52 protein-coding genes and 1 pseudogene (1 of these 53 running past the window's edge) are annotated in these 57,671 nt (G+C 67.7%); 27 read left to right on the forward strand and 26 right to left on the reverse strand.

What is annotated here, in order from left to right; translation table 11 throughout:
- Positions 1–1,115: 1,115 nt before the first annotated feature.
- Positions 1,116–6,215 (forward strand): DUF6531 domain-containing protein, encoded by a 5,100-nt coding sequence (locus ACF08B_RS37870; RefSeq protein WP_392321577.1) that lies wholly within the window; start codon positions 1,116–1,118, stop codon positions 6,213–6,215.
- Positions 6,216–6,303: 88 nt separating this feature from the next.
- Positions 6,304–6,654, forward strand: a complete 351-nt coding sequence (locus tag ACF08B_RS37875) for a DUF6193 family natural product biosynthesis protein (RefSeq protein WP_392321578.1) — start codon at positions 6,304–6,306, stop codon at positions 6,652–6,654.
- Between the two features lie 420 nt (positions 6,655–7,074).
- On the opposite strand, the gene ACF08B_RS37880 is transcribed toward ACF08B_RS37875, so the two are convergent.
- Positions 7,075–7,566, reverse strand: coding sequence for a hypothetical protein (locus tag ACF08B_RS37880; RefSeq protein WP_392321579.1), 492 nt, complete (start codon positions 7,564–7,566; stop codon positions 7,075–7,077).
- 1,192 nt (positions 7,567–8,758) lie between these two features.
- Between ACF08B_RS37880 and ACF08B_RS37885 the strand changes: the two genes are divergently transcribed.
- The 3 genes from ACF08B_RS37885 (at position 8,759) to ACF08B_RS37895 (ending at position 11,302) form a co-directional block, all read left to right on the forward strand.
- Positions 8,759–9,295 carry a hypothetical protein gene (locus ACF08B_RS37885; RefSeq protein WP_392321580.1) on the forward strand — a complete coding sequence of 179 codons (537 nt, stop codon included), beginning with the start codon at positions 8,759–8,761 and terminating at the stop codon, positions 9,293–9,295.
- Between the two features lie 113 nt (positions 9,296–9,408).
- A complete protein-coding gene (locus ACF08B_RS37890; protein WP_392321581.1) occupies positions 9,409–11,016 on the forward strand; it encodes a hypothetical protein in 1,608 nt (535 codons plus the stop codon).
- Positions 11,017–11,053: 37 nt separating this feature from the next.
- Positions 11,054–11,302: a hypothetical protein gene (locus ACF08B_RS37895; protein WP_392321582.1), complete on the forward strand. Its 249-nt coding sequence runs from the start codon at positions 11,054–11,056 to the stop codon at positions 11,300–11,302.
- 159 nt (positions 11,303–11,461) lie between these two features.
- Here the strand turns inward: ACF08B_RS37895 and ACF08B_RS37900 are convergent, their stop codons facing one another.
- The 4 genes from ACF08B_RS37900 to ACF08B_RS37915 all read right to left on the reverse strand — a co-directional run bounded on the left by ACF08B_RS37900 (position 11,462) and on the right by ACF08B_RS37915 (position 13,877).
- Positions 11,462–12,439, reverse strand: a complete 978-nt coding sequence (locus ACF08B_RS37900; RefSeq protein WP_392321583.1) for a hypothetical protein — start codon at positions 12,437–12,439, stop codon at positions 11,462–11,464.
- Positions 12,440–12,839: 400 nt separating this feature from the next.
- Positions 12,840–13,214, reverse strand: coding sequence for a PIN domain-containing protein (locus ACF08B_RS37905; RefSeq protein WP_392321584.1), 375 nt, complete (start codon positions 13,212–13,214; stop codon positions 12,840–12,842).
- Positions 13,211–13,465: a hypothetical protein gene (locus tag ACF08B_RS37910; RefSeq protein ID WP_392321585.1), complete on the reverse strand. Its 255-nt coding sequence runs from the start codon at positions 13,463–13,465 to the stop codon at positions 13,211–13,213. Before ACF08B_RS37910 ends, ACF08B_RS37905 begins: the two co-directional genes overlap by 4 nt.
- Positions 13,466–13,595: 130 nt before the next feature.
- The gene (locus tag ACF08B_RS37915; protein WP_392321586.1) at positions 13,596–13,877 is read right to left on the reverse strand and encodes a hypothetical protein; all 282 of its coding nucleotides are present in this window, start codon (positions 13,875–13,877) and stop codon (positions 13,596–13,598) included.
- Between the two features lie 166 nt (positions 13,878–14,043).
- On the opposite strand from ACF08B_RS37915, the gene ACF08B_RS37920 reads away from it, so the two are divergent.
- Complete coding sequence (locus ACF08B_RS37920) at positions 14,044–14,619, forward strand: hypothetical protein (protein ID WP_392321587.1); 576 nt, start codon at positions 14,044–14,046, stop codon at positions 14,617–14,619.
- A 226-nt stretch (positions 14,620–14,845) separates the two neighbouring features.
- On the opposite strand, the gene ACF08B_RS37925 is transcribed toward ACF08B_RS37920, so the two are convergent.
- From ACF08B_RS37925 to ACF08B_RS37935, 3 genes are all read right to left on the reverse strand, one after another.
- Positions 14,846–16,471 carry a hypothetical protein gene (locus ACF08B_RS37925; RefSeq protein WP_392321588.1) on the reverse strand — a complete coding sequence of 542 codons (1,626 nt, stop codon included), beginning with the start codon at positions 16,469–16,471 and terminating at the stop codon, positions 14,846–14,848.
- A 64-nt stretch (positions 16,472–16,535) separates the two neighbouring features.
- Positions 16,536–17,378, reverse strand: coding sequence for a DciA family protein (locus ACF08B_RS37930; RefSeq protein WP_392321589.1), 843 nt, complete (start codon positions 17,376–17,378; stop codon positions 16,536–16,538).
- Positions 17,378–18,109, reverse strand: a complete 732-nt coding sequence (locus tag ACF08B_RS37935) for a hypothetical protein (RefSeq protein WP_392321590.1) — start codon at positions 18,107–18,109, stop codon at positions 17,378–17,380. Before ACF08B_RS37935 ends, ACF08B_RS37930 begins: the two co-directional genes overlap by 1 nt.
- Before the next feature lie 637 nt (positions 18,110–18,746).
- Here ACF08B_RS37935 and ACF08B_RS37940 point away from each other — a divergent pair.
- Positions 18,747–19,040: a hypothetical protein gene (locus ACF08B_RS37940; RefSeq protein WP_392321591.1), complete on the forward strand. Its 294-nt coding sequence runs from the start codon at positions 18,747–18,749 to the stop codon at positions 19,038–19,040.
- Positions 19,041–20,232: 1,192 nt separating this feature from the next.
- Here the strand turns inward: ACF08B_RS37940 and ACF08B_RS37945 are convergent.
- The 4 genes from ACF08B_RS37945 to ACF08B_RS37960 all read right to left on the reverse strand — a co-directional run bounded on the left by ACF08B_RS37945 (position 20,233) and on the right by ACF08B_RS37960 (position 24,419).
- A complete protein-coding gene (locus tag ACF08B_RS37945; RefSeq protein WP_392321592.1) occupies positions 20,233–20,706 on the reverse strand; it encodes a PPC domain-containing DNA-binding protein in 474 nt (157 codons plus the stop codon).
- Between the two features lie 27 nt (positions 20,707–20,733).
- Entirely contained in the window at positions 20,734–21,714 is a 981-nt protein-coding gene (locus ACF08B_RS37950) for an asparaginase (RefSeq protein WP_392321593.1), read from the reverse strand.
- 42 nt (positions 21,715–21,756) lie between these two features.
- The gene (locus ACF08B_RS37955) at positions 21,757–23,463 is read right to left on the reverse strand and encodes a multiprotein-bridging factor 1 family protein (protein WP_392321594.1); all 1,707 of its coding nucleotides are present in this window, start codon (positions 23,461–23,463) and stop codon (positions 21,757–21,759) included.
- 197 nt (positions 23,464–23,660) lie between these two features.
- Positions 23,661–24,419 (reverse strand): GntR family transcriptional regulator, encoded by a 759-nt coding sequence (locus tag ACF08B_RS37960; protein WP_392321595.1) that lies wholly within the window; start codon positions 24,417–24,419, stop codon positions 23,661–23,663.
- 472 nt (positions 24,420–24,891) lie between these two features.
- Between ACF08B_RS37960 and ACF08B_RS37965 the strand changes: the two genes are divergently transcribed.
- From ACF08B_RS37965 to ACF08B_RS37980, 4 genes and pseudogenes are all read left to right on the forward strand, one after another.
- Positions 24,892–25,737 carry a hypothetical protein gene (locus ACF08B_RS37965; protein WP_392321596.1) on the forward strand — a complete coding sequence of 282 codons (846 nt, stop codon included), beginning with the start codon at positions 24,892–24,894 and terminating at the stop codon, positions 25,735–25,737.
- 159 nt (positions 25,738–25,896) lie between these two features.
- Positions 25,897–26,097: a hypothetical protein gene (locus tag ACF08B_RS37970; protein WP_392321597.1), complete on the forward strand. Its 201-nt coding sequence runs from the start codon at positions 25,897–25,899 to the stop codon at positions 26,095–26,097.
- Between the two features lie 256 nt (positions 26,098–26,353).
- A complete protein-coding gene (locus ACF08B_RS37975; protein ID WP_392321598.1) occupies positions 26,354–26,659 on the forward strand; it encodes a WhiB family transcriptional regulator in 306 nt (101 codons plus the stop codon).
- Positions 26,660–26,853: 194 nt separating this feature from the next.
- Positions 26,854–26,976: pseudogene (locus ACF08B_RS37980) on the forward strand (DUF5999 family protein); the annotation flags it as partial.
- A gap of 66 nt (positions 26,977–27,042) precedes the next feature.
- On the opposite strand, the gene ACF08B_RS37985 reads toward ACF08B_RS37980, so the two are convergent.
- The 4 genes from ACF08B_RS37985 to ACF08B_RS38000 form a co-directional block, all read right to left on the reverse strand.
- Positions 27,043–27,390, reverse strand: coding sequence for a hypothetical protein (locus ACF08B_RS37985; protein WP_392321599.1), 348 nt, complete (start codon positions 27,388–27,390; stop codon positions 27,043–27,045).
- Between the two features lie 81 nt (positions 27,391–27,471).
- Entirely contained in the window at positions 27,472–27,855 is a 384-nt protein-coding gene (locus tag ACF08B_RS37990) for a DUF6262 family protein (RefSeq protein ID WP_392321600.1), read from the reverse strand.
- On the reverse strand, positions 27,842–29,926 hold the full coding sequence (locus tag ACF08B_RS37995; protein ID WP_392321601.1) for a tyrosine-type recombinase/integrase: 2,085 nt from the start codon (positions 29,924–29,926) through the stop codon (positions 27,842–27,844). Before ACF08B_RS37995 ends, ACF08B_RS37990 begins: the two co-directional genes overlap by 14 nt.
- A gap of 200 nt (positions 29,927–30,126) precedes the next feature.
- Positions 30,127–31,290, reverse strand: coding sequence for a tyrosine-type recombinase/integrase (locus tag ACF08B_RS38000; RefSeq protein WP_392321602.1), 1,164 nt, complete (start codon positions 31,288–31,290; stop codon positions 30,127–30,129).
- Positions 31,291–31,537: 247 nt separating this feature from the next.
- On the opposite strand from ACF08B_RS38000, the gene ACF08B_RS38005 reads away from it, so the two are divergent.
- The 8 genes from ACF08B_RS38005 (at position 31,538) to ACF08B_RS38040 (ending at position 40,401) form a co-directional block, all read left to right on the forward strand.
- Complete coding sequence (locus ACF08B_RS38005; RefSeq protein ID WP_392321603.1) at positions 31,538–31,903, forward strand: hypothetical protein; 366 nt, start codon at positions 31,538–31,540, stop codon at positions 31,901–31,903.
- A gap of 58 nt (positions 31,904–31,961) precedes the next feature.
- Positions 31,962–34,169 carry a hypothetical protein gene (locus ACF08B_RS38010; protein ID WP_392321604.1) on the forward strand — a complete coding sequence of 736 codons (2,208 nt, stop codon included), beginning with the start codon at positions 31,962–31,964 and terminating at the stop codon, positions 34,167–34,169.
- A 116-nt stretch (positions 34,170–34,285) separates the two neighbouring features.
- Positions 34,286–34,765 carry a hypothetical protein gene (locus ACF08B_RS38015; RefSeq protein ID WP_392321605.1) on the forward strand — a complete coding sequence of 160 codons (480 nt, stop codon included), beginning with the start codon at positions 34,286–34,288 and terminating at the stop codon, positions 34,763–34,765.
- On the forward strand, positions 34,762–35,070 hold the full coding sequence (locus ACF08B_RS38020) for a hypothetical protein (protein WP_137304462.1): 309 nt from the start codon (positions 34,762–34,764) through the stop codon (positions 35,068–35,070). Before ACF08B_RS38015 ends, ACF08B_RS38020 begins: the two co-directional genes overlap by 4 nt.
- 129 nt (positions 35,071–35,199) lie before the next feature.
- Positions 35,200–37,464, forward strand: a complete 2,265-nt coding sequence (locus ACF08B_RS38025; protein ID WP_392321606.1) for an ATP/GTP-binding protein — start codon at positions 35,200–35,202, stop codon at positions 37,462–37,464.
- A 21-nt stretch (positions 37,465–37,485) separates the two neighbouring features.
- On the forward strand, positions 37,486–37,905 hold the full coding sequence (locus ACF08B_RS38030; RefSeq protein WP_392321607.1) for a conjugal transfer protein TraB: 420 nt from the start codon (positions 37,486–37,488) through the stop codon (positions 37,903–37,905).
- 83 nt (positions 37,906–37,988) lie between these two features.
- Positions 37,989–40,133 carry a chromosome segregation protein ParM gene (locus ACF08B_RS38035; RefSeq protein WP_392321608.1) on the forward strand — a complete coding sequence of 715 codons (2,145 nt, stop codon included), beginning with the start codon at positions 37,989–37,991 and terminating at the stop codon, positions 40,131–40,133.
- Between the two features lie 79 nt (positions 40,134–40,212).
- Positions 40,213–40,401 carry a hypothetical protein gene (locus ACF08B_RS38040; RefSeq protein ID WP_392321609.1) on the forward strand — a complete coding sequence of 63 codons (189 nt, stop codon included), beginning with the start codon at positions 40,213–40,215 and terminating at the stop codon, positions 40,399–40,401.
- Here the strand turns inward: ACF08B_RS38040 and ACF08B_RS38045 are convergent, their stop codons facing one another.
- A complete protein-coding gene (locus tag ACF08B_RS38045; RefSeq protein WP_366806164.1) occupies positions 40,402–40,563 on the reverse strand; it encodes a hypothetical protein in 162 nt (53 codons plus the stop codon). It abuts the gene before it with no gap.
- Positions 40,564–40,785: 222 nt separating this feature from the next.
- Here ACF08B_RS38045 and ACF08B_RS38050 point away from each other — a divergent pair, with 222 nt between their 5' ends.
- Positions 40,786–41,280 carry a hypothetical protein gene (locus ACF08B_RS38050; protein ID WP_392321610.1) on the forward strand — a complete coding sequence of 165 codons (495 nt, stop codon included), beginning with the start codon at positions 40,786–40,788 and terminating at the stop codon, positions 41,278–41,280.
- A gap of 128 nt (positions 41,281–41,408) precedes the next feature.
- Here ACF08B_RS38050 and ACF08B_RS38055 read toward each other — a convergent pair whose 3' ends face one another.
- The 4 genes from ACF08B_RS38055 to ACF08B_RS38070 form a co-directional block, all read right to left on the reverse strand.
- Positions 41,409–42,293, reverse strand: a complete 885-nt coding sequence (locus tag ACF08B_RS38055; RefSeq protein ID WP_392321611.1) for a pentapeptide repeat-containing protein — start codon at positions 42,291–42,293, stop codon at positions 41,409–41,411.
- Between the two features lie 575 nt (positions 42,294–42,868).
- Positions 42,869–43,087 carry a hypothetical protein gene (locus ACF08B_RS38060; RefSeq protein WP_392321612.1) on the reverse strand — a complete coding sequence of 73 codons (219 nt, stop codon included), beginning with the start codon at positions 43,085–43,087 and terminating at the stop codon, positions 42,869–42,871.
- 240 nt (positions 43,088–43,327) lie between these two features.
- Positions 43,328–43,561, reverse strand: coding sequence for a hypothetical protein (locus ACF08B_RS38065; protein ID WP_392321613.1), 234 nt, complete (start codon positions 43,559–43,561; stop codon positions 43,328–43,330).
- A 362-nt stretch (positions 43,562–43,923) separates the two neighbouring features.
- Positions 43,924–44,484 carry a YrhB domain-containing protein gene (locus ACF08B_RS38070; protein ID WP_392321614.1) on the reverse strand — a complete coding sequence of 187 codons (561 nt, stop codon included), beginning with the start codon at positions 44,482–44,484 and terminating at the stop codon, positions 43,924–43,926.
- Positions 44,485–44,736: 252 nt separating this feature from the next.
- On the opposite strand from ACF08B_RS38070, the gene ACF08B_RS38075 reads away from it, so the two are divergent.
- The 4 genes from ACF08B_RS38075 (at position 44,737) to ACF08B_RS38090 (ending at position 48,561) form a co-directional block, all read left to right on the forward strand.
- Positions 44,737–45,156, forward strand: a complete 420-nt coding sequence (locus tag ACF08B_RS38075) for a hypothetical protein (RefSeq protein WP_392321615.1) — start codon at positions 44,737–44,739, stop codon at positions 45,154–45,156.
- 143 nt (positions 45,157–45,299) lie between these two features.
- Entirely contained in the window at positions 45,300–45,974 is a 675-nt protein-coding gene (locus tag ACF08B_RS38080) for a GGDEF domain-containing protein (RefSeq protein WP_392321616.1), read from the forward strand.
- Between the two features lie 455 nt (positions 45,975–46,429).
- Positions 46,430–46,636, forward strand: coding sequence for a hypothetical protein (locus ACF08B_RS38085; protein ID WP_392321617.1), 207 nt, complete (start codon positions 46,430–46,432; stop codon positions 46,634–46,636).
- Positions 46,637–47,100: 464 nt separating this feature from the next.
- Complete coding sequence (locus ACF08B_RS38090; RefSeq protein WP_392321618.1) at positions 47,101–48,561, forward strand: hypothetical protein; 1,461 nt, start codon at positions 47,101–47,103, stop codon at positions 48,559–48,561.
- A 195-nt stretch (positions 48,562–48,756) separates the two neighbouring features.
- Here ACF08B_RS38090 and ACF08B_RS38095 read toward each other — a convergent pair whose 3' ends face one another.
- Positions 48,757–49,884 carry a ParB/RepB/Spo0J family partition protein gene (locus tag ACF08B_RS38095; RefSeq protein ID WP_392321619.1) on the reverse strand — a complete coding sequence of 376 codons (1,128 nt, stop codon included), beginning with the start codon at positions 49,882–49,884 and terminating at the stop codon, positions 48,757–48,759.
- The gene (locus tag ACF08B_RS38100) at positions 49,881–51,167 is read right to left on the reverse strand and encodes an AAA family ATPase (RefSeq protein ID WP_392321620.1); all 1,287 of its coding nucleotides are present in this window, start codon (positions 51,165–51,167) and stop codon (positions 49,881–49,883) included. Before ACF08B_RS38100 ends, ACF08B_RS38095 begins: the two co-directional genes overlap by 4 nt.
- Positions 51,168–51,930: 763 nt before the next feature.
- On the opposite strand from ACF08B_RS38100, the gene mobF reads away from it, so the two are divergent.
- From mobF to ACF08B_RS38115, 3 genes are all read left to right on the forward strand, one after another.
- On the forward strand, positions 51,931–53,772 hold the full coding sequence (gene mobF, locus ACF08B_RS38105) for a MobF family relaxase (protein ID WP_392321621.1): 1,842 nt from the start codon (positions 51,931–51,933) through the stop codon (positions 53,770–53,772).
- A gap of 103 nt (positions 53,773–53,875) precedes the next feature.
- Positions 53,876–54,460: a hypothetical protein gene (locus ACF08B_RS38110; protein WP_392321622.1), complete on the forward strand. Its 585-nt coding sequence runs from the start codon at positions 53,876–53,878 to the stop codon at positions 54,458–54,460.
- 57 nt (positions 54,461–54,517) lie between these two features.
- The gene (locus ACF08B_RS38115; protein ID WP_392321623.1) at positions 54,518–55,249 is read left to right on the forward strand and encodes a hypothetical protein; all 732 of its coding nucleotides are present in this window, start codon (positions 54,518–54,520) and stop codon (positions 55,247–55,249) included.
- Positions 55,250–55,382: 133 nt separating this feature from the next.
- Here the strand turns inward: ACF08B_RS38115 and ACF08B_RS38120 are convergent, their stop codons facing one another.
- The 3 genes from ACF08B_RS38120 to ACF08B_RS38130 form a co-directional block, all read right to left on the reverse strand.
- Entirely contained in the window at positions 55,383–55,985 is a 603-nt protein-coding gene (locus tag ACF08B_RS38120; RefSeq protein ID WP_392321624.1) for an RNA polymerase sigma factor, read from the reverse strand.
- Positions 55,982–56,503 (reverse strand): hypothetical protein, encoded by a 522-nt coding sequence (locus ACF08B_RS38125; protein WP_392321625.1) that lies wholly within the window; start codon positions 56,501–56,503, stop codon positions 55,982–55,984. Before ACF08B_RS38125 ends, ACF08B_RS38120 begins: the two co-directional genes overlap by 4 nt.
- 299 nt (positions 56,504–56,802) lie before the next feature.
- On the reverse strand, positions 56,803–57,671 hold the 3' portion of the coding sequence (locus tag ACF08B_RS38130; protein ID WP_392321626.1) for an ATP-dependent DNA ligase. The gene runs 112 nt beyond the window's last position; 869 of the gene's 981 nt are visible here — the last part of the coding sequence; its start codon lies off the right edge, out of view; the stop codon is at positions 56,803–56,805.

Consider the following 57,671-nt stretch of genomic DNA (forward strand, 5'->3'; position numbering starts at 1 on the left):
TTCGCCGGCGGCAAATCCATCGTCGACGAAAAAGCCGCCCAGTCCGCCGTCACCGAAATCCTCGACTGAAACCATCCGGCACCTTGCCGACCAAATCGGCACCTCACCGACAACCGCCCCGCTGGGACCACCTCAGCGGGGCGTCCGCGTCCTCACTCATCGGCATCTTCAACGCCGCATCCGTCGGCAATTTCAGCGTCGCCCAACAGACCGGGGGCGCCGCCAAGCCGTCCCGGCCGCCACTCCTTTCAGGCAGGGACCACAGTGTCCGGCCAGTGGCGGCACGGCTGTTTCGCCTTGGATCACCTTGTGTTTACCGCCGTTGACGCAGTGACAGGTGAGGCGATAGCTTGTTCGATGTTCGTGGGATCCGTATCCGGCGTCACCTCCGCGCACTGACCATGCGAGGAGCGACATAAGGGGGGCCTGCACCAATGCCATGCGTAAATAAGCCAGGCGCGGCAAACATTTTCTTCCAGGTGCTCCCTTCTCCCGCCGCTAGCGTGCGAAACACCTAGCAGCATCTCCTGCTCCACGCTTTTCCAGCGACCGCTGATGTGCGTGACGCAGCACGCCCTTGAGTGCCTTCCCTACGCCTGCAAATCCCGACGTGTGAACAGGTTTGACGGATGACGCAGACGCGTCAAAACGACCTCGGCGCAGCGTCGCGATCCGAGCACCTACCCATGTGAGTGCCCGGCCCTCGATCGTTCCGGGCTGCCTCTGGAGGATAAATCTTGACTAGAAAATCACTCGCGAGCGTACGGCTATTGCTAGCCGTTGCAGTCGTGTGGAGCATGCTGCTTGCAGGCATAGCGCAGGCGTCACCTGTTTTACCGGAGACGATTCAGAATCCCGCTAAAGCCGAGAGCGTACGTGGTCCAAAGCCAGCCAAAGCCCAGAAGGCAATGAGCCTCAAGCAACGCCGGGCACAAGCAGCCAGAGACAGAAAGTCTGCCATACTCGCACATCCTCCCGGAATAAAGAGGGAGCGAGCACACGAGAAGTCCAAATCTTCCGCAGCTGTGGTCGTGCCGTATCAGGCGGAAATCTACCACACTAGGCTCTATTCCCGCGGAGTACTCGTCGGAGAAAGCCGCTCATTCCCGAGGCCCGTGACGCTATTCGATGGCTTCATTCCACGAGATGGCGACAAACTCACCCTGAAGACTGAAGTATATTACGACAAGGAAGGTGACGGCCCACCCGAGGACGACGGGCGGCAAAATGTCGAAGTGCGCATGGCAATCTACTGTGCATCCAATCTGTGGCAATCAGACCCGAAAACGGTAGCGGCCCCCTCCTACAAGTACGGACCCTACTGGCCAGACTTGGGTGGAGCAGAAGGAAACGGAGCCCCGGTCTCCTTCGATTTCGATTACCACGAAAAATTTTGCATCGATGGAGTGAAGCAGTACGAGCAACACCATCCCAACATACCTTATAGCGGCGCTACATGGTTCGGGATATCGATAATCGGCAAAGACCCTGCCGGCAATTGGCCGGAATTCACATGGGGCAACGGTGACACGATCAACGGCGCCGGCTTGGCAACTGTGCCGACTGATCAGACATTTGGCGCTTCCTGCGGATCGAATTCGGCAAGTGTCGCGAACTGCCAGAACCGAATTGGTGGAGTGAATACCGCAACAGGAGCCTACAGCACCTCTGCTGTCGACGCGGAACTCGCCAGCGAAATGCCGTTCGGTCTCAGCAGGAGTTATTCATCAAACAATAAGACTTCAGGAATTCTTGGCTCTGGGTGGACCGCCGGGTGGGATACGTCTCTGTCCACCAGCGGTGCGGGAGATGTCACATTTCACTCGGAGGACGGATCGAGCTACGCCTTCGAGAAGACGGCATCGGGCGATTTCGAGGCGCCTCCGTCTGTTCACTCGACTCTCAGCTCCACTGCGAGTGGCTATTCGCTGAAAACTACTGACGGACGGACGCTGAGCTACGACTCCGCTGGACGCGCCCTTGCAATCAAGGATAAGCAAGGGCGGCAAGTCACCTATACACGTAATGGTGATGGGCGGCTGGATTCACTGACGAACTCGACCGGACGTCAATCTGACTTCTCCTACGACAGCGATGGAAAACTCTCCCAGATAGCACTGTCCGACGGCCGTCATATCAAATTCGAGCACAGCGGTGGGCGGCTCACGAACGTCACCGGTGTCGATGGCAGATCGATTGCATACGAGTACGACTCGAACGGTCTCCTTGACACCGTGACCGGCCCGGGTGGCGCCGTGATGCTGCACAACACGTATGACAGCAAGGGACGTGTGGCAGATCAGACCAACGCGTTGGGCAGCACGGCTCAATTCTCATACAAAGATGGCGAGACAGACGTCAAGGAACCCGACGGAGGAATTTGGACTGACATATACAGCGGGAATGTACTACTCGCTCAGTATGACCCTTTCGGCAATAAGACCTCCTACGCCTACAGCTTCAGACTTGACCCGGTATCGGTCACCGATGCCCTCGGCAACACCAAAACCACAAGCATCGACCGGCTAGGTCGAGTAGTGGAATTCAAAACACCCACTACTACACGGCGCTGGAGCTATCAGGCCAACGGAGATCTCAGCACTTACTACAACGGAAACAATAAGTCGAGTTCCTACAAGTACGACACGTCTCACCACCTCTCAACCTCGACAGATCCGCTCGGAAAGACAACGTCCTACACCTACACTGCGGGCGGCCAACCAGAGACCCGTACTAACCCGCTCGGCAAAGTGACACGATACGGCTACGACTCGGCGGGAAATCAGACCTCGGTAACGCAGCCCGATGGATCACGTCTGACGCGAGCCTTTGACGCAAGTGGCCGAGTCACGAGCATCGTTGATGAACGCGGAAATGAGCCTGGCGCCGACCCATCCAAGTTCCAGACGGCCTACCGCTACGACGATGCGGGTCGGGTCACTGCAAAGACAGACGCCGCTGGAAATACCACGAAATACGAGTACGACGCCGCAGGAAACCTGGCAACGGTGACCGATGCCGCGACCAAGGCCACAAATTTCACCTACAACGCCGCGAATCTCCTGACCGAGGCGAAGGACCCGGCCGGTCACTCTGTGTGGACGACGTACGACCTTCTGGGAAACGTGGCCTCGCGCACGGATGCAACGGGCGCGAAGACGACCTACACCTACGACAAGGCCGGCCGTCTGCTCACCATGACATCCCCTCGAGGCAACATCTCGGGTGCAGATGCCTCGAAGTTCACCTGGAAGTACGGCTACGACAAGGTCGGCAACCAGACCACGGTCACCGACCCGCTCGGCAATACCACCAAGACCGAGTACGACGCCGACTACAGGCCCGTCGCCGTCACCGACCCGCTCGGGCACGTTCAGAGGACGGAGTACGACGACGAGGGCAACGTCACCAAGACCATCGACGCGCTCGGCAAGGCCGCCAGCAACACCTACGACGCCAACAACCAGCTCCTGACCGCAACCGACCGAGGCGGAAAGGCGATCACTTACACCTACGACGACGCGGGAAACCTCGCCTCCACAACGACACCACGGGGCAGCAAGACCACCTACGGCTACGACGACAATGGTCGACTGACCACCACGGTGGAGCCGCGCGGCAACGCATCCGGCGCCGATCCTGCCCAATACACCTGGTCCACCGCCTACGACGCGGCCGGCCACGTCCGCAGTCAGAGCAACCCCTACGGGACCAAGCTCGTCACCTACTCCTACGACGGAGACGGCCGTCTTTCCGACCAGACGGACGCACTAGGCAACACGACTGCCTACGAGTACGACGAACTGGGCCGCCTGAGCAAGGTCACAGCCCCGGATCATGGCACCACCAACCTCGGCTACGACACGGCAGGCAACCTGACCTCCCGTAAAGACGCCAACGACCACACCACCAGGTACGCCTACGACGACAGTGGCCGCCTCCTGAAGATCACGGACCCACTCAGCCGGTCCACCTCCTACGGCTACGACGCCAACGGCAACCGCACGAGCACCACGAACGCCAGAGGGCAGAAGCTCACCAGCAGCTACGACGCCCGCAACCTGCTCACGCAGACCACCTACTCCGACGGCACCGCGACCGCCGCCTATACCTACGATGCGGCTGGACAGCCCAAGACCATCAAGGACGGCACCGGCACCCGCACCCTCACCTACGACGACGAGGGGCGGCCGCTGACCATCACCTCGCCCGGGGCCACCAACCCGTTCAAGTACGCCTACAACGACAACGGCACCCTGAAGAGCCGCACCTACCCCGATGGCCGGGCCACCAGCTACAGCTACGACGGTGATGGCCATGTGCTCGGCCAGACTGCTGGCGGCAAGACCACCAACTACACCTGGGACGCCGCTGGCAACCTGCTGACCAGCAAACTGCCCACCACCACCGCCGTCACCGAAGCCCGCACCTACGATCGTGCCGGACAGCTCGCCTCAGTCTCCCAGGGCACCGGCGCCCGCTTCGTCGACCGCGACGCCAACGGCCGCGTCACCAAGGAGTACTTCAAGGACGCCAGCACGACCGGCCTCGCCGACCACTACGCCTACGACCCGGCCGGCCGGCTGACCCGCGCCTGCACCGACACCTCAGCCACCGACTCGTGCCTGACCAACAGCAGCGGCAGCACGTACAACTACGACCAGGTCGGCAACCTCACCAGCAGTTCGACTCCGACGAGCACCCGTAACAACACCTACGACGACGCCGATCAACTCACCCGCCGCGTCGAAGGCACCACCACCGTCGACTACACCTACGACGCCGACGGCAACCTCACCAAAGACGCAAGCGGCACCTACGTCTCCGACCCCGCCGGCCACCTCAAATCCGCCACACTCGGCACAGACACCTACGCGTTCGTCAACGACGCCGACGGCAATCGCACCACGACCAAGAAGAACAACGCTCTGTGGCGGACCACTCTGTGGGATCTCGCCGGCCCCCTGCCTCAGATCGCTACCGAGACCAACAGCAGCGGCGCGCTCATCGCCGACTACCAGTACAACCCCGACGGTGCCGCAGAGGCGCAAAACCGGTCCGCCGGCATCTTCTACATGCTCCACGACCGCCAGAACTCCATAACCGCGGTTCACGACTCGGCCGGCAAGGAGACCTACACCTACGGCTACAGTGCCTGGGGCGTCTCCACCGGAAAGGCCAGCACAACCGACGGTCAGAGCAGCATCTTCGGCTACACCGGCCAATACAGAGACCCGGCCCTCACCAGCCGCCTGTACCTCCGCGACCGCAGCTACGACCCTGGCAACCGGCGCTTCACCACCCCAGACCCTGCACCTGCAGATAACGGCAGCCCGAACCTGTCGACCTACACCTACGCCAACAACGACCCCATCAACCAGGACGATCCTTCGGGCCGCTGTGCCATCTGCGTGAGCGCCGGCATCGGAGCCGTCGTCGGCGCCGCGGTTGAGGGCGGCATCTACGGCTGGCAGCACCGCAATGGTGGCTTCACCTGGGGCGGCTTCGCCACTGCTACCGGAGAGGGTGCAGTGACTGGGGCCTTCGCGGGCGCCCTCATGCCCGGGGCTGGAAATGCCGCCGCCCGCGCGTTTGGCCTAAATGGAGGGCGCGCCCTCGCAACCTCGACCGCCGTCAACGCAGGTGTCGGAGCTGGCTTCTCCTGGGGGGTAAACCAGGTCCACTGCCAGCCCACCACTCCATGGGACCTGTTGTTCGGCGCCGCCGGGGGCGCAGTCAGCAGCCTCGCCGGCCCAGCCTTCGACTGGCTCAGGGGGAAGTTCACCCCCAGGACGACTCCCCCCCGGTTCGGTCCCGGGGCAGCCCACGCCGACGACCCCGCCGTTGCACCGGTCAACACGCCGGGGCCGCATCTGGCGCTCGGCCTCCGTGACATCCGCGGTGGTGAGCGAGGCATCCTGCAGAAGTTCGCCACGGAAAAGGGAGCAGTGCTCTACAACGATCCCATCTTCAATCTTCCAGGGGGCGGGGCCACAATGACGCCGAAGATGGTGCAGGACATGATCGACCTGGTGGTCACCAAGAACGGGCAAATCTCGTTCAACATGCAGGGCATCCAGGGAGTCGACCAAATGCTGGCAGATTCACCCACATACATCGGCCAGTCGGTGACAGCTCATGAACTCCGGTACGTGTGCGGAAACAAGGCCGCGCGCGCCATCACCACGTTTTACAACGGCGAGGCGCCCTGCTGAACCGAAGAGTGCCGCCCTCCGAGGCTATCGGAGGGCGGCATCGCCCTTTAACTTGACCAGACTTAACAACACCAAGGATCATAAAGTCATGAGAAGTCGTGAAGAAGAGTGGAACGTCCTTCTGGAAGAGTTCAAGCCACCGCAGCCGCCCGACAGTTTGGCCACCGAAGAGATGCGGGAGTTGATCTCGGCGGCGTCCGAGAACCCTACATTGAGATCGCTCTACCCTGCCGTGTCAATGTGGTCGCTGACATTTTCTGAGGCCGACTTGCTGCAAGATGTCGAGGATGCATTGCCAGCGATCTCTGCGGCTGACGGAGAATACCGGGTCCTTGCGTGGCCGCACACGAAAGACATATGCCTTTTCCTTACAAGTGACCCCGCTGAGGCGGTAGAATTCACAGCCGAATGGATAGCCAATCGGGAGTCCTCGGGCTAATGGGAATTGAGGAGACTCGCACTGCCTCGATGACTACCCAGTGCGACCGGCGGCCTGGTGGCGTGTACTTCAGCCCCACAGCTTGTGGGTGGAATTCTTCGCCCAGTCCACCCGCTCGGGGTGCGGTCCATGGGGCGCGCACGGGAAGTTCGGGTTAGCCCGGCACTTGGGGCGGGTGACCTCCTTCGCAGGCCAGATCCGCGCCGCCGAGCCGGCGGTCTCCTGCTGCTGCCGCTCTGCCCTGCGCGGCCGAGGAGGCCGGCCTTTGGCCGGACAGGGGACCGGCCGCCCGTGGGCAGGGGCGGCCGCCGTACTCAGCCAACGCTGCTGACAAAACAGGGCGACGGCCAGCCTGCCCGGGCATGACAATGGCCTGTTAACCGCCAGGGAGACGTGCTGGCTGTATGTGCCGTGCCCCGGTCACGGCCCCTGATCGGCTGCCAGCCGAAGGATGTCCCCGCACGTAAGCGCCGTCTCCGGGGAGCGTTCCGCGAGAATGTTCAGGGCGTGGCGCACTTCCCTGCTCAGTTGGAAGAGCCGGCGGCTGGACTGCTGACCCTGGTAGGCATACAGACGAAAGACGGCAACGGCCTGCCCGTCACAACTGTCGGTGAACGTCTCCGGGAGCCCAGCGAGTAGCTCGACGTCGCTTTTGCCCGTCGCCGCGTCGGCGACCGTTCTCAGTGGCAGCGCATCGAATTCTGCGGCGGGTGTGGGAGTAAGGGCGGCGGCATAGGCGGCGAGGGCCGTGAAGACCTCGATCAGCCCCTCGCCTTCCGCCGTACTGATGCCCCAGATCCGCAGGTTCTCGTGTCGCCGCGTCCGACGCCATGGCTCCTGGTCCACCAGCGGCAGTAGAACGCGTCCCAGGTGTGCGCACAGACGCCACAGCGTGTCGTGCTCCGAGGTCATGCCGTTCCCTTCAACAGCGTACGGACAACCTGCACACGAAAATCAGCTGCGCCATTGCCCCTCCCATGTTCTGCTACGCGCAGGGCACGTATAGGACGGGGCTGTTCCCCGAACCGCCGGCCGGGGCTCCGTTCGGCGCCACGAATGTCCCGATGGTCGTCGTGCGCCAGGCAACTTTCGGGTCACCGGGGTGATTCACGCAGTCGGATCCCGCGGTCGAGGACCGCAGCGGCGGCGCGCACTTGGACTGACGGGCGGTCCCTGCCGTCATCCACCTGTTCGAGAAGTCGTTGTAGAACTCGAGGTCCACCTCGCTGGTACATGCCACCGGGCCGCCCGAGCACGTCCTGATTCCCCCGGTACCCGTCATCCGAGAGCCGCTGTGGTTGGGCTTGGACGCATAGAAGTCGCAGCTCACTGTCGCCTCAGGGCTCATACCCGGCGCAGTCACCGTGAATTCAGGCGGCTCCGGATTCGGCGGCGGCTCCGCCAACGCCGTCGGAGCACCGGTGGCGACCAACGCCACGCCGGCGACGAGAACGCTCGCAATGACCCTTAATCGCATGAAAGATCTTCCCCTCGTAGCACAGCCCAACTACTCCCAGTCGGGTCGTTTTAGGCAGAGATCAGACCGTAGGTGTGGAACACGCGCTACAGAAGTGTCTATCGGCCAAGATGTCCCTCCTGCCTCATGAGACAGTCCGGGCGACATCCCCCACGAGACGCTCAGCCCACCAGCGGCCCGCAGCCGCACCGGTGAGCACCGGCGCCCCGTTCTCGATGATCCGCTGCAGGAACCAGCCTCGCGGCGACATCGGCGCGGGAATGCTTGCCTCGCTAAAATACTCAGATCCACGGGACCGCTCCCAGCCGTCCGGTGAATTCAGCGCCGGGTGTGCCCAGCCCCTGCGCGAGCGACGGCTACCGGAACCACTCGTCCCGGTGGCCGTCGTCTTCCGGGAACTTCCCCACCACCGTCGTTCAGGCCTCGGAGGGTCCGTGTCCCTCTGTTCTAGCGGCATGCCCCAAGGCGTACTGGATAACGGCCCGCGCTCATCCCACATTCCTGACCCGGCCGGGACGGCCGCCGCCGCTTCCGCTTGCGCCTCTCCACGCAGCGGCAGAGCACCTGTCCGGGTGAGTCTGCGCATCACAGCGAGCCATGTGCGTCGGGCGGGACGTTGTGCTGGGCGTGAGCAGCTGCACGTGCGACTTCGGCGTCATCACCGGACCGGCAGGAATGGCGGCCGGCTTCCTGCACCGCTTGCAGGCCCGGGACGCCAGCGGGAGAAGGCCTCCGCGTGACGACGGGACCTGCCGGAATGTGCTGGACATCCTGTCCGGCTGCCTCAAGGGCAGCGGACCGGTGCCGTTCGAGTTCGCCCACTGGTCCGATGAACTGGGTGTGCCCGTCGCGCGCCTTCGTGAGGTGGTCACATGGCTCGTCGAGCACGAGTTCCTGGCGCTGGACGGAGACGTGGACGGCATCGCCCGCCTGTGGGTGAACCCGTCGGTGGCCTTCCCGCCGTGGACGGACCCGAGGACCGTCGCCGCCCGCTACCGCTTCCCCTACATCACGACAGCCCCCACAGGCATGGCCGCCGAGCAGCCCGTGATCATCCATCCGTACGACGAGGCGGAATGGGACGGGGTGTACCAGCAGCACCTGCACATGATCGAGGACCCTGTCTGCTTCTCCTCTACGGGCTGCGCACTCCACGACGGATAGCAGGGCGAGTTCACCGGTCTTGTACTCCCTTGCCCGCGTACGGTGGGCCCGCCGCCGCGCATCATCCGGCGCGCGATGGTGGTCAGGACACGGAAGCGGGAGGAATGAGCAGGATGACGCAGGCCACGGTGAGCGAGCTGGACGAGCGGGTGCCGGGGCGCCGCTGGACGGTGCGTCTGGACGCCGCCAGCCGGGGCAGCGCGGCAGTGCGCATCTCGTGCAGCCGCCCCGCCTGCGCCGAGCAGCGTCTTCCATCCGCAGCCGCCGGCCGTGCGGCCGCAGTTGCCCACCTCAAGGCCCATCTGCGCGCCGCCCCCGCCCCCAGGGCCGGGGCGTACTGCGCATGCCGGGCCGCCGGCTGCCACACCCATCTGCCCGACACCGGCAGGCACGCGCGTGCCGAACCCTGGCGGTGCGGCGGGCCGGTCGTCCTGGCCGTGATCACCGACCGCGAAAGACGCTGGTGGCAGGCCCTGGAATGCTGCTCGCGGTGCGCGGCCGCCACCCCCGGAGCGAAGACCGCCGCCACCTCCCAAGCCCCCGAGACCGCCGACCGCCCGAACACCCCCGCAGCCACAGCCGCCGAGACCGGCGCGAGCGCGCCGCCGTTCTCCCACCCTGGAGAGGCCACAGCCGGTCCGGTTCCGGCTCCCCGCTCCGCGCCGGTGCGGCGCCGTCCGCAGCAGGCGAAGATCGCCCAGCGGATCATCCCCCACAACTTGCGGCCCGTCGCCCTGCGCGACGAGCTCATCGAACTCGGTGACCTCTTCCGCGCATACCAGCAACGCAGCGAGCCCGACCTTGCGCTCCTCGCCGACCTCCAGGAGCGCAAGGCACGGGCCTTCACCACCTGGGCCGATGTCAGCGGCATCATGAGCCTGCGGCTGGAGGCCCGGCGCGCCGAGCAGGCCGCCACCGCCGCCCGCCTCCAGCACCAGCAGCGCACCGGCGGCATCACCAGTGGCGACGGGCCAGCCGTGACCCGGCTGCTGACTGTGGCGACGCAGTGGGACCACGCGCGCTCTGTCCTCGCGCACGTGGCCGACCACAGCCCGCTGCCCGGCCCGGAGGCACGGCTGCTCGTGCTGATGCTGACCCTGCGCACCGCGCACACCGGCACCGGCAACCTCGTCGGGCAGGACATCACCACGCTGGGCCTGACCGACCCCGAGGACCTGGTCGAAAAGCTGACCGGCTGTGGCTGGCTCACCCTGCCCGGCACCGCTGGCGACCTGCTTTCCTCCCGGCCGGAGAACCCCACCGCCATCACTGTCCCGACCCTGGTGCCCCGCGGGGACGGCCCGAGCCCGTTCACGTTCGGCAAGAAGATGCGTACCAAACTCTCCGGCTGGGCCCAGAAGATCGTCTCGGACAAGAAGCTCCGCAAGGCCAAAGCCCCTGCAGGCACCCGGCTGCTCGCCGTGACACTGGCCACCCAGACCATCCCGTCGGGACGCCTCGGACCCGGCGGCCAGGGCCTCGCCCTGAACACTCTCGCCGCCTGGGTCCCGGTCGATTCCGGCGAACTGCCACACCTGGTCGACCAGCTGACGGCAGCGGACTGGCTAACCGAAGCCACGCTCGCCGACACCCATCTCACCGGGCAACTGAGCGAACGCATCCTCCCACTCAGCTGCCCCCTCCCCGGCCCGGCCCGGCAGGTCAGGCCGGATACCGAACCCGTCCGAGACCAGCAGGATCAGGCAGGACGACTGCCGTAGCCGGACGTTCGCACCCCGACGAGAGAGAAGGTTGCCCATGCCCGGTCCGGACCTGCCGCCGGCGGCGGCACCCATGACGGCGGAAGCGCTGCTCAGCCGATGGCCCACCGGCGTGCAGAAGGTGGAACTGGTCCACGGCGTGCTCATCTTCACAGGGCGCTTCGACGAACGGGACCTGGACACGGCCCGGCGCGCCTACCCCGGCCGCCGCGCCGTCCTCAACACCGATGGCGGCCTGGAAGTCCATCCGGCCGGGCGTGAAGCCCCCACCCCGCTCGTGAACTGACTGCACAGACGTGCGCGAGGCCAGGCTCCCGGTCCTGCCCCGGGCCACCTGGCCTCACGTCTTGCAAAAGCTCACGACTCCCGACGTCTTCCTCCAGGCTACGTCGCTCAGCCCGTTAGCTGGCGGGGGCGGGCTACGACGACACCATCAAAGACGGCGTCAGGTGCGTGCGATGGCCGCTTTCCCGCTCACAGGGGTGAGGGGGCTGTCGATGGTGAACGCAGGAAGACGGCTCATACTGCGTCCTTCCAGCCAGGCGTTGAAAACCGCGACGATCAGGCAGAACTGCTGGTGCGGCGAAGGCCGGGCCGGCGCCTTCTGGGCTGCCATGCCATGGATACGCTCCCGGAGCAGGTACACAGGATCTGTGGCCGTCAGCCCCGTCCCGTCCGTGATCCTGACGAAGAACTCGTCAGCAAGTGCCGGATAGCTCGGGTCAGCCCGAGCGATGTGCCACCACACGCAGCCGAGGGTCGGCAGCCCTACGGCTCCCTTGAACTTGCGGTAGGCCGACCGGGACACGCTGACGCAGTCCCGCAGCATGGGGTTCGCGTCGATGAAGTCAGTGAGTTCGTAGCCCGAGAGGCAGTCACGGCCACCACCGTGTTTCCGCACCGTCTTCTCCTCCTGGAGCCGGTACACCCAGCGGGCGATCGTCTCCAGCTTTGTCGCATTGCTCTCCCCCCGCAGCGCCAGCGTCTCGTGAACCTTGCGGGCCCGGCCCGTGTCCGTGTACTGCTGCGCGTCGAAGTCGATGCCGACGGCGACACCCATGATGAAGGACTGCCCCGAGTCGACGATCGCGGCCAGCCGGTGTTGGCCGTCGATGATCAGGGCCCACGCGTAGTCCGGGTGATGGCCGAACTTGAGGGTGTCGCCTGTGGTGACGAACCGCTTGGCCTGCATGGCTTTGGCGTGCCGGGCCCGGGCCAGCGGGACCATCTTGCGATTGTGCAGGTTGCGCTCTCTGAGCAGGACCTCCGCCATGCGGGGAGTAACGGTCACGAACGCAATGTCCGGCGCACGGCTGTCCAGCCGGATTTCGCCCCCGCCCTGCCGTGGCAACACCAGAAGGGTCGGCCGCCGCATCTGAGAAACGGGCGCTTCTCCGGTCTTGCTCACTGTCGCCGTCTTCATCCTCGATCCCCTGCATTCCTCAGTCCGGGGCCGCAGCTTGACGGCCTTGCAGGGATAACGCTCACGCCTTGTAATCGCTTCGGCCGCACTAGACAAAGGGTGAATCTTCCGTCGATGCGTGACCTGCCAGGCCCCGAACGCCGGGGCCAGACAAGGCTGGCGTCAAACCGGCACAGACACTCACAGCCGTTCGGAAGTCACTGAACCGGGTCATTGTGATGGCGGCCGCACACTCACCGGGACACGGGCTGGTGTTAGCGGTGACCCGCGCGCTGCTGGCTATCGCAATGCCCCTGATGACGGCGAGCCGCTGCGCCCCGGCAAGGACACCGGCGACTGCCGTGGGGTCCTCGCTTCGCCCCCGGCTGTGCCGCCGTCGCTAAGCCGATGGGAGAGGAGGTCAGGCCGGGTTCAGGGGAGTGATGCCGGTGCCTGTGTACAGCTCGGGTTCCAGCGACAGGACAGTGAGCGGTTCTCCTGCCTTCACGGCCTGCCAGGCGATCGCCGCCGCGTGTGCCACCGGCCAGTCGACGTTTGTCCACTCCATCGCATCCACCGCGTGCGCTGCGGTGAACGGCACGTTCTCCGCGAACCGCAGGGACGCCGCATGCTTGCCCGCACCGGCGACCTGCCGTTCTGCGGCCAGCATGGACAGCGACGGGACGATGACCCGGCCGGTGCCCCGCGAGGCCTCGATGTAGAGGCCGGTGAAGAAGGGATCTGCACGGAACAGGGCGGCCAGAGCAGTATGGTCCAGGACGGCCGTCAGGTTCATGCGGCGGCGCCGCCCTGATGGGCGCGGATCTTCGCCCAGGCGTCCTGGCCGGCCTGCTGGACTTGCTCGGTGTACTCGATGCCGAGCTCACGGGCAGCCTCCACAGCCCGTTGCTCCCGCTCGGCCGCCGTGAGTTCGCGGGCGGCGAGCTCTTCCAGTAGCTCCGTGATCGTGGTGCCGCGCTCGTCAGCGAGGATGCGCAGCCGGTCACGCACTTCCTCGCTGGTCTTGATGCTGGTCGGCTTGCTCATAACGTCGATTCTACCGCCGGTAGACATGGTGGTCGACTTCGGTCGGCTCGGTTCCGGCGGGCCGCAGGGTGGCCCTACGCGTGGATGGCGCGGTGCCTCTCCCGGTGTGGCGTCTGAGTGGATGCGGGCCTCATGCGGCAAGGGCGATGATCCCGGCCTCGGTTAGTTCGACCATGTCACCGCGTTCCCCGTTGGCCGGGACGACGACGCGGACGAGGCCTTGCTGCCAGAGGTGAAGGGATGCGCGGTGCCACTCGATCTGGCGCAGCAGCCACTCTTCGTGGCCGGGATGGTGTTCGTTCATGCCCGGTGCCGGCGGACTCAGCTCGTGGAAGAAGTCGGACATCACTACCGGCTCGGGGAACTTGGCAATCAGCGTCAGCAGTGCGCGCTCATCGGTGCTCAAGGCCATGCGTTCAGGCTAGAGCGGTTGCCGAACGTACTCAGCTGATCTGAGGCTGCACCGATGGCGTGTCGTTGGCCATGTCGATGTTCGCCGCTGTGGTGTCCACGGCAGTGACTGGGCTGTCCGTGTGGTGTGCGCGAACCGGCGGTGTTCCTGCGAAGTTACGCAGGACATGGCACGTAAACGCAATGATTCCGCCCAGCGGCGAGCCCGGGAGGCCGCGCGCCGGGCGGCGGCTTCCGAACGGATCGGTCCGCAGCCCAAACACACACCGCGTCCGCGTAAGCCGGCGGCGCTGTACGACCTCGAACCACCCGGCGCCTTCTACCGCGAGTGGGCTCGGCCGACCGTTCCCCAGGGCATGAAGGGTGTCCGCCCGATCGATGTTGTGGAGGCCCATTTCGGCCCTGCCTCCGGCGAAGCCAACACGATGAGGACTCTCCTGCAGTACGCAGAGATCTACGGCAAGCAGATCCCCGTGGACGCAGCGCGGCATCTGGAGACTGCGGCACGTCTGTCCGGCATGGCCGCCGATGCGGCTGCTGCCCAGAACATCACCGAGGACGAAGCCGTTGAATCGCTGCACTCCCTGCACTCCCAGGGGTTCTTGCTCGTTGACGATGACGGTTCGGTGTGGCTGACGGTCCCACCCGGCACGCCGTACTCAGCCCCCGACGGCGGGTGGGCGTTCGTGGAGCAGCGCATCGAAGCACCGAAGGAGGCTGTTGCCGCTCTGGACTCTGACTGACGCCGCCCGCCGCGGTGCTCGGCTCGACCAGCGCTGGCCTCGTCAGGACAGAGCCGTGGCGGGCACCTCCACAGGTGGCGGTCGCTCCCCACGCGTAAGGGGCTGGGCATCGACGGCGGCTGCACCCATCATCTTCGGTGGCTGCGGCCCTCGATGTGACGGTTGAGGATGTCCCGCCGTGCCTGGTGGGATCCGGCGGGCAGAGCGCACTCGGCATCCGGCTTGGCTACGAGTGAGCCTTCTTCAATCGGGTGTATTCCTTGGCAAGTTCGACCCGTGAGCGGTGCGGGCCGCCCAACGTGGTGCACCGCTGCTCGGGTTCCTGGCCGCAGTCGGGGCAGGTCACCTCGTACACCCGCCACGGCCGCCGCAACCGTTGCTGGTCCCTGCGTTCGTCGATGATCGGCTTCAGCCGCTCGTCGTGCGGCACCCGCCGCATCTCACCGGGCGTGGTGTCGACGGCGCATTGCTGGCCGCTGTCCGCCCCGCAGCGCGGGCAGCGCCTCTCCAGCCACCTCTTCCGGGTAACTTGCCGATGGAGTTGCGGAAGCGGCTTCCCTTGTCCGGGCTGGAGAGGACCTGCGGTGTGACGTACCCGCTCCCTCCAGGCCTCGACCTTTGCTCGACGATGCGGCCCGATACTGCCGGCCTCACTCGCTGCCCGGAGCAGCTCACGGACCTTGATCCGCAGTACGTCCGGGTTTGGGTCGGGGGGAAGTTGGTCAAGGTCGTCGAGGAGGGTGTTCAGGCGCTGGCTCCTGGCCGCCGCGATGGCGTTGAGGCAGCTGTCAGCCGCGTCGATCACGCGGCTCTCCTCCTCTGAACAGGCTACTTTGGCGGCCGTTTTAGCATGCCGCAACAGCTTCTTGACCTTCCCGGCCCGCTTCTCAGCCACCGCCTGTTCCAGGCTGGCGAACAGCCCCCTGCGGGCCCCGACTTCCTTCTCGATCCAGAGGAGGCCGGAGCGCAGGGCGGCATCCAGCTGCTCCTGCAGCCGCGGGCTCACGCCGGCGAGTTCCGGCATCTCGCGGCACACCGAATCCGCCAGGGCGATGGACTCGGTCCGGCGGGCGTAGAGCAGCTTGCGCAGCAGCTCCCGCGCCCGGGTGTCCTGTGCCGTCTCCGTGTTCTGCCCCGGCGTCCACTTCGCGGGCGCCGCCGCGCTGCGGTCCTGGATGATCCGCTGGACCGCCGGCGTCGACAGCCCGCGCTCCGTCACCTCGCACTCCTCCAGGGCGAACCACTCGGTGGGCCGCGCGAAGGCCTCGGTACCGATCCGCACCCGCCTACTCGTTCCCTGACTGTCCAGGCGGATCCGGTGCACGTACCAACGCCGGATCAGTGTGTCCCGGTCGACCGGGATGCCCAGGCCGAGCACCGGCTCCAGGCCGTCGTCCCACACCGGCGCCACCGACCGGTCCAGGTGCACCCGCAGCGCGCCATGCCGCCAGCGCACATCCACGACGGACCCGATCGGTGCACCTTCCATGCGGGTGTACTCGAACGTGGCCTGCTCCCCGCGGCTGGCGAGCCAGGCCGCGGCCGCCGACCGCACATAGAGGTGGTCTGCGCTGTCCACGCCGCTGGCGCGGCGCCCGCACACATGCGGCAGCCCGTCCGGATCCGGGTGATGGGCGAAATGACAGGCCCGGTCCGTGTACAGCTTCGTGGTCAACTGCCCGCCGCAGCCGCCAAGCAGAATCCCGCACCAGAAGGTGTCGTCCTCATGAGCGCGGCGGAATGCATCCAGTTCGATCGCTTCCATCGGCAGCATCAACGGCTCATCCGAGTCCGCCCCGCCGAGCACCGCCGTCTGAATTCGTCGCCTGTCCGTGCGCACAAACTCCCCCATCCCATCCTGCCAACACATCGTGTCACCAGCGGAGTTCACCAACCAGATCGCCTCTCGGCTCGACTCAGGCCGTACGCCCCATCTGTGATGCCCTCGCCGCCCCGCCGATCACGCCGTCCGTGGCCTGTCCCTTCCGGGCAGCGCGCTCGGCCCGGGCCCGGCGCAGTGCGGCCGCCTCGGTGGCCGCCGCCTGGCGGCGGCGCTCCAGGCGCACCTGCTCGATCGAGGTCGGCACATCGTCCGTGACGACATTTGGCTCGGGGAAGGCCCGGCGGCTCAGCTCCCGCATCGCGGCGGTCTGCCGCTCCACCGCCTCCGCGATGCCCGGCTCCACGCGGGAGGGCCGGGCCACCTCCTGGTGCGCGGCGAGCGCGCGGCGGTAGCCGTCCGAGGCGGTCTCACGAGTACGCGGCGGCCCGGCGGGCGCGGCCGAGGGCTCCGGATCGACGTCGGCCGGCTCGGGCACCGCCACCGCGCCGGGCGCCAGGATCCGCAGGGACCGGACGACCGTCCGACCCGCCGACGCGTTGGCGGCCGCGACGATGCGGGTCCGCTCCAGCCGGGCCTTCGTCGCCCAGGCCGCCGACTCCGGGCACACGGTGAGCCGGCCGGAGTCGGCGTCGTACGACATGGCGGCGACGTGCCCGGCGAGCTCGGGTGCGATGGCCTCCCACCGCGCGCGCAGCGAAGCGCCGGCGGCCGGAAGCTCCCAGGCCCGCTCGGTTACCAGCGCGCCGATCGCGGTACCCAGGCCCATCGGCTCGCGCCCGCCGCGCCGGACCACCCAGGTCGTGCGCGGCTTCTGCTGCGCCGTACGGCCGCCGCCGTTCTTCTGCGCCGCCACCTTGGCAGCGCGCAGTGCGACGCGGGCCAGGTCGACGCCACTGAGCTGTGGGTTCTCGGTCATCACGCGACCTCCCCGGCGAGCTCCTGGACGCGGTGGACACCGCAGACGCTGCGCGACGGCAGGGGCTTGCGCCCGCATGGCACGTCTCCGTCCCGGCCCGAGCAGGTCTCCGTCCCGGCCGGTGCGGTCGGCGCGGGCACGACGGCGGTGCCCAGCACGGCGGCCTCCTCCCGGCAGAGCTTGCACAGGCCGTCCTCGAGGGCGCGGCCGATCACGACGATCCGGGCGCCGCAGTTCCCGCAGGATCCACGCGGCGGACCCTCCGGCTCGCGCTGCGCCGGGACCGGGGCCGACGCGGGGTTGTGGATCGCGTCGTCCAGCACGCAGTCGACGCAGCGGCCGCCTGGGCCGGGACGGGTGCCGTGCTCGGGACACAGGCCCTGCTCGATGCGCTGGGCACGGCGCCGGGCGGCGGCCTTGTCCTGGACGATCTCGGCACACACCTCGCAGTCCTCGCCGGTCGACCACAGCACGCCGGCCTCGCAGTCCTGGTAGCCGCAGCCCCAGCGCGGCAGGGCCACACCCAGCAGCCAGCGACCCGGGTCGCGGATCTCCGAGAGCATCACCTTGGCGAACCGGACGGTCAGCCGGTGCTGCAGCCGTTCGGCGTCGGTGCCCTCGCGCAGCTGGCGGCCCACCTCACGAGCGATCTGCCGGGCGACGAAGTCACTGGTCACCCGCCCCAGCAGCAGGTGCACCGGCTCCAGCACGGCGTAGATGTGCGGGCTCATGGCCAGCCGCGGTCCGTCGTAAGACGACCGCGCGGACCCCCCGCCCCTGCTGCTGCGCTTTTCGGATTCCGGCTTCGAGAGGGAGGGCTGGCTGTTTCCACCCGCGCGAAGCGCGAGACCACCGCCGGCTTCCGTACGCGCAGCAGCGTCGGCCGGGTTTTCCGCAGCCCCAGCGCCCTCCACTACCAGTACCTCGCCTACGGCGGATGAGAAGAACGCGCGCTCGTCATCCGGTGAGTCAGTCCTAGGTGATTCCTCATTCGCGAGGGATCCCTCACCAACCGGCGAACCCGATCCCTCACCAACTTGGGAACTGACCGCCTCCTGAGAACCACTGGTCACAGCCGCCTCAGCAGCCCCAGCGACCGCCGCGCAGCCACCGTCCGGACGGGCCTCGGGAGCGATGTCGTGCGCGATGTACCGGTGACGACCCTGCGCCCCCGCACGCCGCTGCACCGTCACCCAGCGCGCCGCCTCCACCTCGTCCACCACCGCCGACGCCGCCGTCACCGAGATCGGCTGACCCGCCTTCTTGCCTGAGTGGTGGAGCAGACCAGCCGCCAGCTCCGCCTCCGTCAGCGCGATCCCCCGCGCCTGCGCATACGCGATCAACGCGAACGCGCGCAGCTGCCGGGGCGTGAGGTCCTCCGAGGCCGCCACCGGCAGCCACACGAACGCCTCCGTACGCGTCATCGCCCGCACCGCCCGCAACGCCGACGTACCCATACCACCCGGCAGCGTCCGACGATCCGAGAACAGCTCCACCACACCGTCCGGGCCAGGACGGCACAGCTGCGTCATCCCCCGCTCCACCGACGCCGTCGACAGCCCCAGATACGCGGCGATCGTCGTGGACTTCGCCTGGCACCCCTCCGGCCGCAGCCCGAGCGCCTTCACCTTCACGTACACCGACAACGCCACGTCCTGGTAGAACGGCGACCACACCAGCCGCATCGGCACACGCACCCGTCGCCGGCGAACTCGCGTTGCCCCGTTCAGCTCGGGCCGGACGCCCGCCCCGTCGCCTTCGATCGACGGGCGGGGGGCAGGGACCATCGCAGCGGCTGATGCCGCCACGCCGCTCACCGGGCCACCCCCGCGGCTGCATGAGCACGACAGACAGTGGCAAGCCGCGCATCTCCCTGCTTTAGAGCGGTCGTTACGGGATGAATCGGACTGTGAAATCCGTCAAGACGGGGCGTCACGGACGCGCAAACAGGCGTAAAACGGATGTATGTGGGCTGGCGAAAGCCCAACCTGTCGTGCAGAATGACGACGTCCTCCTTTTCTGAAGGTGGTCGTGCTGAAGCCCCTTTCGGGGGTGCTTCGGGTTCTGGTGAGAACCGAGATCGAACCGCTCGCAGCCGGCGGCAACCGGGGCGGGCAGCTCCTCCAAGAGGCGGGCAACCTCACGGAGAGCAGATGGGCGCTGCACCTGGTGACGGGCAATCACCAGGGACCGCAGCCCGGGGCGGCCGGAAGTCCTGCAGTGCAGGCGCCGCCCCCGGAGAACTACGTCATCCCGACCCCCTCAGTAGAGGGGCGCTCCGGGGTGTGCGCAGGCAACACGAACGCCCCGTCGAAGGGCCAGCAACCGGCATGGCTGCTGCCCCCACGGCGGGGTGCTGTGTGTCGGGTGACGGGTACGGGTACCCTGATCACGTCGGCACCTTCCTTCTCGCGAAAAGGGTGCTCGGCAGGCCCTGGGACCCCTCCTACAAGGTCCTTCGGCCACGTGGCCCCTCCCGGCTTGCCAAGGCCGGTCGACGGGGCCACTTTTTCTTTTTGATCAACGCTGCGGGTCACTGTACCGGTCCCGCCGAACTCAGCGCTGCCCCGGGGGGCACGTGTCGTACCGGCAAACCGCTGACGGCCCATCACTACAACACCCCTTTGCTGATTTCGTGCTTCACAGGGACCAACTGTGCTGATGACACGACAAGTGCAGATGATCCGAGCAGGAAGCGGCCTGGAATCCAAGAGGATGTTCACAAAGGGCCCCTCTGAATGCCGTGAGGCGGGAAACCACCTTCTTCCTGGGGCCTTGCTGTAGCCAATCTTGACGATGTCCGAGCCCGGCGATCCGACTACGTAGACCTGCCCCGGTACTCCACGCCCTGTTGTCACGGCCTGCTCCGTTCATCGAAGGTCAGCAAAGGCACGTCGTAGAGGTCGGGGTTCTTGGGCCGGGTCATCACGGGCGAGGTGACTTCGACTACGAGCATCTCCACAAGGAACTGCACCTGGGCGCTGAGCAGGTGGCTGGTGTGGCCGGTGGCCGAGCGGGCCTTCTCTCCGAGGGAGGTGTGGATGTGCGGCAGGACCGTGTCAGTGTCAGTGTCGTACGCGAGCGTTCCGCAGCCCATTGCCTCCACGCCGGTCAGGTGGACCTTGCTCCACACGGGAGCGTCGGGGTTCTCCAGCTTCTCGCAAGCGCCGACGATCTTGGCTTCGGCGAAGCCAGCGATGAACATGGGGATGTAGCCGTGCTTCACGCCGTTCTGGCGGCAGAAGTCGGCGAGCGTGGGAAAGAAGTCGTCGCCGTGGTCGAAGGTCACGCCGAAGGTCCGGCCGGTGGTGAGCTCGTAGCTGCGCAAGATGAAATCCCGGGGCTGTGAGGACGGTTACGAAAGGGCGTTGAAGACCTGAGTGATCTGTTCCTTGTCGGTGCCAGTCATCAGTAGCAGGTGCAGCAGGATGCGTGCCTTGACCGGGTCCAGGGTGCTGCCGGAGATCAGTCCTCGGGCGAGCAGGTCGGATTCGGAGCCGGGGAAGCCGTAGGTCTGCCGCAGAACGGGACCGGATCCGGTGCGCGTGGCCAGGATGATGGGCATGCGCTTGGCGAGGTCGGTGAGGGCGTCTACGCATGCCATCGGGACGTGGCCGGCCCCGAACGCCGCGACTACTAGGCCGTCGACGTGGTCGCCGAGGGCCTGGAGGAGAGTTCCGTCGTCTCCGATACCGACCGTGAAGACGGTGGTGCGGACAGAAGTGGCGGCGCGGTGGCGGTCGATCGTCGGGGCCGCGTTGGGGCGGGCCAGGATCCGGACGCGGTCTTCCGCGACGTAGCCGATCGGCCCGGGGTACGAGGTGAAAGCTGTGGGACTTGTGGCGTGAGTCTTGCGAACCCAACGGGCAGCGTGGATCTCCTCGCCGAACACCACCACACAGCCCGTGCCTCGTGCTTCGGTGCTGGCTGCGGTGTGGATCGCGGCCAGCACGTTAGCGGGGCCGTCCGCTCCCGCCATGCTCGCGTTGCGCATGGCGCCGGTGACCACGATCGGCATGTCCCCGGTGGTGACGAGGTCCAGCAGGTACGCGGTCTCCTCGATCGTGTCCGTCCCCTGAGTGACGACCACGCCGTCGACCGCGAGCGTCTCGATCGTCGCGGCGAGCTCGAACAGGTCGGAGAAGGACAGCGAGGCGCCGGGCAGACGGCGGAAGTCGTGCACTTCGACCTTGATGCCGGTGTTGACGAGACCCGGTACGGCTGCGACGAGGTCGTCGGCCGACAGCGTCGGCGTCGCGCCGCCGTCGGTCTGCGCGGTCATCGCGATGGTGCCGCCTAGTGAGATCACTGCGACGCGGCGGGCGTTGTCGGCCATGGCCTCTTTCCCCTTCATGAACAGGCAGGTGGTGGTGCGGGATCAGTGATCGGCCGGAAGCGATGCCACGTACGCGCATGCGGCATCGACGCCGGATGCGGAGACCAGCCGACTGCGGGGCTGGACCAGCCCAGACGATCCGTACCGGGCGAGCTGGCTGCACCGCTGGATCAACCAGGGCCACGGCAGATCGAGGTACTGCGCCAGAGCCCGCAGCCGTCCGGCAGCCGTCGGCGCCGAAGTGAGCGAGTCCGCGTCGACGTCGCGCGCGGCGATCGTGAACTCGCGGACGACCGAGGCCCGGGCAGTCAGGTCGACGTGCCACATGCCATCCCCGCGGACCCAGTTCGCGATCACCGCTTCCTTGTCGGGCGCAACCACGAAACCCTCCACAGCCTCGTACGCGGGATCGGACGTGAACTGCGCGTGGATCCCGAGCGACTCCATCAACGCCACGGCCAGGAACAGCAGGATCCGCTCGTACCTTAAAGACGAGCGGACCACCTCCTCCGGGATGCAGAAGGCCCGAGTGCTCGTACTGCCGAGCGCCTTCGTGGTCTCCCGTAGATACGGGTACTTGTGATCGAAGATCAGCCAGGCGCTTGCCTCCTCACCGCGCTGCTCCCGCGTCCAGAACGCGGGCAGCGCCGGGAGCTTCGGCAGCGCCTTGAGGATGTGGCGGGCGCAGAAGTCCGAGCCTAGCCACATGTGGGCCACCCCATTCAGACCGGGCGCCGCCTCCCGGCTGACCGCAGAGGAGGACAGCCGCTCATACGCCTTGAGATCACTGCGCGTCTCAAAAAGCGCCTGGTCATCGGCCTGGAGAGCGTCGTCGTAATTGCTGACGGCCCACAGGATGCCGTAGGTGAGATCGTCCAGCTCGTACGCGGCGGGCGCGGCGACCTCATACACACCGCCATTCCGCGCGAGCTTGCCACGGGCTGCGCGCCCGTCCAGGACGTAGAACTGCGAGACGTCGTCGGTGCTGACCGCTCCGACCAGCAGGCTCCGGTGCGGTCGGGACAGGAACTCCTCCACACGCCGCTGATCGGGGATGGACACGATCACCCGGCTCCCCTCGATGCGTGCGGGGTGGACCTGCAGGGAGAGCTGGGAGCCGAGCATGGACCGACCACCCGGCAGCAGGGCCTGCCAGTCCACCCCGAAGTCCGGGACAGGCCGCGACAGCCGGAGCCCGGACCAGTTTTCGGAGGCAGTTGTCGCGAACCCGAAGGGATCCTCAGCCGGGCTGGCCACCGCGGCCGCCGGCGCGGGGAGGCCAGCCATCGCCGCCGTGCCGATTCCCACGCCGGCGCGCAACAGCGCGCGTCGATCGAGTGCCACGAGCACCACCGTTCCATCGTCGAGACGTCGAGGGACGAAGATCCCCTCACTGTCCGACGCTGCCGCCTGGGACAGGGCCATGGCCAGGCCTGACGATGTATCGGATACATGGAGCACTGGATCGGATACATGCCCGGGTCCGGTGACACCCCGGTCGATCTCCTGCCACAGCTCGGTCAGGAGCCCGCCGGCGCCCAGCGCCTGGTCGATGAGCTCGACCTCGCTCCGGTCTTTCGGGGGCCGATCGCCGTTCTCCCATCGCTGCACCTTGGAGTGCGAAACGAAGGTCTTGGCGGCGAGGTTCCGCATGGACATGCTGCGCGCCTCGCGCAGCTCCCGGATCATGTAACCGAGACGGTGCTGGGGCGACTGATCTGGCATCAGCACATTGGGCCGCTGCCCCATTTTGGGCCCCCTCCATGTATCCAAATCCCTGTATCCGTCCGACGGATACAGGCCAGACGTAGAAACCGTCGAAGATCACGCTTACACCTGGAGGGCCAGATTCCATCAGAGGGCCGCTCCAGGAAGGCGAAATGCATCAACTTCTGCAATCTCGCCAGGCGTTGCAGGATCGGTGTCACGTATGCCGTGGCGCGACATCAAGCGTCGAATTCGTAGTCCAGCACGTACGCGGCGGAGTCCATGGTCATCTCGTTGATCTCCACCGCCCGCCCGTCAGCGTCGAAGGCCGTGCGTGCCAGCTTGATGACGGACCTGCCAGCGGGGATGGCCAGCTGAGCTGCTTCGTCGGCAGATGGCAGACGCACGCGGATCTCTTCACGGAAACGCGTTGGCGCGTGTCCGAGGTCGGCCAGGCGAGCGTAGATGCCGCCCGGTCCGGTGTCGGCCTGTGTGATGGGCGAGCCCGCCACCAACGACTGAGGGAGATACGACTCTGCGACCATGACCGGTCGCCCTTCCATGACGTACCGCCGGCTGCGCACACAGACGGTTTCACCAGGCGCCAGGTCAAGCACGTCACCAATGTGCGCGGGCGGATCCGCGTTCTCCAGTACTGCGATCTGGCCGACATCGGGAGCGCGGTGGTCGTCCGCGGCCCAGATCGTTTTCCCGCTTCCCCATTGCCCGCGGGCCAGCCGCGGAATGCCGCGGCGTCTGATCGGGCGGAAAGAGAGAACGCGAGCGCTGGCCCCCTTCCTGCTCTCGACAAGGCCCTCGGTATGCAAGATCTTGAGCGCTCTGCGCGCAGTGAGAGTCGCAACGTCGTACTGCGCCGCCAGGGCGTTCTCACCCGGCAGCCGAGCACCAGGTGCATACTCCCCGCTCTCGATCGCCGCTTTCAGGGCGTCCGCGATCTGCTGGACCTTCGTGCCCTTCGGGCCTGGCTCGTCCGTCATCCGTCTCCCTACCTCGGTAGCGATCGTAGGGCGTTTGCTACCGAAGAACCCCCTGGGGACGCCTTGATCGCGCCGAAACCTGCGACATAGTACAACCTCGGTAACGTACTGCTTGACATCGGTACCGATGATGGCTCTTACTGTAGAGCAACCTCGGTAACGAGGTGAGCGTCACCGCACCACCGCAGTAGTCGTCCGCCCTCCACGGCGGCCGAAGTAGTCCTCAGCTCGCTGAGGGCACGTAAGCACCGTCGCAGCAGATCGCCACTTCGGTGGCCGGAGTCCAAAGCCCTAGCCACCCCGGTGGCCGGAGCCCGAGGCACCTCTAACTCCTCCGCCCATGATCTGCGGCGAGTACCACCCCGCAGCGCTGATGCGTTGTCTGTCCTTCAGGAGGCCGGTTCGCCGTGCGGCCTGAAGGGCGGAGAGAGCACCTGCGACGCGCCCCTGTCACTCCGTAGAAGGAGCCCTCATGCCTAGGCGAACCCGCGATCTCACCGCTCAGAAGCGTCCGCGCCGGGCCCGGTCCCGCGCCATCAGCACCCTCCCCCCGCTGGTCGTCTCCACCCTCAAGCCGCACGAAGTCGACCTCGCCTACTCCACGCTGGTCTGCCCCACCTGCCGCACCTGGGTGCCGATCAACGCGCCGCACAGCGCGCGGCCCAAGCTGGTCCCCCACCACACGGAGAAGGCCGGCACCGAAGACCCGATCCGCTGCCCCGGCAGCCACCGCCTGGTCACCATCAACCTCACCGTCGACCAGTGGTTCCGGCGGCTGGAAGAGGGCCTCACCCAGACCGCCGGCCGACGCCCCACCCGCGTGATCCGCAAGCCGAAGACCGGTGCGCCCCCCGCCGTCATGCAGATCGTCGGCGGCACCGTCGACGACAAGACGGCCCGCAAGCTGGACGAAGCCCACGTCCGCGGCTGCTCCACCTGCTCCATCAAGGACGACAAGGGCAACATCCTGCGCGCCGCCGACCTCACCTCCCGGTGCATGGATGGCCGCCGCCTCGCCCAGCTCTCCGCACACGCCAAGCGCCTCGCCCCCGCCCGCCGCAAAGCACAGATGGACCGCGAGGACTGGAACGACCGCCGCGCGTGGGGCCTGCGCCTGCTGCACGAGCAGCAGTGGCAGAACGTCTCGGAGTCGGTCGCCGACGCCGACCTCCGGCGCGTCCGTGACACCCTGGCCGCGCTGATCCAGACGCTCAACCCGAGCAAGGCCGACGCCCCGCAGCTCACCGACTGGGAGCGCGCCGACCTGATGAGCGCGATCACTCTCCTGGCCACGCAAGAAGAGCAGCTCACCCGGTAGGACCGCACGAACCGCCGCGGCCCCGGCCATCCCGAGCGATCGGGGAGGCCGGGGCCGCGGCTGCTCGTACGAACAGCCTGAACAGCACGACAGCCCCGGCGACTTGGAACCCCCCGGGGCTGTCCAGGACCTGACTTGGAGGACCTGATGCCGCACAGCATGACACTAACCATCCCCGCCCCGTCGAACGGCCTTTACGACGACATGGAGGCCGAGGACAACCGCCACGGCCCGGAGCCGGACGAGACCGAGGCCTTCCACCGGCTGGTCCGTCACCTGGTGGCCGACGGCGACGCGCGGGCCGCGTTGGCCGGCCGGCGCGCCCGCCGCACCCTCTCCGAGATGGAGGCGGTCCGGTGAACGCCGTCCTCAGCCTGACTGACGCCGAGCGCGCTGAGCTCTCGCGTAAGAACGCTGAGCAGAACAAGCGGTCGGAGAACAACCGCCGCTGACCGATCCTCCGGCATTGCCCGTCGTCCCCGCCCTTCAGCGGGCGGGGTCGGCGGAGAGCGCCGGGAGCTCACCCTTCGCTCCGGCCGTCCGGCCGCAGACACGCGAACAGTCTCAGGGATTGCGCCCCTGGGACTGTCTCGTACGGACCTTCTGGGAGGCCCTGATGAACCGCTCCATCGTACGCACGTCCTACGCGCCCTCCGCCGACCTGCCGGTCAACACCGACTGGCGGGTCTCCTCGGCCTGCAAGGACGAAGATCCCGAACTGTTCTTCCCGATCGGCAACACCGGGCCCGCCCTGCTCCAGATCGAGGAAGCGAAGGCCGTGTGCCGTCGCTGCCCGGTCATGGAGCGCTGCCTGCAGTGGGCTCTGGAGAGCGGCCAGGAGCACGGCGTGTGGGGCGGCACCGACGAGGGCGACCGGCGCCGGATGAAGCGCCGCGCTGCCCGCAAGCGTGCCGACGCCTGACTGCCGGCGGGAGCGGCGGGCAACTTCTGACCCGCCCCGCAGCACTGCCACCGACCGGCCGCCCGTACCGCGGGCGGCCGGTCTTTCGCACGTCTCCAGCCCGGGAATGCCTCGGGCCCCCTTCCTTCCTGGGAGAGCTCATGGACTGCACCACCCCGACCGTCACCGGTATGGCCCGGCGGTTGCCGACCTCGCTGTGCACGCACACGCCGAAGTGCCCGTCGGCCACCAGCTCAGACCGCGAGGCCGCCCGCGTCGTGGCCGGCCACCCGGAGCAGGGCTGGAGCCTGCTGTGCAACGGCGTCCTGGTCTTCGACGTTATGTCGATCTCGGACGCGGAAGAGGCTGCTGACCAGGGGCACTACGAGACGGACATGTCTTCGTCAGGACCGGAGGCATTCTCCCTGAGGATCGAAGCAGATGAGTCCGTGCTCGTGGGCCAGCGCAGCGGCGTACTCGGACACTTCCTCAGCCTTGCCGTAGGACATGAGCAGGTACACGATCGGGCCCGATGCCTCATCGAGGACCGGTGGCGACGCCCATACGACACTGCGCTCGTCGTCGGGGTATCGCGCCACGAGGGCTTGCACGTAGGCCGTGATGCGCGGCTCCGGAGGCACGACAACATCGTCCGATTCCAGGTAGCGCTCGTAGAGCTCGCCGTAGGTCGAGCCCGCATGGTGATTGTCGAGGGGACGGTCACCGTCCCAAACAGCAAGGTCATAGCTCATGGGCGCATCGTCGCAGGCGGGAGCTCCGCTGGCGCCAGCAGGCCCCGAGATCGAACCACCACTCGTGACCCGCAAGAGGTCCTAGGCCAGAGTGCGGAGACGGCGGATCTCGCCGTGGGCGGTCTCCAGTTTCCGGGTGAGGTCAGCGACCTGGTCGCGGAGTTGCCGGTTGCGTTCGAGTGCGGTCTCCAGCCTGCGGTGCAGGGAGGCGTCGCTGGCCGCGTGCCGAGGGCTGCGGTGGGGTGCAGGGGCTCGTTGCTGGAGTTGGTTGATCGCGGTAATGAGGTCGGTCTGCGTGTATAGCCAGGACCGGGAGACACTGGCCGCGTTCGCTATGCCGACGACGGTGGGCCGCTCGCTGCGGCAGGATGCCGTCTTGATGGCCTCTTCGGCGCGCTCGCGTGCCTGCCTGCTGCGTGTCTTCGAGGCTTCGACGAGGAAGCGGGCGTTGTCAGCCGGTGGCATCGAGATCGGTCACCTTCCCGCCGGCCACGATCTGCTGCGGTCCGGCCTGTTCCAGGGCGTCGATGATGGTGTCGAGCTTGCCGAGCGTGCGGGTGTTCTTCTCGACGATGCGCGACAGCCCGGCTTGCTCGGCGTCGCCGATGAGCTTGCGGGTCTCCTCCCGCTGGCGTCGGTGCTGGTCGAGGAAGTCGCCGGTGGTGATGAAGAAGCGGCAGTCCAGACACGGGTTGGCGTACTCGCAGTCGGTCTGGATGGGTGCCCCGCAGTAGCCGTTGGGGAGGCTGACCTTGGCGCGGACCAGGGACAACCGCATCCAGGTGGCATCGGCGAGCGGATGGTCGGCGGGCAGTGCGACGGGTTCGCCTTCGGCGTTGACCTTGAGGGACTTCTCCCAGTGCTCGCGCAGGGTTTTCTGGTGCAGGCGGGCGTAGATGGCCGTCATCTGCGGCGACATGTGATCGAGCAGTTGCTGGACGATGTGCTGCGGGACGTTGGCATTGATCAGCCGGGTGCCCAGCGTGTGGCGGAACTGGTGGAAGGTAACCCGTGCGGGGCGGCCGTGCTCGTCGACGAGACGGATGTGCTCCAGCCAGGTCTCCATCTGTTCGCGGCACCAGGTGTCCGAGACGGCCTTGCTGCCGTTGAGGTTGGCCATCCAGCCGGGGAACAGGAAGCGGCTCCCGGAGGGGAAGCGGGCCTGGACGCGTTTTTGCTGCGCGGCGATCTCGTCGGCCAGGGCCTGGCTGATGGGGAAGAACGCGATGCGGCCGTGGATCTTGTGGTTGACCCAGGTCAGATAGGGGGCGCCGGTGTCGTCGTGGGTGACGCAGTCGAACCGCAGGCGCCGGGCGTCCTTCATGCGCAGGCCGCAGGAGATCAGCAGGGGGACCATGAGGCGAAGATCGGCGGTGGCGATCAAGGCCAGGCTGGCGGGGTTCTCCATCTGCCACATCAGGTGCTCGGAGATCCAGCGGGGCTTGGCTGGCGGCGGAGGCGGGGCGTCGTTGTAGATGACGGCGTCGCGGGGCAGGTCGGCCTGCCAGTCGTGGGCGCGGGCATCGGCGAGGAACCGGCCCAGCGAGTTGACCGCGGCCCGGCGGGTGAACACGTCCGGGTAGTCGACGGCGAGGGCGGCGATCCACGCCTCGATCCTGGCGCGGGTCAGGTCGGCAGGCCCGGCGTTCGGCGGCAGGTGCCGGGAGAGATGGATCAGGGAACGCAGGTTCTGCGCGACGGTGTTGACGCTGATGTTCGTGCTGATGCGCCAGCGACACCATCGTTTGGCCAGCTCGCGCAGCCAGGGCTGGGCTATGCCGCCGAAGCGCAGGTAGCGCGTCTCTCCTTCGGCGAGAGCGAAGTGGCGCAGGTCCCAGACCTCGCGCGGATACTGGTCGGCCCACGGATCATCGGCGATGAGCAGGTGCTCCAGGGCGAAGCGGGTGTCCGCGATGAAGCGGAAGGCGACCACGTTGTAGCCGTGGCGGCGTCCGTCGGGCCCGAGCGGTGCGACGTGGTCGCGCCAGCTGGTCTCGTCCCAGTCCAGAAGGCTGGAGACCGGCGCCTGACAGGCCCAGGTGACCGCGCGGCGGACATCGCGGGCGGGGGTGAAGCGCAGCCCCTCGTCGAGGCGGTGTTGCAGGCCGAACTGGAACTCCAGGCGGAGTGCGGGATCGAGCTGACCCAGGCGGATCTTCGGATCGCCGCGGTGGGCGAGGTCGTCGTACCAGCTCGTGAGTTCAGGGCGGCCGTGCTTGCGCCACCGGGTGTGGTGCGTGTGACACAGCAGCGCATCAGTGCTGTCGGTCCAGCGCGGGCAGTCGGGAAACTCGCAGGTCCGCTCGGCTGCCGCCGGCCTGCGCGGCGGGTGATAGAGGGTGCGTCCCACCCAGTCCTCAAGCGGCGGTCGCCCGGCGTGGGTCCATCGCGAGGCATGCCGGTGACACAGCCCGTGGGCGGCCCTGGCCCGGTTGCACCCGGAGACCAGGCAGGCCGCCGCCTGCTGGCGGCGGCGCAGTCGCGCGTCCTCGCCCGCGGCCCAGCTGTCCAGGTCGGCCGGGCGTCCTGCGGCCACCCAATGGTGATGGTGGGTGCGACACAGCTTCAACCGCCCCATGGTCAGCGCCGTCGGGCAGGAAGCGATGCGGCACTCCCCGGGAAAGAACACCGGGCTGTCACGCGGCGGACAGAGCACCTCGGCCCGGAACTCCGGGCGCACCGTCTCCATCAGTTTCGCCAGCAGCCCCGCCGAAGCCCGCCGCGTCTGGGGTTCGTTCAATGGGCCGACGCCCCATCCTTGATGATCCCGGCAGAGAGGAGCACCCGGCGATGATCCTCGACATCGAGGTGACTGTAGATCTCGGCCGTGGTCTGCGGGCTGGCATGACCAAGAAGTTCGGCCACGACCTCGATCGGCACCTCGGCCCGCAACAGCCGCGTGGCGTAGGTATGCCGGCAGACGTGCGGCGAGAAGTGCGTAATGCCGGTCCGCTGCTGCAGGCGTTCCACCAGTTCGTTGACGTTCGCCCGGGTCATCGGGGAGCCGATCGGCTCGCGGAAGAGGTTGGCGAACACAAAGTCGCAGTCCAGCGTGCCGTACTCGCTCTCCATGTAGGCGGCGTAGCAGTCGAACAGCTCCGACCTCACTGGCACGATCCGGCCCTTCATGCCCTTGACGCGGGCCCCGTTGGCGTTGTTCTCGCGCGGGACGACGTGCACCTCGCTCCTGCGGAGGTTCAAGTCGGCATGCCGCAGGCCCAGGGCCTCGCTGATCCGCAGCCCCGAGTCGTCCAGGAGAGCGATCAGGAACCGGTCCCGGCGCCGGCTGCAGGCGCTCATCAGCCGCTGGACCTCGTCGTCGGTCAGCGTCCGGGGCGGCTTGCGGTGGGCGTGGATGCGGATCGGGCTGTACTCGACTTCGCCGCCCCGCTGGGTGTGCGCCAGCATCGGCGTGTAGGAGCCGGTCGGCTGCCTGCCCAGCAGGCTTCCCAGCAGCGCGGGCACGCTCTCGTCCCGCCGGGCGTGGAACCGGTAGAAGGATGCCAGCGTGGCCCGCTTCCGCTGCAACGTGGTGTTCTCCAACGCCTGGCCGACACCGGGCAGCACAAACACTCCCGGCGCACGCGCCGGCTTCGGACGGCGAAGCCAGTCGAAGAACTGGGCCAGGACCTCCAGACGAACGCGCCGGTAGTCCAGACCCGTCTGCTCCAGCCAGACGAAGAAGTCGCGCAGGTCGTAGGCGTAGCCCTGCACCGTGTGCGGCGACGCACCGGTTGCTGCCAGGTACGCGAGGAACTCCTCCACGGCATCGACGGGCAAGCCGTCGTCCCCCACCACGGTGTACGAGACCGGATCGTCCTCGGACAGCCGCAGCCTCTGCACAGCGAACGACACACCACACCCCACGCCGACATGGACAGGCGAACAGAACCCGTCCATGAAGCACCGAAAGGCCCTCCACTGGCAGCGAGTTGGACACCAAAGACACCCAGAAGACTGATCGACATAGTCGAGGACACCGGCGACCTGCTCCCCGACGGCCAGGTCGTCGCCCCGCACCGGCACCTCGCGGTCGTGGCCTGACGGTTGCCTGGTCTGCCCGCACCGACCGCTGAACCTGGCGGCCGGTACGGGCGGTGACTGGGAGCCGGACAGTCCGGACCGCGTGACCCGTTAAGGAGTTGCCGTGCGCGACAGCGCCCAGAGCACCATCCCCGCGATCAAATTCGAGCGGGGCCAGTTCGTCCTGTACCGCGACCCGGAGAAGTTCTGGACCGGGCAGGCCGGCCACACCTTCGTCTGCCGCATCGACCGGGTCTGTCTGGGCGACACCTACGACCTGACCCCGCTGCCCAACGGCCGCCCGATCTACTACGCGAATCCCGACTACATGCGACTGCTGCCGGCCGTCGACGCGATGCGTGACATCGACACCGCGCCGCTGAACACCGACGCCGCGGCCGACGACATGACCGCGGCCGCCCTCGCCTGGCTCACCCAGCAGCACGCGACCGCCAACCAGCGGCCGGAGCTGCCCGCCCAGCGCGACTGACCGAACCCCCGTGAACCGCCGCCCCGTCCGGGGCGGCATCGACCTGGAAGGAGGCGGCGTGGCCGCCACTCGAACCCGCAACAAGAGGCCCACCGCCCGCAAAAAGCCGGCGGCGCAGTCCCGTCTGACTCCGCAGCCCACCGCCTCCACCGCCCCCGAAGCTCCCCCGGCCCCGGCCGGAACGATGGAGACAGATATGGATTTCGAGGCGTTGGCCCGTGTCGCGGACGCCCGGGACCGGGCCGCCGACATCATCGACACCGCGCGCGAGCACGGAGCCGCCCTCCAGGCGGAAGCCGAGATGGCGGCCGCGCGCACCGTTACCGACACGCACGAGCAGGTCACCGCGCTGATGACCGAAGCGCAGAGCCGCGCCGCGAGCATCACCGCCGACGCCGACCAGGAGGCCACCGCGCAGCGCGCGGTGGCGAAGAACGACCTGGAGGCGGCGCGCGACGAGGCCGACGGGCTCCTGGCCGAAGCGCGCGACCGTGCGGAGACCCTCGTCAAGGAGGCCCGCGCGCAGGTCGCCGACCTGACCGAGCTGGCCGCCACCGACCGTGAGGCGACCGCCAAGGCGGTTGCCGAGCTGCGGCGCCTGGCGGAGGCCGACCTCACCGAGATCAGCGCCCTGGTCGACCAGCGCCGCACCGAGGCCGGGCAAATCCTCGCCCGCGCCCAGGAGCAGGCCGACGAACTGGTGGCCGCGGCCCAGCGGGAGGTTGACCAGGCCCGCGAGCGGTTCGCCCAGCTCGCGGCGACAGCGGCTGAGCAGTACGACGGCCGCCGCGCGGAGGCGGAGGCGCTGTACGCGGACGCGGTCAAGGCCGCCGACGACCGCCGCCGCGAGGCCGACCAGCACGTCGTCGCCGCGCACACCGAGGCGGAGCAGGCCCGCACCGAGTTGCGCGAGAAGCTGCGCGAGCTCACCGACAAGTTCGACACGGAGGCCACGACCAAGCGCAAGGCCCTCGCTGACGAGCTCGCCGGGCTCAAGGCCGCGTGCGACAAGCAGCGCGAGCGGCTGCGGGAGGAAGCCAAGACCGTCGCGGTGCAGCTGCGAGAGGCAGCCCAGAAGGAGGCCGACCGCATCACTACGGAAGCGCAGCGCAAGGCCAAGGGCATCACCGACCGGGCGCAGGCCGATGAGGCCCGCGCCCGCCGGCTGCTCGATGAGGCCCGGGAGGCGAAGCGGGCCAACTCCCGCTTCCGCGGCTGGCACCAGAACCTCAGCCGCAAGGCATGGAAGACCGCCCCGTGGATCGCGCTCGCCGCTGGCGTCGGTCTCGCCGCCTCCGGCGAGTACGAGCTGGCCCGCATGGTCGGCATCAACCAGTACGTCGCCCCGCTCCTGCCGGTCAGCATCGACGTCTACTGCGTCACCGCGTTCCGCGCCAAGAAGGACATCCCATACGCGCTGCTGCTGATGGCGTCGGCGAACGTGACGTACCACCTGTCCGAGCAGGCCCACATCGTCAAGGAAGGCCAGTCGGCACCGTGGCAGCTGACCACGTTTGTTGTGCTGATCTTCGTGGCGGTCATCTGGCGCGTCCACACGCTCATGCACGACGACGGTACGGACGGGCACGGCAGCACGGCTGCTGCGGTCGGCCGTACCGGTACGGGCAGCGGAAACGGAACGCCCGCCCGTACAGGTACGCACCGGCCTGCCGACGGAACGGACGGCATGCCGTCCAGCCGTACAGGGGCCGCAAACGACGACCTGTACACCGCTCGCAGCGCGGTCCGGCCGGAGGAAATGGGCACCGGACGGGACGGTACGGACCCTGTACACCCCGCCTCGCACCCGCCGCACGATGACGGGTCCGAAGCAGCTCTGACCAGGGCGTACAGCGACCGTACAGACGGTGTACACGCCACTCCCAACGGGGTGCGGCGTACAGGTACAGCGGCTGCGGGGCGTACCGGTACGGCCAGTGCGGCCGTACAGGTGCGCACCGGGTCGGTCAGCGTCCGTACACAGTCCGGCGGTGACGGTATTCCGGAGGCTCGTACAGGTACGGGTGCCGCGTCTTCTCCTGCAACCGGAACCAGCGGTACGGCAGGTGCGGACCGTCCCGGTACGCCTGTACGGACGGACGCTGAACTCCTGCCGCTCGTACAGAACCTGCCGCGTGACGAGGACGGCTTCGTCACCCTCTACCAGGTCCGCACCAAGCTCAGCGTCAACCAGTCCCGCGCAGTCCGGCTGCTGAAGGAGGCCGGCTTGCTGCGTCCCGAGGACGCGGACAAGCACCTGCGCTGATCCGCCGTCCGGCACACACCAGTGAGGGCCAGCCCATCGGAAGTGGGCTGGCCCTCACTGCGACTGCCGGAAGCAAGTCGACAGCCCCACAAGTACACCAGGAGGGAACCCCCGCCGTGAACAGCGACAACGACCCGAATTACGCACCTCTGCGCGACGTCGCGCAGAGCCCGGAGGCAACCGCCCGGTACCTGGCCGACGTTCAGCGGGTCTTGCTGGACATCGGCAAGAACCTGGAGACCCTCGCGCACGAGACCCGCGTGCACCTGCGCGACACGCACGTGGAGGGCGACCGCTGGTACCACGCCAGGCTGCGCGCGATGCCCGTGGAAAAGGCCCTGGGCAACGTGCTCAAGAACCTGAACAACCTCACCGAGGGCCTGGAAAAGAGCGCCTATAAGCGCCGCGCCCATGACGAGGCCGTTGTGAATACGGCCAAGGAAAGGAAGGACAAAGAGCTGGAAAGGCAGCGTAAGAAGAACCCGCAGCAGCTCCAGGCCGCGCCCAACCGGGCGCAGCAGGGTGCGCAGAGCCAAAGTTCCGGCTATAGTGTTCCCACGTCGATTTACGACCTGGGTAACAGGGAGTCGGCGTGACGCGCCCCCTCAGTAGCATCGAACGCTCCATTCAAGGGCGGAACGGCTGGCTGCAGGAAGAAGAGCGCAAGGCGATCGAACGTCGCGGAGAAACGGGCCGGATGGAATTCTGGCTCCGCGTTACTCGGTCCGAAATTACGAGGGAAGTCAAAGCCGGTCGCGGTGATGTCCTCACCGCATTCACGCTGGTCTGCCGCCTCTTCAAGCTGGTGCTGGAGAAGCGGCAGGCGGGCGACCCGCGGCTGTTCGACCACCTCATGCAGTACGCGGACACCGTCCTGAAGCAGCACGGCCCGCGTAACTGAGCGTCACCCACGAAGGCCCCGCCGGGCTCCGGCGGGGCCTCGCGCGCGTAAAGCGTGCACACGTGCACGTGCACACGCGTGCACACGAGACCTCACTGTCTGTCAAGTCCCCCTGGAGGGAGGTGCACCGTGTCCGACGAGTCCGACGACGCGAGCGGTGGAACCCTGGTCCACGGCCCGTGGAGCGGTGATTCCACCTACACGCTGCCGCCGATCCCGGATTTCATCGACACCATTCCGCCGCCGGAAGACATTCCGGAGGCTCCCCCGGAGAGCCCGGAGGAGACCACGATGGAACTGCCGCCGATTCCGGCTGCTCCGAACCCGGCGGCAGCGCTGCGCTCCGACGGAATTACGGCACCGGAAAGCACAGAAGAGGACGGCGAATACGAGGAAGGCGAATACGCCCAGCCTCGTTCGCTCGCCGACCGTCTCGGTGACTGGCTCGAATTCCGGCTGGAAAGGGCGCGGTCCAATCACGAAAGCGAAGCGCCTTTCCGTGAGGCTGAAATAGCGCGGAAGGCGGCGCTGCTGGAGGGCCGCACCGCTCAGGAAGTCGCAATGATGGAGCAGAACGGAAAGCTCCACGCCGCGATGATGAAAGCGAAGGGCGACAAATCGGCGGCGCGGTCAAAGGCCGACGCCGACCGCATGAAGTCGCCCAGCTCCGGCCTGGGAACGGACAAGGGCCGCTCGAAGGCCGGCGGTGGCGGCGGGTCCTCGCGCGGCGGGGGCGGCAGCGGCGGCGGTCCGTCCCGCAACAACTCGGGTCCCGGCTCCAAGGGGCCCGGGGCGCGTGGCACCAACTCCGGCGGCAGCGCCGGGCGTTCGGGGTCCGGATCAGCCGGGGGCAGCGCAGGCGGCAAGGGCGGCACGAAGGGCTCTCAGGCGGGCTCTGGCGGTCGTGCAGGCGGTTCCGGGCGCAACGGGCCGTCCGGGGGCTCGAAAGGCTCCCAGACGGGCCCTGGCGGCTCCAGCCGTGGCGGCTCGAAGGGCGACGGCAGCGGCCAAGGCCCGGCGTCCAGCGCCCGCGCTGAGCGGGCCCGCGGCCGCCAGGAGCGCGCCGGGGCCCGGCAGGCCGCGCGGCAGGAGCGGCGCAGCGCCGGGCACGCCGCCGGCGTCGCTGACCGGTCCAAGGACCGCGACCAGGCCCGCGCCAACCGGCAGCAGAACTGGGAGGCCCGCCGCGCGAAGTGGCAGGAGCGGGGCGAGGCGCGGAAGGCGAAGCGGGAAGCCGCGGCGTCGGCCGACTCGGGCCGCACCACCTTGGGCCAGGCCGTCGCGGAGGAAGCCCAGCGCCGCTTCGACAAGCGCCGCGCCGACGCCAAGGACGCCAAGGACGCCAAGGACGCGAAGGACGGCAAGGCCGACGCGGAGAAGGTGAGCCTGACCAAGGACAAGGACTCCAAGGCCAAGAGCACCGACGGCAAGGGCGAGAAGGACGCCAACGACGGCCCTGACGGGGCCTCCAGCGCCGCAAAGGACGCCCCGGCGTCCGATGAGCCGGGCAAGGACTCCAAGGCCGGTGACGGGCCGTCTGACGACTCGAAGAAGCGGCGCCGGTTCCGGCGTCGGCGCACCAGCAGAACCGGCAGGGCCGGTCGGCGGGGCCGCACCGGTCGTGCCGGGCGGCGACGCGGCTGGGCATGGGACGGGGCGAAGGACCCCGACCCGACGGTTGAGTGGGCCGACGGCCGCCCGAAACGTCCCACCACGAAGCCGGAGAGCAGCGAGGACATCCCGGACGCGGTGATCGTCGACGACGAAGCCGACCCGTTCGGCTGGTATGCCGCCCGCCGTCCCGGCCTGCCCCGCGCGCCCAGGCAACCGCGCGTCAGGCGAGGGGTCATCAAGCGCCCCGGCACCAGTCGGCCGGACCCGACCGACGCACCCGATCAGAGCGATCAGCCCGTGGTCGGCCGAGTGGCAACCAGCAGCCGACCCACCAGCACCGAAGGGAGCAGCGTGAGCAGCGCGGAGGTCAGCAGGCCGTCCGGGCAGGGCGGTCTGGCCGCCCAGCACCGCACGGACATCACGTTCGACGAGTTCTTGATGGAGATGGCGAACATCGCCATCCAGGCCGCCTCCGACCAGGAGAAGGCCGAAGCCCTCGCGGACGCGCTCGACAAGGTCGCCGACGCCCTGCGGGACATGTCCGCCGACCTGATCGGCGACCACAACATCGCCACCGAGGTCACCGAACTGATCTCGGACCTGGCCGACGCAGCCGCCCGGATGAGGCAGCAGGCCGAACGGTGCGCCTCCGAGTGCGGTCTCGCCCTGGAGGCCGCCAAGCTCGCGGCCGCGATGGTCGCCCGCATCTACGGCCAGGACATGGCCGCCAAGGAAGACGCGGGCCTGACGTACGCGTCGGCCGCCGCCCACCACGACTAAGAAGCAGGGAGGAAGCAGCTGATGAGCAGCGATCTCGCACCCAGCGGCGCCAGCCCGGTGCCCGTCCCGGCCGACGACGACAACCGCTACAAGGCCGTCCAGGCCAAGCTCAAGACGCTCGCCGGCGCGCTGGACGACGCCGGCCTCGAGCTGGAGGCGCTGGTGCGCAGCGTCAAGGCCAACGCCCAGCGCGCCCAGGACGTGGCCCGCGACATCGGCACCGCCGGACTCGACGCGAAGTTCGTGGAGCTGACCAGCAACGTCTCGGTCGCCCTCGGGGGCGCGGCCGTGCAGGTCAAGAAGCTGAGCGACACCGCCCAGGAGACCGCCGACCTCACCCACCAGACCCGGCGTACCCACTCCAAGCTCTACGGGGCGCTGGACGAAATCCGCTCCAACCGGCGCGAGAAGACCCCCAAGCCGGGCTTCTTCAACCGCTGACCCCACTCCCCCAACCCACCCCGCCACGGGCGGCTCCGCGACACACCGCGGGGCCGCCCGTCCCGTTTCCCAAAGGAGATTCGGTGACCACGCCGCGCAGTGTCACGCTCGAACGCCTCACCTACACCCTCACCGCGCCTGTGCTGGCCGTGGCCCCGAACGTCTACCCCGACAGCCCCGTCAACCAGGTCGTGCAGCTGGCCGGCGCCGCCGGGATCGGCGCCTGGTTCCTGGCCGCCAAAAGCGATGAGCCCGGCGCCGGACGCAAAATCCTGCGCTGGTCCCCGCTGGTCCTGGCCGCCGCCGTCGACGTCGCCGCCGGACACACCACTGGCTTCGGCCCGTACTGGCTGGACGGACTGCTCGCCGCCGGATGGGCGGCGGCCGGCTCCTTCGTGCTGCCGTTCTCCCGGCACACCCGCCGCCGTCACCGTCCCGCTGTCGCAGCCCCGGCCCCGCAACTGCAGGTGACCGAAGTCCCGGAGCAGTCCCCGGTCGTGCCGGACGACGGCGCCGACCTGCTCACCCGCGAGGTGCGGATGATGTGGGAGAACGCCGGGATGCCCGCCCGCACGCACGTCGTCAAGGCCACCCGGCACCCCGGCATGCGGCACGACATGACGATCCTGCTGCGCGCCTCGGAGACCGGACGGCCGATCACCGGTCTCACCGAGGCCGCCGTCGCCGCCCCATTCGCCGTGCCTTCCAGCGACGTCCGCCTGGCGGAGGTCGCCATCCAGCCCGGCCGCCAGGGCGGCCCCGGCTGGATGGAGGCCCACATCACCCCCGACGCCAACCAGCGCCGCCGCAAGTCCCCCACCGACCAGGAGCGCTGGGCGGACAAGGTCGGCTCACCCAAGGGCGGCGCACCCGGCTCCGAGCTGGTCAACAGGACCCGCGACGACGAACGCGGCGTCACGTTCTACCGGGCCAAGATGGCCGACTCCACCGAGACCCCGCGCATCGACCTGCCCAAGGTCTGCCGCGCACTGAAGCTGCCCGAGGACGACTCCTGCGTGTTCGTCCTCATCGACGGCAGCGAGTTCCTGATCAGCGCGTTCGATGAGCCACCGCTGTCGCAGCTCTTCCCCGCCACCCGCGAATTGCTCACCCCGGACGCCAAAGGCATGTACGTGTGCGGGTTCACCATCACCGGCCAGCCGGTCAAGACGATGGTGTACCAGCACGACAAGAACGCCCCGGCCCACGGCCTCACCCTCGGGGTCAGCCGGTCCGGCAAGACGCAGTTCTTCGCGATCCACATGGCCGCCCAGTCCCTGGACGGACAGGTCGTATGGCTGGGCACCGTCCGCAAGGACGAGAAGACCACCGTGCTCGGTCGGTACATCGACCGGCAGGGCTCCAACGCGCTGTGGATGGCCCGCTCGCTGCGGGCGGCGAAGGCGCTGTGCGAGATCAGGGCGGACATGCCCTGGCCGCACGACGGCCAGCCGCACGACTACAAGCCGGGTGACCCGCGCTGCCCGTACCGGCAGCTCAACGTCTACGGCGATGAGTTCATGACCGCGGCGCAGGACGCGGACTTCGGCGAGTTCATCCAGAAGGACGGCGAGGACCTCACGGTCACCGGCCTCAAGTACGGCATCGGCTTCAACCCGGCCGGACAGAGCCCGTTCGCGCACAACGGGTTCTCCACGGAGATGAAGGACAACCTGCGCCAGAACTCGAGGCCGGTCATCTTCAACATGGGTTCGCCCGGCGCCACCCGCAAGGCGGCGGAGGGCACCATGGAGAACGCCTACGACGTGCCGACCATCCCGGCCCGCTACTCCCGCACCGAAGGCTCCGCGATCGAGCGGGCCATGCGCGGCGAGGCCGACCCGGAGAACGGCGTCAGCACGGGCGGCGTCGCGGTCATCGTCCTCGACAACGGCCGCGCCGTCCTGATGCGGTCGCTGTACGCGGACTTCGACACCGACCTCTCCGAGCTGTTCCCCGACGAGGTCAACCGGCTCACCAACCACGAGATCAGCGAGCTGGAGAAGCGCGGCCTGTGGTTCGACTGGAACGAGCCCGTACGGCCCGGCGAGTTCTGGCCCGAGCCCGAGGAGGACGACGAGGGCGAGGGCCGCTCCCGCCGACGCGGCGGAGGAGGCGGAGGCGACAAGGGCGGCGGACGCGGCTCCAAGGGCGGCGGCCGCCGCTCCGAGCAGGTCGCCTCTCCCCGCCAGGCGCTGGAGGCCATCAAGAGCCTCACCGACGCCTGATCACCCCACCCATCCCCGGGGCCGGCCTGCCCGAGCACGGCCGGCCCCACCCCACCCCTTGTGAAGGAGCACCACCACCGTGGCCCTGTCCATCTCCGCCGCCGTGCTGCTGGGCATCATCGTCTTCGTCCTGGTCAAGGGCGGCTACGTCCGCGTCGGCTCCGCGCTGACCTGCACGCTGTTCGGCTTCACCCTCGCCGCGACCGGCCTGGCCCCGACCATCAACAGCGGCCTGGCCTCGCTCGCTGGGATGATCTCCCGCTTCTGACTACGCCTCATCCCACGGCGGGTCGGGCGTGTAGTTGAGGCCGTCGCAGAAGCGGCAGTCCCACTCCGACGGGATCTCCCACTTGTCGACCCAGAAGCCGACCTGCTTGCCGACGAAGTAGTTGTCCCCGCCGCACCAACCGCACTCGAAGACGAACTCCACCCGATTCCCTCCACCGCGCCTGTCTGACGAGGATGCCCGGGGCGCCGGTGCGTGGCTACCCACCCGTCAGCCTCAACTCACCTGCTGCACAACGCCGAAGGGCGCCGCCTGACACGACTCCGGCGACGCCCTTCGCCGTTGCGCGCGGACCCCTCCCCCACGCCCCTCCCGGCCGTCACGGCCAGGAGGGCGCGCCCCTTCCCGCGTGATCGGAGAACCCCGATGGATCCGCTGAACACCACCCAGTCCGGCCTGCCCGAGTCCGAGGCCGCGGCCGAAGCCCGCCGTCTGCTCGCTGAGTGGGCGGGCAAGCCCGTACGCCACCACCCCACCTCGTTCCGCGACGACACCGAGCCGCCGGCCTTCGGCTCCACCCCGCCCGTGCGGCAGGAAGACCACCGGATCGTCCCGGCCTGGGCGGCCGGGATCGCGGTTGCCTCCATCGGCGTCGGCGCCGGGATCACCGGCATCGGCTGCGGTGCCTGGCTCGTGCTCCAGGGCCTGTCCTCGGTCACGTTGAACGGCGTCCTCATGGTCACCCTGCCGTTCGCGGGTCTGGCCATGGTCGCCACCGCCATCGGCGGCGCGATCAGCAAGGCCCGCGCGGCAGTCACCAAGAACGTCTTCGGGGGTACGGTCACCCACCACACCGAGATCCACAACAACAGCACCACGCGCGGGGCGTTCTTCGCCTGCACCCGCAACGACATCCGCTGACCCGCCCACCACCGCCCTTGGGCAGAAGGAGCAGCCACGCCATGTCCACCCGCACCGAGCCGTACGCCTGGACGTGCACGTGCCGCGCGTCCCGCTCCTTCCCGACCGAAAAACGGTTGTCCCAGGTCTTACGGCATCTCCAGATCGACGATTCGCTCCTGGACTTCCTGGTTGTCCCTTAGGGCACTAGGCAGCAGCGTCGTACTCGACGGGTATGCGGCTACGACCTGCTCCGCCGTCAGCCCTTCGATCCCTTCCAGAAGCGTGCCCCTCAAGAAAGCCTGCTGCGTATTCGCTCCGGTGATCTCAGCCTCCCGCAGACTGGCTTCCGACAAGTCCGTCCGGAAGAGGTTCGCTCCGCGAAGGTCAGCGCTGAACAGGTTGGCGCTTCTGAGGTCGGCCTCCCAGAGTTGCGCGTTTGCAAGATTGGCTTCGTTGAAGTCCGCGCCACGAAGGTCGGTCCGGTGAAGGTCGATGTTGAAGGGCTCATGGCGCCGTGGTCTGCGACCCAGGACGGTCAGGGCCGCTTGGACCGGCTCGCTGAGGCGTCTGTCCGGGGTGGCACCTGCCTGGCCTCCGGATTGCTCGGGCAGCGGGGCGTGGTGGCGGACGAAGGCGGCCAGAACCTCTACGACGGTGGGGTGGTCCTTCTCCGAATCCCTCATGATCCGCTCCAAGGAGTAGACGCCGCCAAGCCTCTCGACATCGACCTGTGAGGCCAACTGACCGATCGCTTTGGCGAAACGGTCGGTGACCTGTCCCTCGTGGGCAAGATCCAGGGTCCCGCGGGTGAACTCGGCCTGTCGGTTGTCGTTGGTGCGGGTGTGTTGCAGGGATCGGTGGCTGAGTACGAGGCCGATGCCGGCCACGATGCCCGCTCCGACCGCCACGACTGCCGTACGGAAGCCGGTCACAACGGAAGCGACCCCGGTTGTGGTGCCCTCGCCGAACCGGGCACGATCGAGGATCCACGGGCCCTGCCAAAACAGCCACACGAATCCGACTGCAGCCAAGGTGCTTGCCGTTACACCAAGCCACCACCGGACATTGGATCTGCTCGGGGCTGAATCCGACATGCAGTCATGTCATCAGCACAAGGCGAGCACGCCAGGCATCGGCACGAACCAAGCCCCAAACATCACCTGTGGTGCGTAGAACCCAGCGCCGTATGCACCTGGTGGCACCGTCTCTTGCCAGTCCGTTCCAGGAAACGTCAGGTGAGGGCCTCGGTCACGGCCGCAGGCAGCGGGTCGGAGCTCGCGCGTCGATCGTCCAGGCGTGGCCGAATAGCGCAGCTTTGGAACACCGCCCCTTCACCAGTACGCGAGATGCCGACGGAACGGACATTTGCGGCCCCTGCGTCGGATCGGACCTCACCTACCCGTGTGAGGGGTGCGGTTCCAGCAGCGATGGCATCTACCGCGCCCAGTTGTGCTCACGGTGTTTCCTCAAAGCCCAACTGGCCAAGCAACTCGGCGGCGATGAGGAGGCTCTGCCCTCTCCCCTGGCGGCCACATATCTGGCCCTGATTGGCGCCGGGCGGCCACACAGCGTGATCTATTGGCTGTCCCGCGACGGGGTCCGCGATCTACTGAACCAGCTCACGTGTACCGGCACGAAGCCGACCCACCAGCAGTTCGACGAGCTGGCCAGCACGCCGGCGACCCGATACGTCCGCGACCTGCTCGTCGCGGCTGAAATTCTGTCTCCGCGCGACGAGTACCTCGAAGCCCTCCCTCGATCGGCGGATGTCCTGCTGGCGCAGGCGCCCGACCATCATCGGCGGATCGTCACTCCCTTCGCTCACTGGGACCTCCTGCATCGAGTCCGCCGCGCCAACCGCCGCAGACCCACTCGAATCTCTACTCAGAACAGAACGAGGTCAACTCTGAGGCGAGTACTCGAACTGCTGACCTGGCTCGATGACCAGGGAACAAGTCTTGATCAGCTCACTCAGCTCGAACTCGACCGGTGGCTCGACGAAGGCAGCATCACGAGAAGGGACGTCAGACCCTTCATCGCCTGGGCCGGGCGCCGCGGCCTCGCCTCAGATCTGAACGTGCCGCCCCCACGTATCGCCGCACCCAAGACGTTCATCAAAGAGGAAGAACGGGTTCAGCAACTGCGCCGCTGCCTCTCGACAGAGGCCCTCCCTGGCATTGTCCGCACCGTCGGGGCCCTGGTACTGCTCTTCGGATTCCCCTACACGCGGCTTCTCGGCCTCACTATCCACGACGTGATCGTCAGCAGCGACAGCGTGGAACTCAGCGTCGATGGACACAGCCTGCGCCTGCCGCCCAGAGTCGATCAACTGCTGCTTGAGCAGCGGAAAGTAAGCGCGGAGTGCTGGACCATCAACCAGACAGCCAGCACAACCCCGTGGCTCTTCCCCGGTCAGGAACCCGCGCGGCCCATCCGGTCCGAATACCTCGGCCTACTGCTCCGACGCCACGGTTTCGAAGGCCTCGCCAGCCGCAACAGCGCCCGACTCGCGCCTCAGACCTGCCGGCATCCGTCCTCGCCGACCTCACCGGCACGAGCATCAGCAACGCCACACGGTGGACCGCATACGCGAAGCGGGACTGGTTCGACTACATCGCGTGCCGCAAGGAGACCTGAAGGAAGCTGTCAGACCAACGTCACTCAGCCCTCTGCAGGCCCGCGGATGGTCTTCACTGACAGAACCGGATCGACAGGTGGTACCAGCTCTCTGTTAGCGACTTCCACAAGGTGCATCGGAGGATCGCCGTCTTTCAGAGCGGTCACGTACTCGATGACCTGGGCATGCGTCAGCACCGGAAGGCTCCGGCGCAAGGCGTGCATGGCATGGATCCGTCCGCGAGCAGCCGCTACTGCTCGAACCTCATCATGTAGATCGTCGACCGCGGTCCGTACGGCCTGGCCTCGTATGCGAACTCGGTAGTCCGCCACCCAGGCCTCAGTTACCGCGGAGACGACCCCGATCTGGTGAAGGCTGCCGTTGAGGCGATCAACCAAGTACGGCCCGTTCCCGGCGAGCATGAAGGCGGGATTCCTGGTCCGCAGGTACTCCTCGGACGTCCAAGAGATCACCCAGGCCAGCTCGTGCTGTTTCACATGCGCCACAGCCATGCGCATCGGCTCTAGTCCCGCCGCCAGGTCACGCTGATAGTCGCGTTCCAGCTCCTCTTCAACGATCTGGACCGCAGCATCTCGCTCAATCACGCGTGCAGCATCCCCTACGGACTGCAACGGCGACCAACAGATTACTCGGGCATCAGGGCGCCAGCCGCTGCCCATCCCGGAATACCGCACCTACGGAACAAGCGCACTCCGCCAATACCCTTACGTACCCAGGGCGTCTGCGACCCCTGCGACAAGGGCTACGAGCCCGATCCCGACACCTACCTGCTGTCCACGGCCCCGGTCGTCCACCGCCTGGCCGCTTGATCGCAAGCCCCCAAGGAGAAGTCACCCATGGCCCTGAGAATGCCTACCCGCCGCTCTCTGATCGACGGCATTACCGCCCGTCTGGGCTGGCACCGCGGCTACGACCGCACCAAAGACGACGGCTGGCGCCGCGTATACGGCAGCAGCCAGATCGACGCCGTACTCACCGCACAAAGCGAGTCCGCCTACCGCCAGTCTCCGGACCACGCGGCCATCGCGACCGTCATGAACATCGACGCCCTGCACGCGCAGCCCGCGGTCCTGGACGTCCGCGACCGCGTTCTGGACGACGCCCTCTACCTGGAAGGGCTCCTCGCCGGAGCGCGCAACCGCCGTCTGCCGAACGAACTCATCGAGTGCTTGCAGGCCTCGGTCGACCACAGCTATGCGCTGGCCGTGCTCCTCGCCGAGACCGCGCGCGCCACCACCAAGGCAACCGGCTCATGACCGGCCTCACCCGCGTCGCCATCTGGACCAGGCCTGGCGATCACGCGCTGTAGATCCGCCCCGGGACAGCCGCTCTGCTTGCCGGCTTCGACGGCTGTCCCGGGCCCATCCATCCCGTACTAGACGAGAGGCAGATCCTCAGTATGGACTCCGTCCTGCGCGTTCATGGCCGGTTAGGCTCACGCACCCTTCTCATCACCGCAGCCGTGCCGTTGACCGGCTGGGCGGTGCACGCGGTCACCCTGCACAAGCGGCTCGCCGCTACACGGAAGGACCCGCTGACCGGCCTGCTGCGCCGCGACGCCTACACCGCCCGCGCCCGTCGGCTCCTGGCCCGTCACGGCGACAGCGCGACCGTGGTCATGGTCGACGCCGACCACTTCAAGCAGATCAACGACACTGCCGGGCACCCCGGCGGGGACGCCGTCCTCGCCGCGTTCGGCGCCCGGCTCACCGCGTGGGCGGGCCCACACGCTGCTGTGGGCAGGCTCGGAGGCGATGAGTTCGCAGTCGTCCTGGAGCTGGCCGCCGACTGTCGCGAGCAACGCCTCGCAAAACTGGTCCAGATGCTGCACGCCCCGGTCACCTTGGACGGCGGCCGCACCATCGACGTCGCCGCCTCGGTCGGTGCCGCAGCCCCCGATGTCCTCGGAACCCGTGACCTGACCACCCTGCAGAGGGCGGCCGACACCGCGCTGTACGACGGCAAGCACTCCGGCCGCGCCCACCTCGCCACCACCATGCACGGCACGGCCCCGTCGGTCAACGGCCGCCGGGCCGGACGTCGGGGCACTGCAGTATGGGGTCGAGCGGCATGAGCACTGGAACCCCTCTGCCGGCGGCGACTGGATCCGCGGCATCAACGTCCATCAGCCGCACGCCGCCTGCCTCCCCGCGACCGGCGGGCTTCCGGCCTCGAAGCCGAGGCAGCACCTCGTGACCAGGTGCTCCATAAGCTGCCCTGCCTGAGGCTGTGACGCGCAGGACCTGCAAGAGGCCGCTGTTCGAGCCGGGCCTCATCTCGGCGCCCGGCGGCCTGCTCGACTGGCGCGACAACCTGCACTTCGACCGCTTTGAGTCGCACCCCTGCACGCTGTGCACCAAGCCCATGTGCTTGCGCTCGCACGGCGGCGAGCCGCATTCACGGCCTGCGCCGAATCCTGGATCGCTGCGAACCCCGTCGAGGCTCTCCTCGGCCGCTTCGCCTCCGGCATCCAACCTAAGCGCCGGCACGAAGACGACCCCGCCTGACTCCCCTCCACTGGAGGCATTCATGAGCAGCACCACCGCCGACGTTGAACACGCCCTCGCCTACCCAGAGCCGCCCGCCTCCCCGCTTTGGCACCGCCGCGGCGCGAAAGCCCGCACCCTCACCGACGCTCAGAAGCGACGCAACCGCGAGCTCCTAGTGCTCGCGCAGTACACCCCCCGCCGCCGTTGCCAGCGCTTCACCGAGACCCTGCCGGAGACCAGTCGATGACCACTGAGCACTGCACCGTCGACCGCTGGGCGACACCCCATACCCCCACGGGGCCGCACGGCACCGCCACCTTTGCCCCGGTCGCCCTACTCACCCGACATCGACGTCTTCCTGGGAACGCCTCACGATATGGTCGCCACCTAGACCAGCGGCGCCCCGAGGACCGTTCACAGCGCCTCACGGCATACAGCTCGGCGACCTGTTGCGCGAGACCGGCCCCTGGTCCAGCCGCCTGTACTGAGCGAGCCTGCCAGCTCACTGGCTCGGGAAGTCCCGGATGCCGCGCTGGATTCCGGTCTTGCCCGTCTTAACAGCACCCGCCGATGCGCGTACCGCGGCGGCGCGGAAGGTCCCGCCCTCGCTCGGCGAAGCCTTGACACGCCCGCTCGGCGGACATGTCAGAGCAGCGCAATAGAGTCGCCGCCCCGGCCAGTTGGCTGAGCAATCGACGGGGGGGAGTCGGCGTGCGCGTGCGTAAGTGGTCCAGGTACACGAAGGATGAGAAGCAGAGACTCGGGCGGGGCCTCGAAACGGTTCTCAGGGAAGGGGGTGCTCCAGACGCGGAGGCGTTTCTCGCCGAGGGCGACGGCGGTGTACTCATTGAGGTTCCTGCCCCGCTATACCAAGGAGACCTTGACCGCTACGGTCGCGCGCCCATCAAGATACGAAACGGCTGGGCCGAGGAAGCAGTCCGAGGGATCCGGCTTCTCGCCGAGCGGGTCGGTATCGAGCTGACCTGTCACGGCGAGCACAGCAAGTACGGCACGGGACGTGGCCACAGCTTCGACCCGCTCCCTGTTTCCGGGTTCGTGCACATCACCGTGCCGTGGGCCGACGCCGATCACCTGCTAGCCGCCCTTGCGGGTGTGGCGCCGATCGTTCCAAGGGAAGAGCCGCAGTCAGACCCAGCCGCGGTTGAGGCGCGCGCGATCGAGGTCTACGAATCAACCGAGGTGATCGCCTGCATGGAGGCGGTCACTTCTGCAGGAGTCGCCTTGACGCAGGCCGTGACGGCTCTGCGGACTGCTGCGCGCGACGTAGGGATCGACACGTACGCCGCTTCAAGACATCGCCTCAGGGCCGTCCATGCCGCTGTTCCGCGGAACAGCGACCGTCAAATCCCCGGCCCCGATATCTACGACCCCTTCTGGGACGACCCTGTCGGTAGATACCTCATTCAGGTCAACTACCACCTGGCCGGCCTGCGAGGCATCGAGACGTCGCGACTCTGGGACATCGTCGATGCGAGCTGGGAAGATCACGATCATCAGGATGGCGAGTACACACTGAACGAGGCTCACATCGCCGAGGCAGTCGTGCGTTTCGAGCCGGACGTCGACTACGACCGTTTCCGCGCCTATATGCACGTGATGCGCGTACACGCGACCGAGCAGAACTACGCGGAAGCGCGTGAACCTTCTCTCCGGACTGAACGCGAGGCTGTCGAACGAGCTGAGCGCGAGGCTGCCATGCAGAAACTGAAGGCCGACCGGGAGGCACAGGCCCTGGCGCAGGAAGCGCGCGCTGCTGCAGCCACCGAGCGGAAGGCTAGGACCCAAGCCGCCCAAGCCGGGGCCGTCAAACCGAAGGATGTGTTCTATGTCGTGACGGGCACAGACCGGGTAACCGGCAAGCCGGGGGTCAAGTTCGGCATCAGCAACGGAGACGGAGAGATCCGGCTGACGCAGCACGCCCGCGACGGCTACAACACCCGACACCGGCTCTTCACCGGTCTTCCTGAGGGGGTTGCCCGAGAGGCGGAGAGCGCGATGCTGGCGCGCCTCAAAGGTGAAGGCCACAAACCGCTGCATGGACGCGAGTATTACCCGCAGGCTGCCCTTGGACTGATCCTGGACTCGCTCGATGGAGACCTGACCCCTACTGCCGATTCAGTGGACAAGGAAGTCAAGGCATTGACCGGCTGACCGCACGCACCAACAGCGAGCTGGGAGGTCTGCCACGACCGACCAGGCCCCCGACCTCCGGCTTGAGGACCAGTTCGAAGCGATGGACCCTGCCGACCTCAACCTCAAAACCCGAGCACGCAGGGCGCCCCCCGGCACTCGGACCCAAATCCGGGCGCCGGGGCCGCCCTTTGCGTTACAGGTCGGCTTGGCGGCTCAAACTGGATGCTTCTCCTCGGCCAGCTCCTGAAGCAGCGCACGATAAGCCTCTGGGTGCTTTTCACGCAGGATCTTCAGCCACACCCTCGCACCTCGAGCGAAGTCGTCGGTCTTCATCTTCAAGTGCAGGTGTGTGACGACGGAGAAGGCATCGTCGTACGGCAGCCGACGCGGTTGCCCGCCCTCGTGCTCTGCAGGGGCGTCAACCAAGGCACTCTTCCGGAGCTCGGTTGCCGCCTGGGCAGGTCCCAGGTCTGGGCTGGAAGCCTCCTCTCGAGGCTCGGGAATGGACTCCTTCTGCACCGCCTGCTCGTGATCAACGGAAGACGAGATCTCCGTTACCTCGCCGTGACTTTTCACGCCGTGAATATCTGCCGGCTCGGCTGCGGGCCTGCGGGACAGAGACCGCTGCCTCGCCGCCTCCGCCCGTTCGTCAGCCTTGGCCTTTTGCTGCGCCGGCGGCAACTTACTCAGGTTCCGGACGTGCTCGACCTTGCGCTCGCCCGTCATCAAGTCCTTCTGAAGCTCTGGCGACAGTTTCAGCAGCGACAGCTTGCTAGAGAGCGTGGATGGCGAGATGGACAGCCTCTTGCATGTCTTCGTTTGCGAACCGCCGTAGTGCTCCACCAGTTGGGCGAGAGCGTTGGCCTCCTCGAGATCGGTCATGTCCTCGCGGTGGTAGTTGGCGATGAACGCGGCCTCAAGCAGCTTCTCGTCGGTGGTGACGTAGGAGTCGTCGACGCGAACAGGGATGGTAGCGAGTCCGACCCGGCGCGCTGCCTCAAGACGCCGGTGGCCGTCAACCACCACATACTGGCTGCCCTCATCGAGATCTTCCGCGCGGTGAGGTCGGCCCCGGAGGAACGCATCGACAGTGGAGACGATGATCGGCAGGATGACGCCGACTTCACGAACCGACTCGATCGTGTCGTTCAGGTTCCGCAGGTGATCGCGCGGGTTCTCGGGGTTCCCACTAATCACCGGAACAGGGAGGTCGGTGATGGTGGCAGTGTTGGACGCCCCCTCACCTCGGATGGTCTGGTCGATGGCTGCCCGCCGGGCACTACGGGTGGTTGCGGCTGAGCCAAACGAGGACCCCCGACCCAATTGCTCCTTCTTAGTCACTTACCGGCTCCCGCCACGATCAGGCGCATCACATTCGACTGCTTACTCTCAGGCACGTATGCCAGGAGAGGCCTCTTGAGGCGAACCGTCTCGCGCTGCTCCTTCAGGTCATCCACCACAGCGACAACGGTCTGGCCGTCTAGCTGGTGCCACTCCTCCAGAGACGAGGTCGCGATGTAGCCGCGCCGGCTGTCGAAGAGGTTCACAACGATGCCGAGACGGTCGATCTCCAGACGGAGGTCGTCTTCGAGATCTTCGATCTGCTCAGCAAGCATCTGGTAAGCGTCCGCCGAGCTGTCCTCGGACTGAACGGGGACAAGCACCCCAGAACGCCCCGGCTTCTCGTTCGGACGCCTGCGCGCGTAGTAGAGAGCCGTGTCCATGCTCAAGCCCAGGCTGGGCGGCGAGTCGATCACGATGACGTCGTAGTCCTCCTCCAGAGGCCGCAGAGCGCGCTCCAGAGCCATCTCCTTCTGGAAGCCACGCGACTGAGCAGCCGTCAGCGCCAACTTGGAGTCGAGGAGGAAGCCCTCGCGCGTTCCGGGCAAGACGTGAAGTCGGCCCTCGAACCGCGGATCCTCGATGGGAACCACCAAGTCCTTGATGGCTCCGCTGGGCTCGCCGGTCATGTGGGTGACCAGGCTTTCCTCGCCCACCGGGATGGGAGGGATACCAAGCTGGTTGCTGAGGTGCAGCTGCGGGTCGAAGTCGACGAGCAGGACGCTCTGGCCGCCGCCGGCGTAATCGGCGATGAGGGCGAAGAGCTGCTCACGGGTACGGCTCAGACGTTCCAGCTCGGTATCTGTCAGGGACTCGACGAAGTCCTGAAGGCACTTGGCACCCAGCCCAGGAGTCTCAGCGTGCGCCTCGGCGACGCCAGCGGAAATAGTCGTTTTGCCGACGCCTCCCTTCTGGTTGCACACGACGATTCGCCGAATCTCCCCCGGGCGAGCGATGACTTCCTTGGGGGAGGGGTTGTCGTCCAGCCACGACCTGATGCTCTGGGCGAGCCCTTGGACATAGGAAAGCCCCCGTGCCGAGCAGGTGGCCTTGAAGTCTTCGTACAGCCCTTGAGGAAGCCAGGTCGAGAATGACTTGGCACCGGAGGCGTCGACGTCGCGCCCGGCCTCACTACTGGCACGCCAGTGGGTGATGGCCGTCGTGACAGCGTCCTGGATGTCCAAGCCAAGCTCGGCGCATCGGACTTTGAGCTCTTGCTGGAGCGCCGGAGGAAGCTTGAACGCCGCCTTTTCCCGGTCTCCGTCAGGGTTTGGAGAGGCCATGGCGTCACCTTACTGACTTTGTTGACTGCAACAGGGGTCCCTAGGTGTCACCTTACTGACCGTGCGGGTCGAAGTGAAACCCGAAGTGCAGGTTTTGATACCGATTCACCCTGATAGGCCCCACCCAGTTCTTCACGGCGTGAATAGTCACGAAAAGATAACGGGCATGCTGGGATAGGGGAGGGGACGGTGTCGACTGGACGCGAACTCCAGCAGCGGAGCCTGCGCGCTCCGACTGGGTTGAGGGGCTGCTCTCAGCTCTCTGGTACACACCAGCGGTCTGCCTGCCGTTGGCCGCAATTGCTGGTCCGGTCCGTGACCGCCCGACCTTCACAGTGCGATAGTCCACCCGGCACCGCGTCCTACCGGGTCTGCCAACACCGAGGCGCTGGCTATGCGGGCCGCAGCCAGCTGATGTCCGAGCAGGTTCCAGGTAAGTGAGCGCGTGAGGCCGGGGAGCCGCCCACCAGCCCGTTCACTGGAGGAGCGGCTGCTCAAGCAGCAACGCACGCGGCCTGACCTAGCCTTGCTGGCAGTGGCAGCGCCCCACCGCTGCCACTGCCGCAGCATTTGCATGCCTGGTGCCGTCCGCCGGGCGGGCGCGGTGTAGCTGCGGGCACCCGGCGGGCGGGATCGGCCACGAAGTTCCGGTGAAGTCTCCCGTCTCACAGAATCGCCCCTTTTCCGCAGCTCAGTACCGGTGTCCTCTCTGGGGGTGCTCAGTGTCGCGAAGGTTCAGAGGCGTAATGCTTGGCGCTACTACGTGCGCGGAGTCGCGTACGGGGATGGCCGTCGTCCGGTCGGCCAGTCGTTGAAGAATGCCCAGGAGATGGCCGGCCTCCCGCCGGGGAGGTGGTTGGGGCGCGGCCTGGACGCGCTCGGTCTCATTGAGGGCGCGGAGGTCTCCGAGCGGCAGATGCAGCTGCTGTTCGGGCAGGGGCGGCACCCGGACGCCGATCGCATCGAGCGTGACCTCCTGGACGACGGCGCTGACCCGGCCACGGCACGGCTTGCCACCGTGCTCGGGCAGCCGATTGAGGAGATCGAGGCGCGCAAGCAGACGCCGCTGCTCGCCCTCGACTTCACCTTCCGGCCGCAGGCGTCCCTGATCGTGCTGTGGGCGCTGGGAGACGCCAAGACGCGGCGGATCATCGAGCGGGCGCACGAGCGGGCCATCGCCAAGGTGCTGCGCTGGCTGGAGGATGAGGTCGCACAGACCCGGTGGTCCTCGGGTCGCGGCCGCGCGAAGACCCCGGCCCTCGTGGTCGCCGCGTTCCGGCACTTCGACAACCGGGACGGCTTCCCGCTCCTGCACGACCACTGCCTGGTCCTCAACCGAGTGCAGCGCAGGGGCGACGACGGCGAGCCGGTGTGGGGTGCCCTGGACACCTTCCGCCTCTACCGAAATGTGGTGGCGGCCGGGACTCTCTACACGCTCGCGATGACGACCGAGGTCTGTGAGGAGCTGGGACTGGCGACGGTGCCCCGGGAGGTGACGCCGGGCCTGCGCCCGGTGATGGAGATAGCCGGTGTCGACTCCGCGCTCATCGATTGGTCCTCCACCCGCCGCCAGCGGATCGAGGACGTCCTGGAGGGCCTTACCTACAAGTTCGCGCAGGAGCACGGGCGGCTGCCCGGCGAGCGCGCCCGCCACGGACTCGGCTGGCAGGCCGCGCAGGACACCCGCCCTGAGAAGAAGACTCCGCGCCCGTTGAAGCAGCTGCTCGCCTGGTGGCGGGCGTCTGCGCTGCTGAAGTTCGGCAAGCAGATGGTCAATGGGCTCGTTCAGCGCTGCCGCGCGGCGGGCGCGGCGATCCGAGCCCGGGTAGATCCACACGTGGACGCCGCACTCGCCGCCGTCGACGTCACCGCGGTCGTCTCCACCGTCCGCGGTAAATTCGCCCGCCGCCACGTGCTGGCCGAAGCCCGCCGACACCTGCTGGAGACCCTGCGCGGCCGGGAGTTCACGAGCGGCCTGGACGACTACATCGCCGACCGTGCCCTGTCCGACCACAGCCGTCAGTCCACCGTCCCGAAGCCCGGCCGCCGGACCCCGGATGCCGACCAGCTCTTCTACACCGCCGACTTCACCGAGTCCGATCGCTGGTGGATCGCCGGCGCCGACGGCACGCCTCCCCGCGAGTCGAGCCGGTACGAGCGGGCCCGGGTCGCCAGCCTCGCCGTTCAGAACGCGAGCCGCGCCGCCCGTACCCCGCACGCCGCTGCCCGAGACGACGCCCCGGCCGCCACGCACACGGAAGACCACCACGATCATGCGTCAGACTCGCCGCACGCCGTCGACCATCCGGGCCGGTATGCCAGGCGCACCCCACCGCAGCGGGCCGCCGCCGTTCAGGCCCACCAGCAGGCTGCGATGCCCGAGGAGTACTCGGAGGGTCGTACGACCGACCCGGCTACGTGGCTGCGCACACCGAAGAACTTGGAGCGCCTTGCCGCCTTCACGCGGGTGGCCAATGCCCGCCGCCGCGCCTTCGAGGCCCGGTCGAAGGCGGAACAGCCGGCCGACGTGGTCAAGCCCGCCGACCAGCAGCAGCACCACGCGAACCGGCCCGACCACGGCAGGGGAGCGGGCCGTGACCGGTGAGGGATGGCAACCGGCCAGGGCATGGCCGATCTGTGACTTCACCCGCGGGCCCCAGGAAGCCGGATCGAGAATCGGGAGGTTGGCACCCGGCACGGGAGGAACCTTGACCGACCTGCACGAACCGCTGGAACCGATGGACAGCTACCCCGACGAACTGCCCCCGCCCCGCCAGCGCGGCGACGTGAGCCTGGTGGGCCTGCTCAGCATCGCCGACGATCTGGCCCGCAGCCTGGCCGTGCTGAAGATCCGGATGCAGCCTCACGACCCGAAGACCTCGCTCGTCAGCCCCGAGAAGGCCCGCGAGAACACAGCGCGGGAGGTCGACCGGCTCCTGGGCACCGCCGTCTATTTTCAGCGTCACGCCCACGCCGCGATGCTCGGGCGGTGCGTTCTGGGCGCGGACTCCAAGGAGGACTGCTCCACCGAGGGCGCCAACCTCCAGCTCAACGTCTGGGACGACACCACGCGCCGGGACATCGTCGAAGACGGCACCACCGGCTGCGTTGCCCACACCGTCGAAACCGCCCGCCGGGCCATGGCCGACCCCGCCAGCGAGAAGATCCTGCTTGCCTTCGTCCGCGACGACGAAGGCACCACCGTTGCCCGCGCTCTCGGGCTCGGGCCGGACGACACCGCGCAGTTGTTGCACCGCGGCCTCACCCTGCGCCCGGAACACCGCGTCGGCTGACCTCACTGTTCACGCGGCCGCGCCCTGGCCGCCTGGCACCCGCATTGGAGCGCCACGTTGCCTTACGAGGCCCTCGATCTGAACCTGACCGATCCGACGAAGGGCTACCTGAACTTCGTCCTCTACACCGAGCCCCAGCGGGGCGCCGTCACGTCGTCGCTGAACGCCGTACTGGACATCGAGGCGCAGCAGACCGTGACACCTCACTTCCAGGAGTGGCTGGGCAGGCTGGTGCGCTGCGAGCCGAACGCGATGCACTGCACGCTCGTGGAACCGGCGAAGATCCCGGCCTTGTTCCACCCGTGCGTAACGGAGGACAAGGACAGCCCCTCGGCCATCCGCGGATCGGGCTGCCTGTGCCGTCGGACCTTCTACGACCCTGAGTTCGGGCTGCCCGTCGTGGGAGAGCACTTCAAGCACGCGGGTAGCGGCGGTACGGACCAGTGGAGCTACACGACGTACGCCCCGCTCGAACTGCGCCCCGACGACATCTTCAGCCGCTTCTGCACCGGCCGCAGTCTGTTCTGGGCCCGGACGGACAAGGGCGTTCTGTCATTCCTCCCGCGCAAGAGCGCCCTGGGGTACGAGATCGGATACAACGGCGGCGGCCCCCACGCCCTGGCCGCCTACCTCACCCAGGTCGCGTCCACCGATGGAAGGAACACGACCGCCGGCGCCCCGTACGAGACGGCGCACCCAGCGATCGTGGCCTGGACCCAGAGCAAGGCGGAGGCCCGTGGCACGAACGAGCTGTCGCTGAGCGACCTCCAGGCCATGATGGCCGGCTGACCGAACGCTGGCCCCTGACCGCGCCAACGCCCCCGGACCAGATGCCTGTGGGCGTCAGTACGCCCGCATCACGGAGAGCCCCGGATCACAAACCCGTCCAGCGAGCCGGGGCCGTAGGGCCAGTCGCGGCGCTTTAGACCGAGTTTTCCGCAAGGAGCAGAAGCCGGAGCCGTTCTCGTCCGTGGCGCAGGTGCGAGCGCACTGTGGCTTCGGTCAGGCCGACCTCACGGGCGATCTGCCGCGGCTTCAACCCGTCCAGCGCGAACGCGAAGACCGTGCGCTGCTTGGGAGGAAGGGTGTTCACCAGCACGATGACGTGCTGCCGCTCGACAGAGAGTGTGGCCGGGTCCGTGTGCGGGTCCTCGGATTCGAGCAGCCAGTCGGCCATGGGGTCGACCAGGGCAGTGCGGTGCTGCCGTGAGCGCAGCCAGTCGATCCAGCGCTGCTTGGCCACGTGATAGGAGAACTTCAGCCGTTCATCCTCCGGCGTGTCGTCCCAGCGTTCCCACAGCCGCATCAGCGCGAACTGTGTGATGTCACCGGCCTCCTGCTGAGGCACGCCACGCTTGTACAGCGACTTGTGCACCTTCTCCTCGGCCTTCTCGGTCCTGATGAAGGCCTCGAAGTCGGCGCGGTCCTGGTCCGTCCGGCCGGCCGTGTGGCGCACCTTCGCCTCGGCCCTGAGGGCCTCGAGCCAGGCCTCCAGGTCGAGGGGCTCCTGGTCGGTGCGGGTCATGTTTCTTGCTCTCCCGTTTCCTCGGCGCCGGCCGCGATGAGCGAGTCGGTGCCGGGTGCCTGAGCCGGGACGGCGGCCAGCCGTACGGCCTGCTGCCCTTCGGGTGCTGCGTCATCGGTGAGCGGCTGCACGGCCTCGTCCTCGCGCGCGGGCTCGCCCGGAATGTCGGTGCCCGGGGTCTGCTGGGCGGCCGCGGCCTGCCGCTGGCGGATCGTGTCACCCCTGCTCATGAAGAAGCTGACGACCTTGTCGACGGGGATGAGGCTGACGTTCTTCGTCCACCTGCCCACCACTTTGGTTGCCCAAGCGGCCTGCGGCCAGAACACCGTCGCTGCGACCGATGCCGCCACGTACGGCACGGCAGGCTGCACGTGGTGCGGCAGGTCGGCGGGAAGGTACGAACCAGCGATCGTGCCCAACTGCGTGAAGAGAAGTGTCACTCGGGCTTTGCCCATGGGCAGAGCGGGGCGTGACGCGGCGGAAGCCGCCGCGTCAGACCCCATGCGCGTTGTACGCATGAGTTTCGCCTTTCATCTGTCAGTGCCCCGCTCGGCGGCACGCCCTTCCCCCTCCGGCCAAAGAAGATTCGTGGCGTGCTGCGTCACGACGCAGATCATTACTCATCGTGCCGACACCACTTCGGGCTGTCGAGATGGCCTCGGTGTGTCGGGCAGTGAGACAGACCACAGCAACTGGCTTTGCACGAAAACGCCCACCATCTCGGTGAAACGGTCAGACGTATCGCCTACGTCTGTCACGGGCCCGCCGCTACCTCCGGCCAGAGAGCGGCGGGTCCTCAAGCTTCCCGAGCTCGTCGTCAATTCGGTCCTGCCCAACGTGTGACATCGCCGGGCCGGAGATCGGCCCGGGGCCGGTGGAAGCGGGCGGGATGCCGCCACCGGCCGCCCGCATCGCGTGCCACGTCGACGCCGACTTCCACGACGAGGCCGGGATCCACCAGGGCCACGTCCAGCAGCTGGCGGCTGCCCCACCCCGCCGAGAACGTCCAGCCCGTCCACGGGTGGCCGCTGGCGGCCGGGGTAAGGAGAGCGGCGGTGGCCCTGGCGGTGAGCCGGGCGAGGGTGGCGGTGCGGCCCACGTACCGCAGCCGGCCCTCGGTGTCATAGCGGCCGAGGAGGAGTGTGCGCGGGGCGGTGGGCGGGCGGGTGACGGCGCCGACAATGGCCTCGGTCGTCTCCTTCGTCTTGTACTTGCGCCAGCCTCTGACCGAGGGGCGGTAGGGGTCCGTGAGGCGTTTGAAGACGACGCCCTCGATGCGGACCGATCCCCAGGTGAGCCACTCGTGGACCACGTGGGGATCGGTGGTAGACGGGCAGAGCACCCACGGTGCCAGGAGTCCTCGGATGGTGAACAGTTCCTCGAGTGCGGCGCGGCGCCGCATGTAGGGCCAGGCGGTGGTGTCGGTGCCGGACATGCGCAGCAGATCGAACGCGACGAACTGCGCCGGCCACTGCTCGGCCGCCCGGACAGCTGCTGGTCCTCGGCGGTGCAGCCGGTTCTGGAGCTGTTCGAAGGAGAGCCGGCCGGCCTCCCAGTCCCACACGATCAGCTCACCATCGAGCGCCGTGCGGTCGGGAAGCTGGCTCGTGCCCGCCACGATCTCCGGAAACGCCGGCCCCATCTGGGTGCCCCGGCGCGAGCGCAGCATCACGGTGCCCGTGTCGG

The organism is Streptomyces sp. NPDC015139, from assembly GCF_043079785.1.
GTDB lineage: Bacteria > Actinomycetota > Actinomycetes > Streptomycetales > Streptomycetaceae > Streptomyces > Streptomyces albidocamelliae.

Bases quoted from the DNA above. Each gene is read 5' to 3' on its own strand.
- ACF08B_RS38120 (WP_392321624.1), bottom strand. From the start codon at position 55,985: ATGACCCGCACCGACCAGGAGCCCCTCGACCTGGAGGCCTGGCTCGAG.
- ACF08B_RS37970 (WP_392321597.1), top strand. From the start codon at position 25,897: ATGACACTAACCATCCCCGCCCCGTCGAACGGCCTTTACGACGACATG.
- ACF08B_RS37975 (WP_392321598.1), top strand. From the start codon at position 26,354: ATGAACCGCTCCATCGTACGCACGTCCTACGCGCCCTCCGCCGACCTG.
- ACF08B_RS37920 (WP_392321587.1), top strand. From the start codon at position 14,044: ATGGCACGTAAACGCAATGATTCCGCCCAGCGGCGAGCCCGGGAGGCC.
- ACF08B_RS37915 (WP_392321586.1), bottom strand. From the start codon at position 13,877: ATGGCCTTGAGCACCGATGAGCGCGCACTGCTGACGCTGATTGCCAAG.
- ACF08B_RS37875 (WP_392321578.1), top strand. From the start codon at position 6,304: ATGAGAAGTCGTGAAGAAGAGTGGAACGTCCTTCTGGAAGAGTTCAAG.
- ACF08B_RS37900 (WP_392321583.1), bottom strand. From the start codon at position 12,439: ATGAAGACGGCGACAGTGAGCAAGACCGGAGAAGCGCCCGTTTCTCAG.
- ACF08B_RS37890 (WP_392321581.1), top strand. From the start codon at position 9,409: ATGACGCAGGCCACGGTGAGCGAGCTGGACGAGCGGGTGCCGGGGCGC.
- ACF08B_RS37965 (WP_392321596.1), top strand. From the start codon at position 24,892: ATGCCTAGGCGAACCCGCGATCTCACCGCTCAGAAGCGTCCGCGCCGG.
- ACF08B_RS37960 (WP_392321595.1), bottom strand. From the start codon at position 24,419: ATGACGGACGAGCCAGGCCCGAAGGGCACGAAGGTCCAGCAGATCGCG.
- ACF08B_RS38085 (WP_392321617.1), top strand. From the start codon at position 46,430: ATGAGCAGCACCACCGCCGACGTTGAACACGCCCTCGCCTACCCAGAG.
- ACF08B_RS38050 (WP_392321610.1), top strand. From the start codon at position 40,786: ATGGATCCGCTGAACACCACCCAGTCCGGCCTGCCCGAGTCCGAGGCC.
- ACF08B_RS38075 (WP_392321615.1), top strand. From the start codon at position 44,737: ATGGCCCTGAGAATGCCTACCCGCCGCTCTCTGATCGACGGCATTACC.
- ACF08B_RS37895 (WP_392321582.1), top strand. From the start codon at position 11,054: ATGCCCGGTCCGGACCTGCCGCCGGCGGCGGCACCCATGACGGCGGAA.
- ACF08B_RS37930 (WP_392321589.1), bottom strand. From the start codon at position 17,378: ATGACCGAGAACCCACAGCTCAGTGGCGTCGACCTGGCCCGCGTCGCA.
- ACF08B_RS37985 (WP_392321599.1), bottom strand. From the start codon at position 27,390: ATGAGCTATGACCTTGCTGTTTGGGACGGTGACCGTCCCCTCGACAAT.
- ACF08B_RS37925 (WP_392321588.1), bottom strand. From the start codon at position 16,471: ATGGGGGAGTTTGTGCGCACGGACAGGCGACGAATTCAGACGGCGGTG.
- ACF08B_RS37935 (WP_392321590.1), bottom strand. From the start codon at position 18,109: ATGAGCCCGCACATCTACGCCGTGCTGGAGCCGGTGCACCTGCTGCTG.
- ACF08B_RS38080 (WP_392321616.1), top strand. From the start codon at position 45,300: ATGGACTCCGTCCTGCGCGTTCATGGCCGGTTAGGCTCACGCACCCTT.
- ACF08B_RS37880 (WP_392321579.1), bottom strand. From the start codon at position 7,566: ATGACCTCGGAGCACGACACGCTGTGGCGTCTGTGCGCACACCTGGGA.
- ACF08B_RS38100 (WP_392321620.1), bottom strand. From the start codon at position 51,167: ATGGCCTCTCCAAACCCTGACGGAGACCGGGAAAAGGCGGCGTTCAAG.
- ACF08B_RS38000 (WP_392321602.1), bottom strand. From the start codon at position 31,290: ATGGACGGGTTCTGTTCGCCTGTCCATGTCGGCGTGGGGTGTGGTGTG.
- ACF08B_RS37955 (WP_392321594.1), bottom strand. From the start codon at position 23,463: ATGGGGCAGCGGCCCAATGTGCTGATGCCAGATCAGTCGCCCCAGCAC.
- ACF08B_RS38125 (WP_392321625.1), bottom strand. From the start codon at position 56,503: ATGCGTACAACGCGCATGGGGTCTGACGCGGCGGCTTCCGCCGCGTCA.
- ACF08B_RS37990 (WP_392321600.1), bottom strand. From the start codon at position 27,855: ATGCCACCGGCTGACAACGCCCGCTTCCTCGTCGAAGCCTCGAAGACA.
- ACF08B_RS37910 (WP_392321585.1), bottom strand. From the start codon at position 13,465: ATGAGCAAGCCGACCAGCATCAAGACCAGCGAGGAAGTGCGTGACCGG.
- ACF08B_RS37950 (WP_392321593.1), bottom strand. From the start codon at position 21,714: ATGGCCGACAACGCCCGCCGCGTCGCAGTGATCTCACTAGGCGGCACC.
- ACF08B_RS38030 (WP_392321607.1), top strand. From the start codon at position 37,486: ATGAGCAGCGATCTCGCACCCAGCGGCGCCAGCCCGGTGCCCGTCCCG.
- ACF08B_RS37905 (WP_392321584.1), bottom strand. From the start codon at position 13,214: ATGAACCTGACGGCCGTCCTGGACCATACTGCTCTGGCCGCCCTGTTC.